The sequence below is a fragment of the Pseudomonas triticicola genome, from assembly GCF_019145375.1.
Classification (GTDB): Bacteria; Pseudomonadota; Gammaproteobacteria; order Pseudomonadales; family Pseudomonadaceae; genus Aquipseudomonas; species Aquipseudomonas triticicola.
Map to the genome: position 1 here is coordinate 595,001 of NZ_JAHSTX010000001.1, position 57,671 is coordinate 652,671.

The following is a 57,671-nucleotide window of genomic DNA, read 5'->3' on the forward strand; positions in this document are numbered from 1 at the left end:
CATGCTTTGTGGTAAAGAGCAGGGTGAGGTCGGCCTTAGCAGCTCGAAATTGGGTCTGTAGCTCAGTTGGTTAGAGCGCACCCCTGATAAGGGTGAGGTCGGCAGTTCGAATCTGCCCAGACCCACCAATTTTGTGTGGGAAACGCCTGTAGAAATACGGGGCCATAGCTCAGCTGGGAGAGCGCCTGCCTTGCACGCAGGAGGTCAGCGGTTCGATCCCGCTTGGCTCCACCACTACTGCTTCTGAAGTTTGAAAGCTTAGAAATGAGCATTCCACCGAGACGGTGATGAATGTTGATTTCTAGTCTTTGACTAGATCGTTCTTTAAAAATTTGGGTATGTGATAGAAAGATAGACTGAACGTTACTTTCACTGGTAACGGATCAGGCTAAGGTAAAATTTGTGAGTTCTCTTAGTTGAGAAATTCGAATTTTCGGCGAATGTCGTCTTCACAGTATAACCAGATTGCTTGGGGTTATATGGTCAAGTGAAGAAGCGCATACGGTGGATGCCTTGGCAGTCAGAGGCGATGAAAGACGTGGTAGCCTGCGAAAAGCTTCGGGGAGTCGGCAAACAGACTTTGATCCGGAGATGTCTGAATGGGGGAACCCAGCCATCATAAGATGGTTATCTTGTACTGAATACATAGGTGCAAGAGGCGAACCAGGGGAACTGAAACATCTAAGTACCCTGAGGAAAAGAAATCAACCGAGATTCCCTTAGTAGTGGCGAGCGAACGGGGACTAGCCCTTAAGTGGCTTTGAGATTAGCGGAACGCTCTGGAAAGTGCGGCCATAGTGGGTGATAGCCCTGTACGCGAAAATCTCTTAGTCATGAAATCGAGTAGGACGGAGCACGAGAAACTTTGTCTGAATATGGGGGGACCATCCTCCAAGGCTAAATACTACTGACTGACCGATAGTGAACTAGTACCGTGAGGGAAAGGCGAAAAGAACCCCGGAGAGGGGAGTGAAATAGATCCTGAAACCGTATGCGTACAAGCAGTGGGAGCAGACTTTGTTCTGTGACTGCGTACCTTTTGTATAATGGGTCAGCGACTTATTTTCAGTGGCGAGCTTAACCGAATAGGGGAGGCGTAGCGAAAGCGAGTCTTAATAGGGCGTCTAGTCGCTGGGAATAGACCCGAAACCGGGCGATCTATCCATGGGCAGGTTGAAGGTTAGGTAACACTGACTGGAGGACCGAACCGACTACCGTTGAAAAGTTAGCGGATGACCTGTGGATCGGAGTGAAAGGCTAATCAAGCTCGGAGATAGCTGGTTCTCCTCGAAAGCTATTTAGGTAGCGCCTCATGTATCACTGTAGGGGGTAGAGCACTGTTTCGGCTAGGGGGTCATCCCGACTTACCAAACCGATGCAAACTCCGAATACCTACAAGTGCCGAGCATGGGAGACACACGGCGGGTGCTAACGTCCGTCGTGAAAAGGGAAACAACCCAGACCGTCAGCTAAGGTCCCAAAGTTATGGTTAAGTGGGAAACGATGTGGGAAGGCTTAGACAGCTAGGAGGTTGGCTTAGAAGCAGCCACCCTTTAAAGAAAGCGTAATAGCTCACTAGTCGAGTCGGCCTGCGCGGAAGATGTAACGGGGCTCAAACCATACACCGAAGCTACGGGTATCACCTTCGGGTGATGCGGTAGAGGAGCGTTCTGTAAGCCTGTGAAGGTGAGTTGAGAAGCTTGCTGGAGGTATCAGAAGTGCGAATGCTGACATGAGTAACGACAATGGGTGTGAAAAACACCCACGCCGAAAGACCAAGGTTTCCTGCGCAACGTTAATCGACGCAGGGTTAGTCGGTCCCTAAGGCGAGGCTGAAAAGCGTAGTCGATGGAAAACAGGTTAATATTCCTGTACTTCTGGTTATTGCGATGGAGGGACGGAGAAGGCTAGGCCAGCTTGGCGTTGGTTGTCCAAGTTTAAGGTGGTAGGCTGAGATCTTAGGTAAATCCGGGATCTTAAGGCCGAGAGCTGATGACGAGTTACCCTTTGGGTGACGAAGTGGTTGATGCCATGCTTCCAAGAAAAGCTTCTAAGCTTCAGGTAACCAGGAACCGTACCCCAAACCGACACAGGTGGTTGGGTAGAGAATACCAAGGCGCTTGAGAGAACTCGGGTGAAGGAACTAGGCAAAATGGCACCGTAACTTCGGGAGAAGGTGCGCCGGTGAGGGTGAAGGACTTGCTCCGTAAGCTCATGCCGGTCGAAGATACCAGGCCGCTGCGACTGTTTATTAAAAACACAGCACTCTGCAAACACGAAAGTGGACGTATAGGGTGTGACGCCTGCCCGGTGCCGGAAGGTTAATTGATGGGGTTAGCTAACGCGAAGCTCTTGATCGAAGCCCCGGTAAACGGCGGCCGTAACTATAACGGTCCTAAGGTAGCGAAATTCCTTGTCGGGTAAGTTCCGACCTGCACGAATGGCGTAACGATGGCGGCGCTGTCTCCACCCGAGACTCAGTGAAATTGAAATCGCTGTGAAGATGCAGTGTATCCGCGGCTAGACGGAAAGACCCCGTGAACCTTTACTATAGCTTTGCACTGGACTTTGAATTTGCTTGTGTAGGATAGGTGGGAGGCTTTGAAGCGTGGACGCCAGTTCGCGTGGAGCCATCCTTGAAATACCACCCTGGCAACTTTGAGGTTCTAACTCAGGTCCGTTATCCGGATCGAGGACAGTGTATGGTGGGTAGTTTGACTGGGGCGGTCTCCTCCTAAAGAGTAACGGAGGAGTACGAAGGTGCGCTCAGACCGGTCGGAAATCGGTCGTAGAGTATAAAGGCAAAAGCGCGCTTGACTGCGAGACAGACACGTCGAGCAGGTACGAAAGTAGGTCTTAGTGATCCGGTGGTTCTGTATGGAAGGGCCATCGCTCAACGGATAAAAGGTACTCCGGGGATAACAGGCTGATACCGCCCAAGAGTTCATATCGACGGCGGTGTTTGGCACCTCGATGTCGGCTCATCACATCCTGGGGCTGAAGCCGGTCCCAAGGGTATGGCTGTTCGCCATTTAAAGTGGTACGCGAGCTGGGTTTAGAACGTCGTGAGACAGTTCGGTCCCTATCTGCCGTGGACGTTTGAGATTTGAGAGGGGCTGCTCCTAGTACGAGAGGACCGGAGTGGACGAACCTCTGGTGTTCCGGTTGTCACGCCAGTGGCATTGCCGGGTAGCTATGTTCGGGAAAGATAACCGCTGAAAGCATCTAAGCGGGAAACTTGCCTCAAGATGAGATCTCACTGGAACCTTGAGTTCCCTGAAGGGCCGTCGAAGACTACGACGTTGATAGGTTGGGTGTGTAAGCGCTGTGAGGCGTTGAGCTAACCAATACTAATTGCCCGTGAGGCTTGACCATATAACACCCAAGCAATTTGCTGACCTGAAAAGGCACCAGATTGCGGTGAGTGAAGACGAAACGAACCGAAAGTTCGAAACGCACAAACACCGAAAGCTGTCACATACCCAATTTGCTGAAGCGAGGCCATCTGGTCGCGAGTCAGTACCCGAATTTCTTGACGACCATAGAGCGTTGGAACCACCTGATCCCATCCCGAACTCAGCAGTGAAACGATGCATCGCCGATGGTAGTGTGGGGTTTCCCCATGTGAGAGTAGGTCATCGTCAAGATTAAATTCCGAAACCCCAATTGCGAAAGCAGTTGGGGTTTTGTTTTGCCTGCGAGAAAGTTTTCAGCCTGCCACCGGGGAAATTCATCCTGAAGTGGATGGCGAGTTTTGGTATGGTGCAGCTCGTTTTTTAACGGACTGATGTCCTGCCCACGGATCGGCACTCATTTATGTCAAAGAGTTGCTGTAGAAATGCCTGAACCAATCCCGATCAAGGATCATGAAAAAGAGACGCGGCTGGTCAACAAGCGATTGATCGCCTGCGCTCTGTTTGTCTTCGCCATCAGCTGCGCTCTGGTGGTGCGCCTGTACATCCTTCAGGTCGTGGAATTCGACTACCACTCGACCATCTCCGAAAACAATCGCGTCCATGTCCTCCCGATACCGCCAACGCGTGGATTGATCTACGACCGCAACGGTGTGTTGCTCGCCGACAATCGCCCCAGCTACAACCTGACCATCACCCGTGAGCGTGCCACCGACGTCAACCAAGAATTGGACGAAGTCATCAACTTGCTCCATCTGCCTGCCGAAGATCGCTCGGTATTCGACAAGGCGATGAAGCAATCCCGGCACCCGTTCACACCGGTCACCCTGTTTTATGAGCTGACGGAAGAGCAGATTGCCGTCCTGGCGGTTAACGAGTTTCGCTTGCCGGGCATTGATGTCGAGCCGCAGTTTGTCCGGCACTATCCCCTCGGCGCACATTTCGCCCATTCGATCGGTTATGTCGGTCGGATCAATGAAAAAGAATCGAAAGCTCTCGACTCCGTGGAGTACCGAGGTACGCAATCCATTGGTAAAACCGGTATCGAGCGTTTTTACGAAGCGCAGTTGCATGGCCATGTCGGTTATGAAGAAGTCGAAACCAATGCTCAAGGCCGAGTGCTGCGCGTACTCAAGCACACCGATCCAGTGCCTGGTAAAAACATCGTACTCAGCCTCGACGTGAAGCTGCAGGAAGCAGCCGAAGCCGCTTTGGGCGACCGTCGTGGTTCAGTGGTAGCTCTCGACCCGTCCACCGGAGAAGTGCTGGCGATGGTCAGCAATCCAAGCTTCGATCCGAATCTGTTCGTGACTGGCATCAGCTCAAAGGAATATTCAGCGCTGCGGGATTCCATCGATCGGCCATTGTTCAACCGCGTATTGCGTGGCCTGTACGCCCCAGGCTCGACGATCAAGCCGGAAGTCGCCATTGCTGGTCTGGACGCCGGCGTCGTGACCCCGCAGACCCGCGTATACGATCCCGGCTACTACCAATTACCGGACTTCGACCACAAGTATCGCAACTGGAACCACAGCGGTGATGGTTGGGTGGACATGGACGCGGCGATCATGCGCTCCAACGACACCTACTTCTATGATCTGGCGCACAAGCTTGGCATTGATCGTCTGCACGACTACATGGCGATGTTCGGCCTTGGAGAAAAAGTCTCGCTGGACATGTTTGAAGAGTCGCCCGGTCTGATGCCGTCGCAAGCGTGGAAACGCGCTACACGGCGGCAGGCCTGGTATCCCGGTGAAACCGTTATTCTGGGCATCGGCCAAGGATACATGCAGGTCACACCGCTGCAATTGGCCCAAGCCACTGCACTGATTGCCAACAAAGGGATATGGAATCGACCGCATCTGGCCAAGTCGGTCGACGGTGTAGCGCCGGTTGACGAGCACCCGATGCCGAACATTCTGCTCAAGGACCCGCGCGATTGGGAGCAGGTCAACCACGGTATGCAGATGGTCATGCACGATGCTCGAGGCATCGCACGAGCGGCGGCTGCGGGGGCGCAATACCGCATCGCTGGCAAGAGTGGTACGGCGCAAGTGGTGGCGATCAAGCAGGGTGAGCGCTACAACCGTGAGAAAACCCTCGAGCGCCACCGTGACAACGCCCTGTTTGTAGGATTTGCACCGGCCGAGCATCCGAAGATCGCCATCTCGGTAATGATCGAAAACGGCGAGGCGGGTGGTCGTGTTGCCGGTCCAGTAGTGCGGCAGATCATGGACGCCTGGTTACTCGATCAGGATGGCCACCTCAAGCCGCAATACGCAGCGCCGAGCAAAGCCCCGGGCGATCCTCACGTCTGAGGCGTAACGGTTCACAGCACAGGCTCCGTAAGCGGAGCCTGTGATTACGCACCGGGTACCGGGCAACTCATATCACCTTCCTCACATTTCAAATACTGCTTGAGGGTTTCTACTCTGGCCTTGGTTACGGCTGTGAGACAACTACTGTAAACCAATGGATAAACACTCCCGCCCGCCACCCCGGATGCCGAAAACTTGCACTCGGCATCCCGGAAGCTGACCCACGCCCGCTGCGCGTTGACCAACAGCTTCTTTCCGTCCGGGTTGTCCTTGAGACGCCCGGTGATCTGCTGATAGAGCGTATTCAACTCCTTGTCTGCCGCTTTGAAGGCTTGCCCCGCGCATTGATTCATCGTCGCCTGATCGCTGGCGTTGGCGCAATCAACGGCGGCGTGGGCGAAAGGGGCAAACATAAAGGGCACAAGGGCCAGAAGCACACGCACTGACATAAGGTTCTCGCTATCTCGAGTGGAAAGAGTGTATCGATTGTTATGTACGTAGCCGGGAGGCCTCAAGCAAGCGATCCGCAGTGGCGGTGATTTCCTCGCCTTCATGCAACTGCTCCAGCCAGTGCTCGGGGATCGCCCGAGCGCTGTAGTAAGCACCTGCCAACTGACCCACGATAGCAGCCGTTGTATCCGCATCATCACCGAGATTGGCTGCTTTCAACACCGCTTCGGCGAATGTCTGCGTATGGTGAAAGCACCACAAAGCGGCTTCCAGCGATTGGACGCTATAGCCACTGCCTTTTATTTCAGTTTCCGCTTTGTGAAGGTACTCACCCTGAGCAATCGCAACCACCTTGGGCTGGGAAAGCTTGAGCAGTGGCGCCCGGCGAAGCTGTGTTTTCTCCGCACCCTCAAGCGCTCGTGCGATCAGATCAGCCAGCAATAGGCAGCACTCGATTGCCTCCGGCGCCGCATGGGTTGTGCGCGAACTGTCGGCAGCGTGGATCTGGATCTGTCGAGCGTCCGGAAAATAAAAGAGCACGACTGGTGCCAACCGCATCAGCGACCCATTACCAGCAGTCAACGGATCAGTCGACCCTGCGAAAGGCTCTCCGGTTCGCTGATACTGTTCCAGCGCCTGGCTGACGGTCATGCCGATGTCGAAACATTCTCCAGTGGAGCTCAGGTATCCCCATTTCCACCAGTTGAGATAGCGGCCCATCTGGTCAGCCGCATCGAAGCCGTTTTTGCTCAGCAGGCTCTCGGCCAGACAGAGTGCCATTGAGGTGTCGTCCGTCCATTGCCCAGGTTTGAGCTGGAATGGACCACCGCCAACCATATCGCTCAGTGGCTGGAATGATCCTCGCGGTTGGAACTCCACCGTTGTGCCGACCGCATCGCCGCAAGCCAGGCCGAGGAGGGCGCCGCGATACCGATCGGCGAGAGAAGGCTGCATGATTCGTCCTTGTTTCTGCGGATTCGCTGGCAAGATAACAGGTCAGACGGGGCTGATTACAGAGCGGAATCTACGGCAGGATGTGTCCGCTCGAATCGATGCCTGCAGCGCCTGGATACAACTTCGCATTGGACATGTGGTCATACAAGCCTAGTGTTCAGAACAGGAGGTGACGTATGAAACCAGTACCTAACAGTTTCGAACGCAAGATCACGCTCAAGGCGTCGCGTTCCCATGTCTGGCGTGCATTGGTCGATGCAGAGGCGTTTGGCCAGTGGTTTGGCGTGGCGCTCGAGGGCCGACGTTTCATTGCCGGCGAGTGGACGCAGGGCCAGGTCACGTACCCCGGTTATGAACACGTATTGTGGAATGTGCTGATCGAGCGGGTCGAGCCGCAGCAGTTGTTTTCTTTCCGCTGGCACCCGTATGCGGTCAACCCGAAGATCGACTACTCACAAGAGCCGACCACGCTGGTCAAATTCGAATTGCAGGACTTCGAGGACGGCACTCTGCTTAAGGTCTCTGAATCCGGCTTCGCGCACATCCCTGATATCCGTCAGAAAGAGGCGTATTACATGGACAGCCGCGGCTGGGAGGAGCAGTTGAGCAGGCTTGAACAGTTTCTCGCCGAAAGCGCCAAGGCTCGTGAAAGCGGCGGTGCCTGACGGGCCTAAGGGTTTTCGGAAGTGTTTGTATGGCGAATGTCTTACACGCGTTAGTAGCTTTTACGACTATTGCTGATTGGATCCACTGGGTAATCTACACACATCAACTGAGACACAGGGAGTGTTTCAGGATCATGGATGATCGACCATTGCAAGGATCGCTGCCGACAGGGAGTCGATAATGGTCTTGGGAAAAACCCGCTTCGGCGGGTTTTTTTTCGCCTGGATGTAGGAGCCGCCAAAGGCTGCGATCTTTTGGTCCTGCTTTTGAAAGCCAAGTCAAAAAGATCACAGCCTGGGCGAATGTCACCCCGTCACGAAGCAATCAACTGCCGCAACACATAATGCAGAATCCCGCCGGATTTGAAGTATTCGACCTCATTCAGCGTATCAATCCGGCACAAGACTTCGATTCTCTCCTGACGCCCATCCTCGCGAGTGATAACCAGCGGCAGGTTCATCCGCGGCCTCAGCTCGACGCCGGTCAATCCCAGAATTTCAAACGTCTCTTTGCCGGTCAGATTGAGACTCTTGCGGTTTTGATCAAGCTTGAACTGCAACGGCAGCACACCCATGCCGACCAGATTCGAGCGGTGAATACGTTCGAAACTCTCCGCAATCACGGCTTTGACGCCCAGCAGATTGGTGCCTTTCGCCGCCCAGTCACGGCTCGATCCGGTGCCGTACTCCTGACCGGCAATCACCACCAACGGCGTCCCCGAAGCCTGATATTTCATCGCTGCGTCATAGATCGCCATTTTTTCCCCGGTGGGGATGTAAATCGTGTTGCCACCTTCCTCGCCGCCAAGCATTTCGTTGCGAATACGGATGTTGGCAAACGTGCCGCGCATCATCACTTCATGATTGCCACGACGGGAACCGTAGGAGTTGAAGTCGCGCGGCTCGACGCCTTTTTCCTGCAGGTATCGCCCGGCCGGGCTGTCGATCTTGATGTTGCCGGCGGGGGAGATGTGGTCTGTGGTCACTGAATCGCCGAGCAAGGCCAAAACCCGCGCACCTTTGACGTCTTTGACTTCCGGCAGCGGGCCGGAAATGTCGTCGAAGAAAGGTGGATGCTGAATGTAGGTCGAATCGTCCTGCCACACGTAAGTCGCCGCTTGCGGCACCTCGATGGCCTGCCATTGCTCATCACCGGCAAACACTTCGGCGTATTCCTTGTGGAACATCGCCGTATTGACCTGATTCACCGCTTCAGCGATTTCCCGGCTGGTCGGCCAGATATCTCGCAGGTACACCGGATTGCCCTGCTGATCCTCGCCCAGCGGTTCGCTGCTGATATCGGTGCGCACACTGCCAGCCAAAGCGTACGCGACGACCAGAGGAGGCGAGGCCAGCCAGTTGGTTTTCACCAGTGGGTGCACACGGCCTTCGAAATTGCGGTTGCCGGACAGGACTGATGCGACGGTCAGATCGGCTTTCTGAATGGCTTTCTCGATCGGCTCCGGCAGTGGCCCGGAGTTGCCGATGCAGGTGGTGCAACCGTAGCCGACCAACGAAAACCCGAGCTGATCAAGGTACTGTGTCAGTCCGGCAGCCTTGTAATAATCGGTGACGACTTTCGAACCCGGCGCCAATGAACTCTTCACCCAAGGTTTGCGCGTCAGGCCTTTCTCTACAGCTTTCTTCGCCAGCAACCCGGCCGCCATCATCACGCTCGGGTTGGAAGTGTTGGTGCAGGAAGTGATCGCGGCGATGACCACGGCACCGTTTTTCAGGCGATAGGTCTTGCCCTCGTATTCGTAGTCCGCTTCACCGACCAGATCGGCGTTGCCCACCGCCACGCCGCCACCGCCCTCGCTTTCCAGGCGTCCTTCTTCCTTGCTGGTCGGTTTGAATTGCAGGTCGATGAAATCACTGAAGGCCTGCGCGACGTTCGGCAGCGAGACGCGATCCTGCGGCCGTTTCGGTCCGGCCAGACTGGCTTCGACGCTGCCCATGTCCAAGGCCAGGCTGTCGGTGAACACCGGCTCCTGGCCCGGCAAACGCCACAGGCCTTGAGCCTTGGTGTAGGCCTCGACCAGCTTCACCACTTCCGGCGGCCGGCCGGACAAGCGCAGGTATTCCAGCGTGACATCGTCGACCGGGAAGAAGCCGCATGTCGCACCGTATTCCGGGGCCATATTGGCGATGGTCGCGCGGTCGGCCAGTGGCAGGTCGGCGAGACCGTCGCCATAGAATTCGACGAATTTGCCGACCACGCCTTTCTTGCGCAGCATCTGCGTCACGGTCAGCACCAGATCGGTCGCGGTGATGCCTTCCTTGAGCTTGCCGGTGAGTTTGAAGCCGATCACTTCCGGGATCAGCATCGACACCGGTTGCCCGAGCATCGCCGCTTCCGCTTCGATCCCGCCAACGCCCCAGCCGAGTACGCCGAGACCGTTGATCATGGTGGTGTGGGAGTCGGTGCCGACCAAGGTGTCGGGGAAGGCGTAGGTGCGGCCATCCTCGTCTTTGGTCCAAACGGTGCGGCCGAGATATTCAAGGTTGACCTGGTGGCAGATGCCGGTGCCCGGCGGGACCACGCTGAAGTTATCGAACGCACTCTGGCCCCAGCGCAGGAAGGCATAGCGCTCGCCGTTGCGTTGCATTTCGATGTCGACGTTCTGTTCAAACGCACTGGCGCTGGCAAACTTGTCGACCATCACCGAGTGGTCGATCACCAGATCCACCGGCGACAACGGATTGATCCGCTGCGGATCACCGCCGGCCTTGGCCATCGCCGCACGCATGGCGGCGAGGTCGACCACGGCGGGCACACCGGTAAAATCCTGCATCAATACGCGGGCAGGGCGGTACTGGATTTCGCGATCGGAGCGGCGCTCCTTAAGCCAGGCGGCGATGGCCTTGAGGTCAGCGCCGGTGACAGTTTTTTCGTCTTCCCAGCGCAGCAGATTTTCCAGCAGGACCTTCAATGACATCGGCAGCTTGTCGAGATCGCCCAGGCTTTTGGCGGCTTCCGGCAGGCTGAAATAGTGGTAGGTCGTGGCGTCGATTTGTAGGGTTTTCAGTGACTTCAGACTATCGAGGGACGGCATTACGATCACTCCTTTGAGTCCGCACGGCTACGGACTGAGGGGACGGGCAGAGCATTAAACCTAGCCCTGTTTTGAGTAGCTGGCTAATAACTGGACTCTATGGACGGAACCAAGGTTCCGACTTCAGCTATCATGCGCCGGTTTTCGTGACAGGCATTGCGGCAACGCAAGGCTTGAGCATCGCGCAGCGGCCGAATGATCGACCGCTGCCCAGGAGTAAGAATGAACACCCTATTCATGCATTGCCGGCCCGGCTTCGAAGGCGAAGTCTGTTCGGAGATTTCCGACCTTGCCGCCCGTCTCAATGTCGCCGGTTACGCCAAAGCCAAAACCGCCACGGCCTGCGCCGAGTTTGTCTGCACTGAAGCCGACGGCGCCGAACGCCTGATGCGCGGTCAGCGTTTCGCCGAATTGATCTTCCCTCGGCAGTGGGCGCGGGGCTTTTTCATTGATCTGCCGGAAAACGATCGCATCAGCGTAATCCTCGCTCACATGGCCGATTTCCCGGTGTTTGGCAGTCTGTGGCTGGAAGTGGTCGATACCAATGACGGCAAGGAACTGTCGAATTTCTGCAAAAAATTCGAAGGCCCGCTGCGCAAGGCGCTGACCGCCGCTGGCAAACTGGTGGAAGACGCCAGCAAGCCGCGATTGTTGCTGACCTTCAAGAGTGGCCGCGAAGTGTTTCTCGGCATGGCCGATGCCGGCAATTCGGCGATGTGGCCGATGGGCATTCCGCGCCTGAAGTTTCCTCGCGAGGCACCCAGCCGTTCGACCTTGAAGCTGGAAGAGGCGTGGCACCACTTCATTCCACGTGATCAGTGGGAAGATCGCCTGCACAGCGACATGACCGGCGTTGACCTCGGCGCCGCGCCGGGCGGCTGGACCTGGCAACTGGTCAACCGGGGCATGCTGGTGACGGCGATCGACAACGGCCCGATGGCTGAAAGCCTGATGGAAACCGGATTGGTCCAGCATCTGATGGCGGACGGTTTTACCTTCAAGCCCAAGCAGCCGGTGGACTGGATGGTTTGCGACATCGTCGAGAAACCGGCGCGCAACGCGGCGATGCTGGAAGAGTGGATCGGCGAGGGGCATTGCCGCGAGGCGGTGGTCAACCTGAAGCTGCCGATGAAACAGCGTTATGCCGAAGTGAAGCGTCTGCTCGAGCGCATTGCCGATGGTTTCAAGGCACGTGGGATCAAGGTTGATATCGGCTGCAAGCAGCTATATCACGACCGCGAGGAAGTGACTTGCCATCTGCGCCGGCACGACACCAGGAAAACCAAATCGCGCTGACACAACACTGAACCTGCGGGAGCGAGCATGCTCGCGAAAGCGGTGGGGCAGCCAATGATGTGCTGACTGACGGATTGCCTTCGCGAGCAGGCTCGCTCCCACATGGGTTGGACGATACCCCAAGCGATGCGCGACAATGCCGGCCAGTTTCTGGAGTGAACCATGAGTGAAATGATCGATACCGCGGTCGACGGCACCCTCGACGCCACCGGCCTCAATTGCCCGGAACCGGTGATGATGTTGCACCAGCACATTCGCGATCTGGTACCCGGCGGCCTGCTCAAGGTGATCGCCACCGATCCCTCGACCAAGCGCGATATCCCCAAGTTCTGCGTGTTTCTTGACCATGAACTGGTCAGCCAGCACGAAGAGGCCGGTACTTATCTGTACTGGATCCGCAAGAAAGACGCTTAACAGCAGCTACACATCGAACAACTGTGGGAGCGAGCCTGCTCCCGAAAGCGGTATCTCAGTCACTATTGATGGCACTGATCACCGCATTCGCGAGCAGGCTCGCTCCCACATTTTTGTCTTGAGTGAGCTTTAGCCCACCGAACGACTGATCCGAATCCGCTTGCGCGCACTGCGTGTCAGCCGGATCGACAGCATCAGCGCAGCGCAGCTCAAACCGACAATCAGACCCTGCCACAAACCGCTCGGGCCACGTGGCTCGCCGAGCCAGTCGGTCAGCCCCAACGCGTAACCCACCGGCAAACCAATCCCCCAGTAGGCGAACAGAGTCAGGATCATCGTCACCCGAGTATCCTGATAGCCACGCAGCGCGCCGGCCGCAGTCACCTGGATTGCATCGGAAAACTGGAACAGCGCCGAGTAGACAATCAGCATCGCCGCAATGTGAATCACTGTTGGATCAGCGGTATAGATCGCCGCAATCGGCTCGCGCAGCGCCAGCATCAGGCTCGCCGACAGGCAGGCGTAGGCCAGCGCCGTGCCCATGCCGACTCCAGCGGCAAAACGTGCCTCACGCGGTTCCTCGCGGCCCAGCGCCTGGCCGACACGCACGGTGACCGCCATGCCCAGCGAATAGGGAATCATGAACACCAGCGAGCTGACGTTCAGCGCGATCTGATGCCCGGCCACCACCGTCGCGCCGAGGCTGCCGATCAGCAGGGCGATCACGGCGAAGATGCTCGACTCGGCAAACACCGCGATGCCGATCGGCAAACCAATCGACAGCAGACGTTTGATCACCACCCACTGCGGCCAGTCGAAGCGGCTGAACAGTTCGCTTGAGCGATAGGCCGGTGCCCAGCGTTCGTAGCCGGCCAGGCCCAGCGCCATCACCCACATCACGATCGCCGTGGCCCAGCCGCAGCCGACGCCGCCCATGGCCGGCACGCCGAAGTGGCCATAAATGAAGATGTAGTTCAGCGGGATGTTCAGCGCCAGACCACAGAGGCCCAGCACCATGGCCGGGCGGGTGCGGCCGATGCCATCACTGGTGCAACGCAATACGTGATAGAAGGCCACCGCCGGCAAGCCGCTGGCGATGCCGTGCAGATATTGCATGCACGGGCCGATCAGCTCGGGATCGACCTTCATCAGGTGCAGCACCGGCTCGGCGGCGACCAGCATCGAGGTGGCGATCAGTCCGACTACCAATGCCAGCCACAACGCCTGACGCACGATCGGGCCGATCTCGCTGTGCTTGCCGGCGCCGAAACGCTGGGCGACTTTTGGTGTGGTGGCCAGCAGGGTGCCAGTCATCAACAGAAACACCGGAACCCAGATCGAGTTGCCCAGCGCCACTGCCGCCAGATCCTTGGGGCCGACGCGCCCGGCCATCACCGCATCGACGAAGCCCATGGCGGTGGTCGCCAGTTGCGCGATGATGATCGGCAGGGCCAGGGCGAGCAGGTTTTTCAACTCCAGGCGAATCCGCGCAGGGCGGGTCAGGGAGACGGCGACAGGTTGGTCAGTTACAGGGTTCACAGGCAAAGCGTCCAGAAAGTATTGATGCGCAGAGCGGCGCATTCTACGCCGCTGACGCCTCGGTCACGAAAAATCCTCTGTTACGCATTTGTAAGCGCAAACCCTGCTGGCTGATCGACGCGTCTGCACCTAAACTGCCGATCCGCCCAAGGAGCCCGCCATGCTGATTGTTGCCGACGAAAATATCCCCCTGCTCGACGCTTTTTTTGCCGGTTTCGGCGACATCCGCCGGGTGCCGGGCCGCTCCATTGACCGTGCGACGGTCGCGCAGGCCGATGTGTTGCTGGTGCGTTCGGTGACCAACGTCAATCGCGCGCTGCTTGAAGGCAGCAAGGTGCGCTTTGTCGGCACCTGCACCATCGGCACCGATCATCTGGATCTTGATTACTTCAACGAGGCCGGGATCTGCTGGTCGAGCGCGCCGGGTTGCAATGCTCGTGGCGTGGTCGATTACGTACTGGGCAGTCTGATGACGCTGGCCGAAATCGAAGGCGCGGATCTGACTCAGCGCACTTACGGCGTCGTCGGCGCTGGTGAAGTGGGTGGGCGCTTGATCAAGGTCCTGAAAGGTCTGGGCTGGAACGTCAAGGTTTGCGATCCGCCGCGTCAGGCTACCGAGGGCGGCGAATATGTCAGCCTCGAGCAGATCATCGAGCAGTGCGACGTGATCAGTCTGCATACACCTTTGACTCGCAATGGCGACGACGCAACCTGGCACCTGTTCGATCAGCAGCGTTTGCAGCAACTCAAGCCGGGAACATGGCTGATCAACGCGGCGCGCGGACCTGTGGTGGACAATGTTGCGCTGCGTGAGGTGCTGCTGGAGCGCGAAGACCTGCAAGCTGTGCTCGATGTCTGGGAAAAGGAGCCGGAAGTTGATCCTGCGCTGGCCGAGCTCTGCGTATTGGCCACGCCCCATATTGCCGGTTACAGCCTCGACGGCAAGCAACGCGGGACCGCGCAGATCTATCAGGCCTACTGCGCTTTCAGCGGCCAACCTGCAGCTATCCAGCTCAGCGATCTGCTGCCAGCAACCTGGTTGTCGGAAGTTTCCCTGCACGGTGACAGCGATCCGGCATGGGCGCTGGCGATGTTGTGCCGGGGCGTGTACGACCCGCGCCGCGATGATGCGGATTTCCGCCGCAGTCTGGTGGGAAATGTCGCTGAGCAGCGTGTGGCGTTTGACGTGTTGCGCAAGCAGTATCCGGTGCGCCGCGAGATCGAAGGGCTGAAGGTGCGAATCGAAGGTGATGCGCCGGGGTTGCGGCAGATTGTAGAGGCGCTGGGGGCAACCCGTGTCCTGTAGGAGCTGTCGAGTGAAACGAGGCTGCGATCTCTTGATCGCTTTTTGAATTTCAAAAGATCGCAGCCTTCGGCAGTTCCTACACGATTCGCAGCTAAATTACAGATATAAAAAACCCGGCCAATCAGGACCGGGTCAGGAAGACGGTGGCTACATCACTCTTGTTCGGCAGGCTTGACCAATCGCTTCTCCAGTTCGCGGCAGGCGTTCTGGATCATGTCTTCAGTGATCGGTACCTCGCGGCCCTGCTCATCGATAATCGAGCAACCCAGAGACTGGTCGGGTTGGGTACGCTTCACTTCAATCTTGTCTTCGCTGCTGTGTTGCAAGGACATGGCCTGTCTCCTCATCAGGTTGTGTGCCTAAGTTAAAACCGCCACGTGACCAGGCTGTGACAACTCCCTGCGGTCTGTCGGCGGGCGGCATCTCTACTCAAACAGAATTGACCGCCGGTCTCAACCGCAACCTTAGACCAATCGTTTCTAGCATCCGGACATCCCGGGCATATTTAACCTGACTCATTGTGATTTACAGAGTTCCACCCCATCTGAGTCTGTAGGCTGGCCCGATCCATCTGCGCAGACGTGAACCCCATGATCTCCATGCTTTCTTCCCGACACCGACGCGCCCTGCGCCTGACCAGTCATTTTCTCCTGCCGTACCGCTGGCATGCCTTCGGCGCTTTACTCGCGCTGATCGTCACCGCCGGCATTACCCTGTCGATGGGGCAGGGCATCAAGTTGTTGGTAGACCAGGGTTTCATGACCCGTTCGCCGCATCTGCTCAATCAGTCCATCGGCATTTTCATGTTGCTGGTCCTCGGGCTGGCGCTGGGCACCTTTGCCCGTTTCTATCTGGTGTCGTGGATAGGCGAGCGCGTGGTCGCCGACATTCGCCGTCAGGTGTTCAATCACCTGGTGTATCTGCATCCGGGCTTTTATGAGGACAACCGCAGCTCGGAAATCCAGTCGCGCCTGACCGCTGACACAACGCTGCTGCAATCGGTGATCGGCTCGTCGCTCTCGCTGTTCCTGCGCAATCTGCTGATGGTGATCGGTGGTGTAGTGCTGCTGTTCATCACCAATCCGAAGTTGACCAGCATTGTCGTGATCGCACTGCCGCTGGTGATCGCGCCGATCCTGATTTTCGGCCGCCGCGTGCGCAATCTGTCGCGCCAGAGCCAGGACCGTATCGCCGACATTGGCAGCTACGTGTCGGAAACCCTTGGTCAGATCAAAACCGTACAGGCCTACAACCACCAGGTGCAGGACGAGCAGCGTTTCGCTTCGACCGTCGAGCAGGCTTTCGACACTGCGCGCAAACGGATTTTCCAGCGAGCGTGGTTGATCACTTTGGTGATCGTGCTGGTGCTTGGCGCGGTGGCGGTGATGTTGTGGGTCGGCGGCATGGACGTAATGGCCGGGCGTATCTCGGCCGGCGAGCTGGCGGCATTCGTTTTCTACAGCCTGATTGTCGGCAGCGCGTTCGGCACGCTGAGCGAAGTGATCGGCGAACTGCAGCGCGCTGCTGGCGCCGCCGAACGCATCGCAGAATTGCTGCGTTCGGAAAACATCATCCAGCCACCGTTGACCGGACTGGTCACTCTGCCAGCGCGAGTCAAAGGTGAACTTGAACTGCGCGACGTGCGTTTTTCCTACCCGTCGCGTCCGCAAAGCTACGCAGTTGATGGCTTGAGTCTGACGGTGAGGGCGGGCGAAACCCTGGCATTGGTGGGGCCGTCGGGCGCGGGCAAGTCCACGGTTTACGACTTGTTGCTGCGCTTCTACGATCCACGCGAGGGGCAGATTCTCCTCGATGGCGTGCCGCTGACCAGCCTTGACCCGCTGGATCTGCGCCGCTGTTTCGCCCTGGTCTCGCAAACCCCTGCATTGTTCTTCGGCAGTGTGGAGGACAACATCCGCTACGGCTGCCCGACGGCCACGCTTGAACAGGTCAAGGAAGCTGCGCGAATTGCCCACGCCCACGACTTCATCGAACAAATGCCGGACGGCTATCAGACTCATCTCGGCGACGGCGGCCTCGGGTTGTCCGGCGGTCAGCGCCAACGTCTGGCCATTGCCCGCGCCTTGCTGGTAGACGCGCCGATTCTGCTCCTGGACGAAGCTACCAGCGCCCTCGATGCACAGAGCGAGCATCTGATCCAGCAGGCCCTGCCAACGCTGATGGAAAACCGCACCACGCTGGTCATCGCGCACCGACTGGCCACGGTGAAGAACGCTGACCGCATTGCAGTGATGGATCAAGGCAAGCTGGTAGCGGTGGGGACACATCAGCAATTGATCGCCAGCAATCCGCTGTACGCACGGCTGGCGGCGTTGCAGTTTAATGATGGTCGATCTGTCACAGCAGACTGAGCAATCGACCAAGTAACCGACCAAGTAACCGACCAAAAAAATGCCCGTATCTCACGATACGGGCATTTTTCATGATCCGGCGTCAGCCTGGTGATTACTGATCGTCAAAATACCGCTCATGCCAGTCCACCAGCGGCTGCGGCGAGTTGAGTTTCTGGCCGTAGATCACCGAGTAGGACAACACGTTCTGCACGTATTGACGGGTTTCGTCGAAAGGGATGCTTTCCACCCAGACGTCGAAACTCAGGTGATCAGCGCCGCGCAGCCACTGACGCACGCGGCCGGGGCCGGCGTTGTAAGCGGCGGAGGCGAGCACGCGGTTGCCGTTGAACTGGCTGTGAACCTGGCTGAGATAAGCGGCGCCGAGCTGGATGTTCTTGTCCGGATCGAGCACTTGCTGCGGTGAGGCCAGTGGAATGCTGAACTTGCGCGCGGTTTCCTTGGCCGTGCCGGGCATCAATTGCATCAGACCGCTGGCGCCGACGCCGGAGCGCGCGTCGTCCATGAAGGCGCTTTCCTGCCGGGTGATGGCGAACACCCAGCTCGAATGCAGGCCGCGCACCTTGGCTTCGCGCACGAGGGTATCGCGGTGCGCCATCGGGAAGCGGATGTCCAGATCGTCCCAGTATTGCGCCTGACTGATGGTGCGAATCGCCGGGAAGTACCATTTCAGGTCGTAGGCCAGTTTGGCCTGGGCAACCATTTCATCGCGATTGAAATGGCGGCTGACGTGATACCACTCGCGACGCCCGTCGACGATTTGCCCGCGTGCATGAAACTCCAGCGCGCGGCGTACGCCGGGTGTGTTGCGAACCTTGTTGATCAGTGCCTGGCTGAGCACCAGCGGCTTGTTGTTCAGCGAGTAAGGCGACTGTGAACGGTCAGCGGCGAGGAAGCCATAGAAGTCCCGTTCCCGCGCCAGATTCTTGTACAGGGTCAGCGCTTGCGGGTTTTGTGGTTCGGCCAGTTCCAGGCTGCGCGCCTGCCAGTAGCGCCAACGGTTGGTGGTGGCCAGGTCTTGCGGCAGACGTTTGGTCAGCTCATAGGCATCATTCCAGCGTGCCAGACGCAAGAGCAGGCGCAGGCGCCATTCCGAGACGGTGTTGTCGCGCAGCTCCGGATCGTATTTGGTCATGACGTCCAGCGCGCGGCTGTCGAAGCGGCGCGCAAGGGTCAGGCCGATCTCGCGAGCGATCGCGACTTTTTCATCACGAGAGAAATGCATGCTGCTGGCGTAACCGTCGAGCAAAGCCATGGCCTTGTCCGGATCCTGCCGAGCGAGGCGGCGCAGGCCGAGGCTGACGACGTCTGACATCGGCTCGTCGGCCGGGGTGAAGCGCGACGGCTGGTTGAGCAGTTCGGGTTTCTGCGCCACGTCGACCAGCAAGCGACCGCGCGGGGCGAGGGTGGTCAGGCCGTTGATCAGGCTGTTGGCCAGTGGATAGTTGCGTGCCTGCGCGGCAAGTTTGGTGCGCTCCCAGCGTTTCTGCTCGGTGAGCTGGCCATCGGCGGCCCAGATGCCGAACAACGCGTCACACGCAGCCGGTTGCGATTTGCCGGTCAGCCAGAGTTTTTCCGCACTGGCATACCCTTCGGCTTTCTTGTCGTGGCTGATCTGGTACTGCGCGTTGAGGCAGTCCAGTTCGGTGAAATTCAGCTTCGGATCGTAATACTTGACGAAGGTCGCCCAGTCGCCACGGTCGGCGAGCCAGCGCAACCAGCGCAGTTTCATCCAGTTGGCCTGCGGCAAATCACCGTGTTCGGCGAGGAATTTCTCGATCTCGGCGTTGCTCGCCGTCTTCAGACGCGCGGTCAGCTCGTCGTAGGCCAGATACGGTTCCAGCGGATAATCGGCCAGCGCCTGGCTGTAACGGAAATACGGGCCGGTATCACCCTTGGCCAAGGCGCGCTTGGCTTCATCGTAATACTGGCGTTGGGTGGACAAGTCCACCGCCTGGACGGATTGAGCGGCAGCGGCGGTAAGAAACAAGCAGGACAAAACACTGAAAAGGCGACTGCGCATGAGACATCCGGGCAGAGAAATCATGACAAGTGCCGATCGGAATCCGCACTGAATTACCTGTAGCTTAGCCTTTTGCCAGCAAGCGGCGAAAGCTTTGCGAGCCTCGCTGCACAAGTTCGCAACAAATGTTGTGCAGAGTGCTTCGACAGACAAATTGCCGGCCTGCTGAAGCCTCAAGTCAGGTAGAATGCGCGCCCGGTTTTTGGAGAAGCTCATGACCCTGCTCAAATTCAGCGATGTGTCCCTTGCGTTCGGCGCTATGCCGTTGTTGGACAAGGTGTCCTGGCAGATCGCCCGTGGTGAGCGGGTGTGCATCATCGGCCGCAACGGCACTGGCAAGTCCAGCATGATGAAACTGGTCAAGGGCGACCAGAAGCCCGATGACGGCTCGGTGTGGCGTGCCCCCGGTCTGAAAATCGGCGAATTGCCGCAAGAATTGCCAGTGGCCGACGACCGGACGGTATTCGACGTGGTCGCTGAAGGCCTCGACGGTGTTGGCGCCTTGCTCGCCGAATACCATCACCTGAGCCAGAACATCGTCACCGACGCTGATCTGGACAAGCTGATGCATGTCCAGCACGACCTCGAAGCCCGTGATGGCTGGCGCTTGCAGACGCTGGTCGACAGCACCCTGAGCCGCCTGCAACTGCCGGCCGACAAGACCCTCGCCGAGCTGTCCGGCGGCTGGCGTCGTCGCGTGCTGCTGGCGCAGGCGCTGGTATCCGAACCGGACCTGCTGCTGCTCGACGAACCGACCAACCACCTGGACATCGGTGCGATTGCCTGGCTCGAAGAGGCGCTGAAGGATTTCCAGGGCGCCGTGCTGTTCATCACGCACGACCGTTCCTTCCTGCAAAACCTCGCCACGCGCATCCTCGAACTGGATCGCGGTGGGCTGATCGACTGGAACGGCGACTACGCCAGTTTCCTCGTGCACAAAGAAGCTGCGCTGGCCGCTGAAGAAACCGCCAACGCGTTGTTCGACAAGCGTTTGGCTCAGGAAGAAGTGTGGATCCGTCAGGGCATCAAGGCCCGCCGCACTCGTAACGAAGGTCGTGTGCGCGCGCTGAAAGCCCTGCGCGTTGAGCGCAGTGAGCGTCGCGAGCGTACCGGCAAGGCCAACATCCAGCTGGAAACCGCGGACAAATCCGGCAAGCAGGTGATGGTGCTCGAGAACGTGAGCTTCGCGCACCCGGGCGGGCCGTTCCTGATCAAGGATTTCTCCATGGTCCTGCAGCGCGGCGACCGTATCGGTCTGCTCGGCGCCAACGGTACCGGCAAGACCACACTGTTGAAACTGATGCTCAGCGGTCTGCAACCGACCAGCGGCAAAGTGGAAGAGGGCACGCGTATCGACGTCGCCTACTTCGACCAGTTGCGCCATCAGCTGGATCTGGAAAAAACCGTGATCGACAACGTCGCCGAAGGTCGCGACTTCATCGACATCGACGGGCAGAGCCGCCATGTGCTGAGCTATCTCGGCGACTTCCTGTTCAGCCCGCAGCGTGCACGCACGCCGGTCAAGGCGTTGTCCGGTGGCGAGCGTGCGCGTCTGTTGCTGGCGAAGCTGTTCAGCAAACCGGCGAACCTGCTGGTACTCGACGAACCGACCAACGACCTCGATGTGGAAACCCTCGAGCTGCTCGAAGAAGTGCTGCTGACCTTCAACGGCACCGTGCTGATGGTCAGCCACGACCGGGCATTCCTCGATAACGTGGTGACCAGCACCCTGGTCTTCGAAGGTGAAGGCAAGGTTCGTGAATATGTCGGCGGCTATCAGGACTGGATCCGTCAGGGCGGCTCGCCGCGTCTGTTGGGCGTGACTGAAAGCAAGTCGGGCAAGGCTGACCTGAATTCGGCGGTGGTTACCGCTGAGCCGGCTCCGGTGGCTGCGCCTGCCGCTGCCGCTCCGGTTGCCAAGAAGAAACTCAGCTACAAGCTGCAGCGTGAGCTGGAAGCCTTGCCGGGCGACATCGACGCCAAGGAGCAGCAGATCGCCGCGGTTGAGGCGGAAATGGCTGAAGCCGGTTTCTACCAGCGTCCGCCGGCGGAAACGGCCAAAGTGATTGCTTCGCTGGAGCAATTGCAGGCCGAGCTGGATGCGTTGGTGGAGCGTTGGGCCGAGCTGGATGCCTGATTGCTGCTGATGTGAAAAAGCCCGGCGCTCAGTGATGAGCGCCGGGCTTTTCATATGTAACGCGATCTACAGGCGGGAGCAGGTCACCTGTGGGAGCGAGCCTGCTCGCGAAAGCGGTGTGTCAGGCAGCACTCATATTGAATGTGCCGACGTATTCGCGAGCAGGCTCGCTCCCACAAATTGCAAGACAGATCAGCGTTTGACCAGGTACACCGCCAGTACATCGCATGGCGCGCCGTGCAGAACGTCATTCGCGGTCGAGCCGAGCAGCAGTGCCAGGCCATGACGGCCATGGCTTCCGACCACGATCAGATCGCACGCTTGTTCCTTGGCGAAATGATGGATTTCCTGGCGTGGCTGGCCGTAGGTCAGATGGCAATTGGCGCCTTCGAGTTCGGGGTATTTCGATTTGAGTTTTTCAAGACGCTCCTTGGCCTGATCGAACTGCTGTTGTTGCAGTTGTGACAGGTCCATCGGCACGTCGCCACCGAAGGCCATGGCCATTGGTTCAACGATATGCACCAGCGACAACTTGGCAGCGTTGCTCACCGACAGCTCGCGGGCGCGGTGGATCACAGGATCGCACTCTTCGGTCAGATCTACGGCGACCAGTATGTGGTGGTAGGGCATGAGGTGCTCCTCCTGAGGGTTCGATATTGGTAAGTATGGCTGGTTTCAAGCGCATTGGTTCGCAAGTGACACAATGGGCTCATCAAAAATCGGGAGTACAGATATGACGGTCTGGCTGGTGGTGTCAATCCTGCTGGTAGTTTTAAGTCCACTGGCATGGTTGCGCCCATCGCGTTCGCAGAGCGGGCGCATGGCCCTGCGCATGGAGGCGCGACGCATCGGCCTGGCGATGCAGCTGGCGCCGCAGGAGTGGCCGCACTGGCTGCTGCCGGAGCCGCCGAATCCCTGCGCCCAGTACCACCGGCCCCGGCGGGGCAGTCAACCGGCGTGCTGGACCTATTGGCAGAAATCCCCGGGCGTGTGGGTCAATCAATGGCAAGAAGTCTGCGATGACCGGACCCTGCTCGATTATTTCGAAAAATTGCCGGGGAATGTTTTCAAGATCGAAGCGGACAAGCAGATGATCGCCTTGTACTGGGGCGAGAAGGGCGAGGCGACGGTTCTGCAGGATATCGACGCGACCCTGAAAGCGCTGGCGTGATGCGGGGACTTTTCTCACTGCAACGGTGTGAAACGTCCGGCAGACGCGCAATAAAAAGCCCGACATGATTCGTCGGGCGGGTTGGCCAGGCAGGCCGGTAATCCTTTTCTACAGGGGGCGCTCTGATCGCCTCGGCAAATTCCCCGCAGTCCACCCAGCGTAGCCTTCTGAACGGGGCTCGCCGGAAATTAGGGCGACTTTTCTAACTATTGATTCTATGAATGGCTCAACATCGAGACGGGTGTTGCTGCTCATCATGATGCAGAAATGACCGCAAAGTCGCATTTCAGCCCGAATTTAGGGCGATTGACAATTGTCAGAAATTCCGTGAAGGTGACGTACCCGAATCAAACGGGCGTATGAATTGAGCGTTTGTCTTACAGACTGCTCCTACAGAATCCCGACTATCGCGTTGGCGGGTGTGCCAGGCGGACGGTGTCAGTATCGACGAGCAAAGCGTCCTTCTGAGCCATAAGCCTGCGTCCGACGTGTACTGTTCAGCTTCCATATCGTGGAGATCAGTTGATGATTTACGAAGGTAAAGCCATCACGGTTAAAGCTCTTGAAAGTGGCATCGTCGAATTGAAATTCGACCTCAAGGGTGAGTCCGTCAACAAGTTCAACCGTCTAACCCTGAACGAACTGCGTCAGGCCGTAGACACCATCAAGGCAGATGCTTCGATCAAGGGCGTGATCGTCAGCAGCGGCAAGGACGTATTCATCGTCGGCGCCGACATCACCGAATTTGTCGACAACTTCAAGCTGCCGGATGCCGAGCTGGTTGCTGGCAATCTCGAAGCCAACAAGATCTTCAGCGATTTCGAAGACCTCAACGTGCCAACCGTCGCGGCCATCAACGGCATCGCCCTCGGTGGCGGTCTGGAAATGTGCCTGGCGGCTGACTATCGCGTCATGTCCACCAAGGCCAAGATTGGTCTGCCGGAAGTCAAACTGGGCATCTACCCGGGCTTCGGCGGTACCGTGCGTCTGCCACGCCTGATCGGTGTCGACAACGCTATCGAGTGGATTGCCGCCGGCAAGGAAAACCGCCCGGAAGACGCGCTGAAAGTCAGCGCCGTCGACGCCGTAGTCGCCCCTGAAAAATTGCAGGAAGCTGCCCTCGAGCTGATCAAGCGCGCCATCTCCGGCGAGTTCGATTACAAGGCCAAGCGTCAGCCGAAACTTGAAAAACTCAAGTTGAACGCCATTGAGCAAATGATGGCTTTCGAAACTGCCAAAGGTTTCGTGGCTGGCCAGGCCGGTCCGAACTACCCGGCGCCGGTTGAAGCGATCAAGACCATCCAGAAAGCCGCGAACTTCGGTCGCGACAAAGCGCTGGAAGTGGAAGCTGCAGGCTTCGTCAAACTGGCCAAGACCTCTGCTGCGCAGAGCCTGATCGGCCTGTTCCTGAACGATCAGGAGCTGAAGAAAAAGGCCAAGGCCTACGACGAAATCGCCAAAGACGTGAAGCAGGCTGCCGTATTGGGCGCCGGCATCATGGGTGGCGGTATCGCTTATCAGTCGGCTTCCAAAGGCACGCCGATCCTGATGAAGGACATCAACGAGCACGGTATCGAGCAGGGTCTGGCCGAAGCCGCCAAGCTGCTGGTCGGCCGCGTTGACAAGGGTCGCATGACCGCTGCGAAGATGGCTGAAGTGCTCAACGGCATTCGTCCGACGCTGTCGTACGGCGACTTCGGTCACGTCGATCTGGTCGTCGAAGCTGTGGTCGAGAATCCGAAGGTCAAGCAAGCGGTGCTGGCTGAAGTCGAAGACAAGGTCAAAGAGGACACCATCCTCGCGTCCAACACCTCGACCATTTCCATCAGCCTGCTGGCCAAGGCCCTCAAGCGTCCGGAAAACTTCGTCGGCATGCACTTCTTCAACCCGGTGCACATGATGCCGCTGGTGGAAGTGATCCGTGGCGAGAAGTCCAGTGAACTGGCCATCGCCACTACCGTTGCCTACGCGAAGAAAATGGGCAAGAACCCGATCGTCGTCAACGACTGCCCGGGCTTCCTGGTCAACCGCGTGCTGTTCCCCTACTTCGGCGGTTTCGCCAAGCTGGTCAGCGCCGGTGTCGACTTCGTGCGTATCGACAAGGTCATGGAAAAATTCGGCTGGCCGATGGGTCCTGCGTACCTGATGGACGTGGTCGGCATCGACACCGGTCACCACGGTCGTGACGTGATGGCTGAAGGTTTCCCGGACCGCATGAAGGATGACCGTCGTTCGGCCATCGACGTGCTGTACGAAGCCAAACGCCTGGGCCAGAAGAACGGCAAGGGCTTCTACGCCTACGAGGCCGACAAGAAAGGCAAGCAGAAGAAAGTCGCCGATCCGTCGGTACTCGAAGTGCTCAAGCCGATCGTTTACGAGCAGCGCGAAGTCACTGACGAAGACATCATCAACTGGATGATGATCCCGCTGTGCCTGGAAACCGTGCGTTGCCTGGAAGACGGCATTGTTGAAACCGCCGCCGAAGCCGACATGGGTCTGGTCTACGGTATCGGTTTCCCTCCATTCCGTGGCGGTGCGCTGCGCTACATCGATTCGATCGGTGTTGCCGAGTTCGTTGCCCTGGCTGACCAGTACGCTGATTTGGGCGCGCTGTACCACCCGACCGCGAAGCTGCGCGAAATGGCCAAGAACGGCCAGAGCTTCTTCGGTTAAGCGCCCCCAACTAGAGTGAGAGTGAACTTATGAGCTTGAATCCTAGAGACGTCGTGATTGTCGACTTCGGTCGTACTCCGATGGGCCGCTCCAAGGGCGGCATGCACCGCAACACCCGCGCCGAAGACATGTCGGCGCACCTGATCAGCAAACTGCTGGAACGCAACAGCAAGGTCGACCCGGCGGAAGTCGAGGACGTGATCTGGGGCTGCGTCAACCAGACCCTGGAGCAGGGCTGGAACATCGCGCGCATGGCGTCGCTGATGACCCAGATCCCGCACACCTCGGCCGGCCAGACTGTCAGCCGCCTGTGTGGTTCGTCGATGAGCGCGCTGCACACCGCTGCGCAAGCGATCATGACCGGCAACGGTGACGTGTTCGTGGTCGGCGGCGTCGAGCACATGGGCCACGTGAGCATGATGCATGGTGTCGATCCGAACCCGCACATGTCGCTGTACGCGGCGAAAGCCTCGGGCATGATGGGCCTGACCGCTGAAATGCTTGGCAAGATGCACGGCATCACTCGTGAGCAACAGGATGCCTTTGGCGTGCGTTCCCACCAGTTGGCCCACAAGGCAACCGTGGAAGGCAAGTTCAAGGACGAAATCATCCCGATGCAGGGTTACGACGAGAACGGTTTCCTGAAACTGTACGACTACGACGAAACCATTCGTCCGGAAACCACCCTGGAAAGTCTGGCGGCGCTCAAGCCGGCATTCAATCCGAAGGGCGGCACCGTGACTGCCGGTACTTCGTCGCAGATCACCGACGGTGCTTCGTGCATGATCGTGATGTCGGCGCAGCGTGCCCAGGACCTGGGTATCCAGCCGATGGCGGTGATCCGTTCGATGGCAGTGGCGGGTGTGGACCCGGCGATCATGGGCTATGGTCCAGTGCCGGCGACACAAAAAGCCCTGAAGCGTGCGGGCCTTGGCATCAACGATATCGACTTCTTCGAGCTCAACGAAGCTTTCGCCGCACAGGCCTTGCCAGTGCTGAAAGATCTGAAAGTGCTCGACAAGATGAACGAGAAGGTTAACCTGCACGGCGGCGCGATCGCCCTGGGTCACCCGTTCGGTTGCTCCGGTGCACGTATTTCCGGCACCCTGTTGAACGTGATGAAGCAGAATAGCGGCACCTTCGGGGTGGCCACTATGTGCATTGGTCTCGGCCAAGGCATCTCCACCGTCTTCGAACGCGTTTAAGCGTCTCGTCGATGGAAGCCGGGGCCCAGTGCCCCGGTTTTTGTTTTTGGGTTTTTTTTCTTTATTTTTGAAAAGATTTCAGTGAGGGCCGAAGCATGCCGATACAACCTGGGCTCTACCAACATTACAAAGGTCCGCAATACCGTGTATTCAGTGTTGCGCGGCATTCCGAAACCGAAGAAGAAGTGGTCTTTTACCAAGCCCTGTATGGCGATTACGGCTATTGGGTGCGCCCGCTGAGCATGTTCGTCGAGTCAGTCGAGGTTGACGGCGAGCAGGTGCCGCGCTTTGCTTTGGTGCAAGCCGAACCGAGCATTTTTGACAAGGCATGAGGCGACTGCGCAGACAACCCTGCGCTTGACCTCACCTTGTATCAACTATATATAGCGGTGCCGCGTCAGGCGCCAACCGCCTTTCACTTCTAGAATTCAGGAATTTTCTGATCCATGGGCAAATCGCTGGTCATTGTGGAATCCCCGGCTAAGGCCAAGACCATCAACAAGTATCTGGGTAACCAATACGTGGTGAAGTCGAGTATCGGCCATATCCGAGACCTGCCCACCAGCGGTTCGGCTAGCGCCAGCAAAGAGCCAGCCGCCAAGCGCGGCAAGGCTGCTGCGGGCGAAGGTCCGGTGCTCTCGCCGAAAGAGAAAGCGCGCAAGCAGCTGGTCTCGCGCATGGGCGTCGATCCCGAGCACGGCTGGAAAGCCCAGTACGAGATCCTTCCCGGCAAAGAGAAGGTCATCGAAGAGCTGCGTCGGCTCGCCAAGGATGCTGACACCATCTATCTCGCAACCGACTTGGATCGCGAGGGGGAAGCCATTGCCTGGCACCTGCGCGAAGCCATCGGTGGTGACGACAGCCGCTACAAGCGCGTGGTGTTCAACGAGATCACCAAGAAGGCGATCCAGGAAGCCTTCTCCGAGCCGGGCGAGCTGGACATTGATCGTGTCAACGCCCAGCAGGCGCGTCGTTTCCTCGACCGCGTCGTCGGCTATATGGTCTCGCCGCTGCTGTGGGCCAAGATCGCCCGTGGTCTGTCCGCCGGTCGCGTGCAATCGGTTGCCGTGAAACTGGTGGTCGAGCGTGAGCGCGAAATCCGTGCGTTCAATCCCGAAGAATACTGGGAAGTGCATGCCGATCTCGGCACTGCCAAAGGCTCGACCGTGCGTTTCGAAGTCGCTCGCGAAAAAGGCGAAGCCTTCAAGCCGCTGAACGAAGCCCAGGCCATGGCTGCGCTGGAGAAGCTCAAGTCTTCCAGCTACAGCATCGTCAAGCGCGAAGACAAACCGACCAGCAGCAAACCCTCGGCGCCGTTCATCACGTCGACCTTGCAGCAGGCTGCGAGCAACCGCCTCGGTTTCGGCGTGAAGAAAACCATGATGATGGCCCAGCGCCTGTACGAAGCCGGCTACATCACTTACATGCGTACCGACTCGACCAATCTCTCGGCCGACGCCGTGGCGATGGCGCGCACTTACATCGAGGACGAATTCGGCAAGAAGTACCTGCCGGAAACGCCGAACGTCTACAGCAGCAAGGAAGGCGCGCAAGAGGCTCACGAAGCGATTCGTCCGTCCGACGCTAACACCACGCCGAGCAAGCTGGCGGGTATGGAGCGTGACGCCGAGCGTCTGTACGAGCTGATCTGGCGCCAGTTCCTTGCCTGCCAGATGCTGCCGGCGCAATACCTGTCGACCACCGTCAGCGTCGGCGCTGGCGACTTCGAACTGCGCGCCAAGGGCCGTATCCTCAAGTTCGACGGTTACACCCGGGTGATGCCGCAGATTACCAAGCCTGGCGATGATGACGTGCTGCCGGACATGGCCCAGGGCGATGTGATGAAGCTGATCAAGCTCGATCCGTCGCAGCATTTCACCAAGCCACCGGCGCGTTACTCCGAGGCCAGCCTGGTCAAGGAAATGGAAAAGCGCGGTATCGGTCGTCCTTCGACCTACGCTGCGATCATTTCGACCATTCAGGATCGCGGTTATGTGACCCTGCACAACCGTCGTTTCTACTCGGAAAAGATGGGCGACATCGTCACCGAGCGTCTGTCCGAGAGCTTCTCCAATCTCATGGACTACGGCTTCACCGCCGGCATGGAAGAGAACCTCGATGACGTGGCGCAGGGCGAGCGCGACTGGAAAAATGTGCTGGACGAGTTTTACGGCGACTTCAAGAAGAAGCTCGAAGTAGCGGAAAACCCGGACAGCGGCATGCGCGCCAACCAGCCGGTCATGACTGACATTCCGTGCACCACCTGCGGTCGTCCGATGCAGATTCGTACCGCATCGACTGGCGTGTTCCTCGGCTGCTCGGGCTACAGCCTGCCGCCGAAAGAGCGCTGCAAGGCTACCGTCAACCTGGTGCCGGGCGATGAAATCGCAGCGGACGACGAGGGCGAATCGGAATCGCTGGTCCTGCGTGGCAAGCATCGCTGCCCAATCTGCAGCACGGCGATGGACGCCTACCTGCTGGACGAAAAGCGCAAGTTGCACATCTGCGGCAACAACCCGGATTGCGCCGGTTACGAAATCGAAGAAGGCAGCTATCGCATCAAGGGCTATGAAGGTCCGAGTCTGGAATGCGATAAGTGCGGCAGCGAGATGCAGCTCAAGACCGGCCGTTTTGGCAAGTTCTTCGGTTGCACCAACCCGGAGTGCAAGAACACCCGCAAACTGCTGAAGAGCGGTGACGCGGCTCCGCCGAAGATGGATCCGGTGAAGATGCCTGAGCTGAAATGCGAAAAGGTCAACGACACCTACATCCTGCGCGATGGTGCGTCCGGCCTGTTCCTGGCTGCCAGTCAGTTCCCGAAAAACCGCGAGACCCGCGCTCCGCTGGTGATCGAGATTCTGCCGCACAAGGACGAGATCGATCCGAAGTACCACTTCCTGTGCGAGGCTCCGCAAAAGGATCCTGACGGTCTGCCAGCGGTCATCCGCTACAGCCGCAAGACCAAGGAGCAATACGTGCAGACCGAAGTCGACGGCAAGCCGACAGGCTGGAAGGCGTATTACGACGGTGGCAAGTGGACTGTTGAAGACAAGCGCAGCGCAAAGGCCAAGGCCGAGTAAGCGCTGGTCTGAACAGCGAAAAGGCCGCATGAAAACCTTGAGGGTTTCATGCGGCCTTTTTGTTTTGTGCTTGCGCTGGCATTGGTTGATCCATGACACTGCCGGGCCTGTGTGAAGCAATTATTTCGTTGTGGAGGCTGCCGTCATGGCCCACGAACTCTATACCCGCACCAACCAGAAGATCTATTTCGCCGGCCTGTCACTCGAAGCTCTGGCTCGTGCTGAAGAGGGGCGGGCGATGAATTCTCTGGCGCTGATCCAGGCCGGGCGTGAGTCGGCCTTGTTTCACCTCTACGGCGCACTGCTGGGCCTGTGTCATGAGATTGCCGGCTTTTATCGTCTGCCGCAGGCCAATTCGCCGAGGGCAGAGGAGTTGCTGAGGCGCGAAGTGCTGGAATCGATAGCGATCCCGGAGCTGGCGGAAATGGTCGAGCTGGCCGGTAATCCGGAAACCTGGCTGGCGAAACTGCTGGCGGCGCACGCAGCGCTGTTTCAGCCACCGAGGGCGCCACGCAAGCCGAAAGGCGATGTGACGCAGCCGCTGATTCAAGCGATTAATCTTGATGAAGAAGAGGCGCCAGAAGAGCTCAGTCGAGATGAGCTGGAGAGCTGGCGGCAGAACCTCAAAGGTCTGGCCCTGCGTTTCCGGGAAGGCTTGAACGAGTGCTGAGGTAGTTTGGCGCAGTGGCAATCTGAAACATGCTGCTGGTCAAGATCCTGAGCGAAGCTCGAATGATGTCTATATAATCGCTGCCTTTCGTGGAGAACAGACCTATATGCCAACGTCCTTTCTAGAAATTGTCGAGTTACCAGACGGCCGAATCGAACTGCGCAGGGCTGAGGACGAAGGTTCTCTGGTGACGCTGGATTTCTCCGAGGATGCCAAAGCGTTCCTGCAGGGCCAGCACGTTGAAATCGCCAAAGCGATGTTGAGCGTTGGCGTGCAGATGGCGGGTCGTATGGTTGAAGGCGAGTTTGATAAGGAAGAGGGGCCGCGGGTTCTTCATTGATCAACGCTTTGGCCTTTTCTCGGTCGTTTGCGCTTCAGATCGGCTTCTCTGTCCCTGGAGAAGCCCTGCGCTTCACACAGCGCGCATTACCCATCAATCAACCCAAACGAATGTTCAGGCTCTGAGCTTCGCCCGTACGCGCGGCGCTGATCAGTTGTTGCCGCGAATTGGCATTCAACGGGTTTAGCCAGGTCACTACGGTGTGGCTGCGACCCAGCCGCAACGCTTCGCACGCCAGTTGCTGAGCACTTTGAGTGCCGCGCGGTTGCAGCAGTAGAATGCGCTCGCGGTTCAGGCCGGCATCGCGCAGCCAGGTTTGCGTCAGACTGGCGGGTGGGGCGATCAGCGTCAGCCAGCGCGCATCCTGATCCTCGCTCAATTCACGCAGGATCGGCGCTAGCAGGTTCAGGCAGTTCCCGGCCGCACCGCGCAGTGATAGCTCACTGAAGGCGTCAGGTTTGGCATTCCAGTCACGCTCGACCACGTCTTTGAGGATCGGCGCTATCGGCTGCGCCAGAAACGCTTCAAACAAAGGCAGTTGTGTTTGCTGAGGTGTGTGTGGGAACTGCATGGAGCCTCCTTTAGCGGCGAATGACGCCGACACTCAAGCCTTCGATCACCAGTTCCTGATCTTTCAGGTCGACTTCGATAGGGGCGAACTCGGGGTTTTCAGCGATCAGCCAGACTTTGCTGCCTTCACGCTTGAAGCGTTTGACCGTCACTTCGTCGCCGATGCGGGCAACCACAACCTGACCGTTACGCGCTTCGCGAGTAGTGTGAACTGCCAGCAAGTCGCCGTCGAAGATGCCGATGTCCTTCATGCTCATGCCGTGCACACGCAACAGGTAGTCGGCGCGAGGATGGAAGAAGGTCGGATTGATGTTGCAGGATTCTTCGATGTGCTGCTGGGCGAGGATCGGCGCGCCGGCAGCCACTCGGCCGATGATTGGCAGGGTGGAATCGTCGGCCTTGGCTTCGAAGCCGGGAATACGGATGCCGCGGGAAGCGCCCGGGGTCATCTCGATCGCGCCTTTGCGGGCGAGGGCCTTGAGATGTTCTTCCGCCGCGTTGGGCGATTTGAAACCCAATTCCTGAGCGATTTCCGCACGGGTGGGCGGATAGCCGTTGTCTTCGAGGCAACGTTTGATAAAGGCCAGAATCTCGGCTTGGCGTGGCGTCAGCTTTAGCATATTGATCGCTCTGTCTTTTTATACAGTGACTGGGATTATATACAGTGAAGCGGTCTTGGCAATGGGCGTTTTTTTGCCGCCCGCCGAGCGGTCGCGCAGAGCACTTATTAATGCTGGCGCCTTGTGTGGTTAAATAGCTGACCGACCATTCCCAAAACGAACCGGCAGGCTTGACAAGGCACAGGCTGAAACGTATGTTTCAAACAAGTGTTTGTCAGGCGGAGTAGCCATGGCCCAGTCGGAAACCGTTGAACGCATTCTTGATGCTGCCGAGCAGTTGTTCGCGGAGAAAGGATTCGCTGAAACCTCATTGCGTCTGATCACCAGCAAGGCTGGCGTCAATCTGGCTGCGGTGAATTATCACTTCGGCTCGAAAAAGGCGCTGATCCAGGCCGTGTTCTCGCGCTTCCTCGGCCCGTTCTGCGTGAGCCTCGATAAAGAGCTGGAGCGCCGTCAGGCCAAGCCTGAGAACAAGCCGACCCTCGAGGAGTTGCTGGAAATTCTCGTCGAGCAAGCGCTCGTCGTGCAGCCTCGCAGCGGTAATGATCTGTCGATCTTCATGCGTTTGCTCGGCCTCGCGTTCAGCCAGAGCCAGGGCCACTTGCGGCGTTATCTGGAAGACATGTACGGCAAGGTGTTCCGCCGCTACATGCTGCTGGTCAATGAAGCGGCGCCACGCATTCCACCGATCGAACTGTTCTGGCGCGTGCACTTCATGCTTGGCGCCGCTGCGTTCAGCATGTCCGGGATCAAGGCCTTGCGCGCGATTGCCGAGACCGATTTCGGCGTCAATACTTCCATCGAACAAGTGATGCGCCTGATGGTGCCTTTCCTCGCTGCCGGCATGCGCGCCGAAAGCGGCGTCACCGATACAGCCATGGCCAGCGCGCAATTGCGTCCGCGCAGCAAATCCATGCCGGTCGCCGCCAAGGTTTGACCGCGCACGGGTGGGCGCGGCAGCTGGTATCCGCTAAGCTAGCCGGCCATGCCGACTCTCGTACTGAACCCGATCTGCATGAATTCTGCTGACCGTCCGGGCAATGCCCTCGGTAGCGAATGCAAGCAGATCGGGTTTTTCGTTTTCAAGGAATCTCTATGACTGCTGGCCTGCAAGGCTCGTTGATGGTGGACGTCGCCGGTACCTGGCTGACGGCCGAAGATCGCCAATTGTTGCGTCAGCCCGAAGTGGGCGGCCTGATCATTTTCGCCCGCAATATCGAGCATCCTCGCCAGGTGCGCGAACTCAGCGCCGCGATCCGCGCGATTCGCCCGGATCTGCTGCTGGCGGTGGATCAAGAGGGCGGGCGCGTGCAGCGTCTGCGTCAGGGTTTCGTCCGTCTGCCAGCGATGCGCGCCATAGCCGATAACTCGAATGCAGAGTATCTCGCCGAGCAATGCGGCTGGATCATGGCCACCGAAGTGCTGGCGGTCGGACTCGACCTGAGTTTCGCCCCGGTGCTGGATCTGGACTATCAGCGCAGCGCTGTGGTCGGTACCCGTTCATTCGAAGGCGATCCCGAGCGCGCAGCCTTGCTCGCCGGTGCATTCATTCGCGGCATGAACAGCGCGGGCATGGCCGCCACCGGCAAGCATTTCCCGGGACACGGCTGGGCCGAAGCCGACTCCCATGTGGCGATTCCGAACGACGAGCGCAGTCTCGACGAAATCCGTGCCAATGATCTGGTGCCCTTTGCCCGTTTGAGCAAGCAGCTGGCCGCCGTCATGCCGGCCCACGTCATCTATCCGCAAGTCGACTCGCAGCCCGCCGGTTTCTCCCGACGCTGGCTGCAGGGGATCTTGCGTGGCGAGTTGCAGTTCGACGGCGTGATCTTCAGCGATGATCTGTCGATGGCCGGCGCCCACGTGGTCGGCGACGCTGCCAGCCGCATCGAGGCCGCGCTGAGTGCCGGTTGCGACATGGGGCTGGTATGCAACGACCGTGCGGCAGCCGAGCTGGCGCTCAGCGCGGCGCAGCGCATGAAGGTCAAGCCTTCCGCGCGCATCGCGAAGATGCGCGGGCAGGCCTTCGCCAGCACCGATTATCGTCAGGACCCGCGTTGGCTCACCGCCCTCGGCGCGCTCAAAGACGCTCAACTGATCGATTAAGGATTTTTCGTTATGACCGTTTACGCAATCATCGGTGGCACTGGCCTGACTCAGCTCGAAGGCCTGAGCATTCGCCAGTCGCTGGCAGTCGACACCCCGTACGGCGCACCATCGGCCGAGGTGCAGATTGGTGAATACGCCGGCAAGGAAGTGCTGTTCCTCGCCCGTCACGGTCACCCGCATCGTTTCCCGCCGCACAAGGTCAACTACCGCGCCAACCTCTGGGCGCTGAAGCAGGCGGGTGCCGAAGCGATCATCGCGGTGAATGCCGTTGGCGGGATTCATCCGGCCATGGGCACCGGGCATTTCTGTGTGCCGCACCAGATCGTCGACTACACCAGTGGGCGCGAGCACACCTATTTCGCCGATGATCTGGAACACGTCACCCACATCGATTTCAGCTTTCCCTACAGCGAGCCGTTGCGTCAGCAATTGATTGCAGCAGTCGCCGCCGAAGGCTGCGAATTCAGCGATCAAGGCGTGTACGCCTGCACCCAGGGACCGCGTCTGGAAACGGTCGCCGAGATCGTGCGACTGGAGCGTGACGGCTGCGACATCGTCGGCATGACCGGCATGCCGGAAGCCGCGCTGGCCCGCGAGCTGGATCTGGATTACGCCTGTCTGGCGCTGGTGGTGAATCCTGCAGCCGGCAAGACCTCCGAAGTGATCACCATGGCCGAAATCGAGCAGGCCCTGCACGACGGCATGGGCAAGGTGAAATCAACGTTGGCCCGGGTGCTGGCCAGCTAAGGACTGTCCATGAGCATTTTCATCGAGCGGCTCAAAGGGCTGACATGGACCCACGCATTCAGTAGCAAGGCGTTGGCCAAGGCCCGCGCTTATGCCGCCGATGACCGGGTCGAGATCCTCGAGATCGATGACAGGAAGATAGAGGCGTTCTGCGTCGGCTCGCAACTTCAGGCGTATGAGCAAAGCATTTATCTGTCCGAAGATCGGCTGGGATCGGTAAACCTGCGTTGCCTGTGCAGCTGTCCTGTTGCAATCGACTGCAAGCACAGCGCAGCGGTGCTCTATCACCTTCTGGGCACTGGCGAGGATGCGTCTGGAGGTGATGCACAGATCCCGTTGGGACGAGCGCTGGAGCATTGGCTTTCGACAATTCCCGTGCCGGCCAAGCCCGCTGAAGAAAGTGCGCAAACCGCAGGCACGCGTCTGTTTTACAAGCTCAAACCGACGTCTGCGAACGGCAAGTGGCTGCTGGATATTTTCAAGGTCTACCAGCTCAAGAGCGGCGAGTTACGCGAAGTCAAACCGATGTACTCGCTCGCGGAAATGCTCATGCGCCAGCCCGGCTACCTGTCCGAGCTGGATCTGCGCATCGCCCGGCTGTTGGTCGCCATGCATTCCCATCACGCCTATTACAGCGGCTATCCGCTGGAAGGCAGCAGCGGCGCTGAACTGCTGGAAATGCTCCTGCGTACTTCGCGGCTGTTCCTCGACTTCGAAGACCTGCGAGCGCTGACGCCGGGGGCGAAACGCGTCGGTCAGTTCTCTTGGGCCGAGCAAGCTGGCGGCGGATTCCGCGCGCAATGGAGCAGTGCCGAAGCCGCGCAGGAAACCGTGCTGGCGCTGGAGCCGCTTTATTACCTTGATCGTGAGCAGCGCCAGGTTGGCCCGCTGTTCACTGAGCTGGAAGAGAAGCTCGCCTGCCATTTGACCCTGGCGCCAGACATTCCGGCGCGTCAGGCCATGCAGTTCAGCCATCGCATGAGCGCGGCGACCCAAATTGCGCCACCGCACAAGCTCACCGAGCGGATCATCGATGACGTGCTGCCGCAGCCGCAACTGACCCTGGTCAGCGGTCGAGAGCGCTCGCGCTGGGAATATGTGCTGGAACACCGCGCCGCTCTGCTGTTTACCTACAACGGTCATCCGGCGGTGGACCGCAACCCGGAAGTGATGATCCTCAACGGCAGCGAAACCCAGCGCATTCAGCGTCAACCGGCGCTGGAAAAGAAGCTGCGCCAGAACCTGCAAAAACATGGCTTCAAGAAAGCCACGCGCAAGAGCGGCATGGATCGTCCCGGCGAGATGTTTACCTTGCCGGATGATTCCGCCTGGCTCGGGTTCATGCACGAAGGGCTGGCCACACTGCGCGCCGCAGATTGGAAAATCGAGATCAGTCCCGGTTTCCATTTCGATGTACAACCGGTTGAACAGTGGTATGCCGAGGTCGAAGAAGAGGCCACGCATCAGTGGTTTGATCTGCAGTTGGGTATCGTCGTCAACGGCGAACGCTACAGCTTGCTGCCGATCCTTCTGCACCTGTTGCGGACCCAGCCGCGCTTGCTCGACCCGGTCAATCTGGCGCAGCGCAGCGATGATGAAAAGCTCCTGATCGAGCTCAAGCCCAGCGGTTTTGGCGAACCGGCGGGCGCCAAAGTCGCGTTGCCGCTGAGTCGGGTCAAACCGCTGATGGCGACGCTGGGCGAGTTGTACCTGGGCGGCCATCAGGGTGATGCGCTGCGCTTGACCGCTCCAGACGCCGCGCGTCTGAGTATGCTCGATGGCGTGCCGCTGGATTGGCAGGGCGGCGAACGTCTGCGCACTTTTGCCAAGCGTCTGCAGAATTCCAGTCACGCCCACATTGCTGCGCCGGCCGGCCTCAATGCGCAACTGCGTCCGTATCAGCTCGAAGGCCTGAACTGGATGCAGACCCTGCGCGAGCTGGAGGTCGGCGGCATTCTGGGCGATGACATGGGCCTGGGCAAAACTTTGCAGACCCTTGCGCATCTGCTCACGGAGAAACACGCCGGGCGCCTGGACTGTCCGGCACTGGCGGTGATGCCCACCAGCCTGATTCCCAACTGGCTCGACGAAGCCGAGCGCTTCACGCCGCAGTTGAAAGTCCTGGCGCTGCACGGCACCGGGCGGCAAAAGGACTTTGCCAATCTGGGCGAATACGACTTGGTGCTGACCACTTACGCATTGCTGCCCAGGGATCTGGAAATCTTGCAGCCGCAGTCGTGGAGCGTGCTGATTCTCGACGAAGCGCAGAACATCAAGAACCCGCTGAGCAAAGCCGCCCAGGCCGCCCGTGACTTGCAGGCCCGTCAGCGCTTGTGTCTGAGCGGTACGCCGCTGGAAAACCACCTCGGTGAGCTGTGGTCGCAGTTCCATTTCCTCATGCCCGGCTGGCTCGGCGACAGCAAATCCTTTAACCGCGATTACCGCACGCCGATCGAAAAGCACGGCAATGTGCAGCGCATGCAGCACCTGACCGCACGCATCAAGCCGTTTTTGCTGCGGCGCAAGAAAGATCAGGTCGCCACCGAGTTGCCGCCGAAAACCGAAATCATCCATTGGGTCGAGCTCAGCGATGGTCAGCGCGACGTCTATGAAACGGTGCGCGTGGCGATGGACAAAAAGGTTCGCGACGAAATCGCCCGCAGCGGCGTGGCGCGCAGTCAGATCATCATCCTCGATGCGCTGCTCAAGCTGCGCCAGGTCTGCTGCGATCTGCGCCTGGTCAATATGCCGCTGACGGCGAAGGCGTTGCGCTCGGGCAGCGGCAAGCTGATCAGCCTGATGGAGATGCTCGAAGAACTGCTCGGCGAAGGTCGGCGCATTCTGCTGTTCTCGCAGTTCACCTCAATGCTGGCGCTGATTGAGCAGGAGTTGCAGCAACGCGGGCTTGCCTACTCGTTGCTGACCGGCGACACCACCGATCGGCGCACGCCGGTGAGGGAGTTCCAGGGCGGCAAGGTGCCGTTGTTCCTGATCAGCCTCAAGGCCGGGGGCACTGGTCTGAACCTGACGGCGGCGGACACGGTGATTCACTTCGATCCGTGGTGGAACCCGGCAGTGGAGAATCAGGCGACTGATCGGGCGTATCGGATCGGGCAGAACAATCCGGTGTTCGTCTACAAGATGATTGCCAAAGGCACCGTCGAAGAGAAGATCCAGGCGTTGCAGCAGGAGAAGGCTGCGCTGGCCGGGGCGGTACTGGAGGGTGGCACGACGGGCGGATTCAAACTCGAACAGAGTGATATCGAGGCGTTGTTTGCGCCTTTGCCGGTTTCCAGAGGTTGAAGGGTTTGAATCGCGGTGTGGCCATTCGCGAGCAGGCTCGCTCCCACATTTGATCTTCAGTGAATCTGGATCGTGTGGGAGCGAGCCTGCTCGCGAAAGCTATCTAACCAGCGACTCCGCTTTCAGCGCTTGTCGATCTTGTCCGGCAACGGCGCAAACAGCGCTTCAATATCATCGCTCTGCAATTTCCAGTCCCCGGCCTTGCGCCCATCGAGCACGCCCGCTGCCAGGTCGGACTTTTCCTTCTGCAGGTGCTGAATCTTCTCTTCCACCGTGCCCCGGGCAATCATCTTGTAGACGAACACCGGTTTTTCCTGGCCGATTCGATAGGCCCGGTCAGTCGCCTGATTCTCGGTTGCCGGGTTCCACCACGGGTCGTAGTGAATCACCGTATCGGCTTCGGTGAGGTTCAAGCCGACGCCACCGGCCTTCAGGCTGATCAGAAAGATCTGACGCGTGCCGCTCTGGAATTCCTTCACCGGTGTACGCCGGTCACGGGTCTGGCCAGTGAGAAGGGCGTAAGCGATCTTGCGTTTTTTCAATTCCTCTTCGATCAATGTCAGCATCGAAGTGAATTGCGAGAACAGCAGAATCCGCCGGCCTTCTTCGAACAGTTCCTCAAGCATTTCCATGAGGCTGTCGAGTTTGCCCGAGGTGCTGCCGCGTGCGGGCAGGGTGGCGTCGTTGACCAGGCGCAGATCGCAGCAGACCTGGCGCAGCTTGAGCAATGCTTCGAGAATGATGATCTGGCTGCGTGCCACGCCTTTGCGAGTGATCTCGTCACGGACTTTCTTGTCCATCGCCAGGCGCATGGTCTCGTACACGTCGCGCTGCGCTTCGTTGAGTTCGACCCAATGGATGATCTCGGTTTTCGGCGGCAGCTCCGTGGCGACCTGCTCTTTGGTGCGGCGCAGCAGAAACGGTTTTATCCGACCGTTGAGGTGTTGCAGTCTGACTTCACTGCCGCGCTTTTCGATCGGCACACGGTAATCGGCATTGAAGCTTTTCACGTCGCCAAGCCAGCCCGGCAACAGGAAGTGGAACAGCGACCACAGCTCGCCCAAGTGGTTTTCCAGCGGCGTGCCGCTGAGGCACAGGCGCTGGCGCGCGTTCAGCTCGCGCGCGGCCTGAGCGGCTTTGCTGTTGGGGTTCTTGATGTATTGCGCTTCGTCCAGCACCAGCACGTGCAGCGGCTGTTTGGCCAGGCGCTCAAGGTCCTTGGGCAACAGGGCGTAAGTGGTGAGGATCAGGTCGAAGTCGGCCAGATTGTCGAAGTGCTTTTTGCGCGTCGCGCCGTACAGTGCGAGGACTTTCAGTTGCGGGGTGAAGTGCGCCGCCTCGTCGAGCCAGTTCGGAATCAGGCTGGTCGGCATCACCACCATGCACGGACGATCGAGGCGTCCGGCGTTCTTCTCGCTGAGAATATGCGCCAGGGTCTGTAGGGTTTTGCCCAGGCCCATGTCATCGGCAAGAATCCCGCCGACTTCCAGTTGCCGCAGCGATTGCATCCAGCTCAAGCCTTCGAGCTGATACGGGCGCAGCGTCGCGTTCAAGCCTTGCGGCGCTTCGGCAGTGAAATCGCGGATGTCGCGCAGCCGCTGGGCGAAGGTGCGGATCTGCTCGCCGCCTTCCCACAACAGCGGCAGGCCTTCCAGCGAATTGAGCCTGGTCGCGTCAGCCTTGCTCAGGCGCAGGGTTGTTTCGCCCGGCTCCTGCAAATAGAACTCGCCCAGCGTCATCAATACCGGCTTCAAGCGACCGAGGGGCAGCGCCACTTGCAACGGCCCATGCTCGCTGGTGCGTTGCGGAATGTTGACCAGAATCAGCTCGTCATCGCGACGGCGGGCGAGGCGTTCCGGGTTGAGGATCTCGGTGTGCGAGCGCATCAGATTCAGCAGAATCGGCAGCAGGCTCAGGCGCTCGCCGTTGACGATGATGCCCAGTTCCAGATCAAACCAGTCGCGCTCCGGCGCCTGTTCGACGGTGGCGTACCAGTCGTCGACGGCGGTCAGGTCGAAGCCGAATTCCTCATCGATCTGCAACTCCCAGCCCTGGCTGCGCAACTTCGGCAAGTCATTCAGCGTGAAGGTCAGCCAGGCGCTGTCGTTGACCATCTCGTAGAGTTCGCCGGCGCTTTCCGGCAGCGCTTTGCTCTGCCGGGTGGCGATGCGGAAACCGAGGATGCGCAACTGTTCGCGGTAGGACTGTTCGACATCCGGGTGGCGTTTTATCCGCAGGGTCTGCGCTTCCTGACGGATCAGGATATCGCTGTGTTTTTGCCCGCTGACGTATTCGTCCAGATAGCTGAACGACAGCGCCGCGCGGTGCTGAATGTAGCGCTGCATCTTGCCGTTGCGCGGCTCGAAGGCGCTGAACTCGACGCTCGCCAGCCATAGGCGCGGCACCGGTTGCACGTTATCCACCAACACTTGCGGCGGCGCTTTCGGGCTGCGGTTTTCCAGCACGGCCTGGAGTTTTTCCAGCAGCTCGGCGTCTTTCGCGGCGGCGGGGTAGTCGAGGGTTTCCTGGATTTTCAGCAGCACCGCCGCGCAGTGCTTGCAGTTGCTGCGCACCGGGCAGGTGCAGGTGGCGTCGACCAGCAGCAGAGTGGCTTTGGCCGATTCGCGCAGATGGATGGTTTGTCGGTAAACGCTACCGCCAGAACCTTCGCAACTGGCGGTGATGGTCGCATCGCCGACCTGGGCGATGCGCACCCGATTCTCCAAAGCGTAGCGGCGGCCGCGCTCCAGACTCTGTTCTTTGAATCGGCTGACCCACGACGGGGCCAGCGGTTTGCTCAGGGGCGGCGGCATAAGGACTTCGATCAGTCCGGCACGACTTCAGGCGCTTCGCGAGGCGCTGGCGCGGTCAGGGAAGTGATCTTGATCAGCAGGGCCAGATGACCGTTGTCGAGGTAATTGAGCTGGCCGTTCTTGGTGTGGCTGTCCTGGCGCAGGCGCTCACTGGCGGTGACCAGGCCATTGGCGTCGATCTGATTGACCCAGAAATCGGCGGTGACGTCGGTGAAGCGGCCGAGTTTCATTTCCAGCGTGCCCTCGATCGGGAACTGGCCGAACTGCTCCTGACCTTCGCTCACCGCGACTTTCGCCGGCGCTTCGCCGAGGCTCTGCTGCCAGGCCTTGTGCATCAGCACGGTGTACTCGCCGCTGGCGGTGAGTTTGCTCACCACATCATTCAGCGCTGGGGTGCGCTGGCTGTCGCTGCCCAGACGCTGGGCGCCTGCGGCCCAGTCTTCCGGGGCGGCGCGGCTGACGATGGCCGGGACAGCATTCTGGCGCACCAGGATCATTTCGACCTGATACGTGTCATCGGCAAACGCCGTCGGTGCTGCAAGTGCAAGCAACAAAGTCAGAGAGCGGAACAGGCGCATCGGGCGTCCTTCAAGCGGATTTCGGGATGAGACGCTCAAACAGCGCCTCGACAGTATTGAAACGTTCTTCCGGGCGCTCCATCGGCACCTGGAATTTAAACATCGTCGCGCCTTCGAACTTGTAGCGCTTGGGCTGCGTCTGGATCAGCTTGATCAGGGTCATCGGGTCAACCGGCGTCTGCGCTTCGAACTCGATACGCCCGCCTTGCGGCCCGCCGTCGACTTTCTTGATGCCGAGCTTTTCCGCCTGCAATTTCAAAGCGGTGATCCGCACCAGGTTCTTGGTCGGCTCCGGCAACAGGCCGAAGCGGTCGATCATCTCCACCTGCAGATCCTTGAGGCCTTCCTCGTCGGTGGCCGAGGCGATGCGTTTATACAGAATCAACCGCGCATGCACATCCGGCAGATAATCTTCCGGAATCAGCGCCGGCACCCGCAGATTGACTTCCGGGCCGCCACCAAGCGGTTGATCGAGGTTCGGCTGCTCGCCCTTGCGGATCGACTTCACCGCGCGCTCGAGCATTTCCATGTACAGGGTGAAGCCGACGGCCTGAATCTGCCCGCTCTGACCATCGCCGAGCAGTTCGCCGGCGCCACGGATTTCCAGGTCGTTGGTCGCCAGCACGAAACCGGCGCCGAGGTCCTGGGTATTGGCGATCGCCTCCAGACGCTTTTCCGCGTCGGAAGTGATCTGCTGGCGCGGCGGCGTCAGCAGGTAGGCGTAGGCCTGGTGGTGACTGCGGCCGACACGACCACGCAACTGGTGCAACTGGGCCAGGCCGAACTTGTCAGCGCGCTCGATGATGATGGTGTTGGCGCTCGGCACGTCGATGCCGGTCTCGATGATGGTCGAGGCGATCAGCACGTTGAAGCGCTTGTGGTAGAAGTCGCTCATCACCTGTTCGAGTTCACGTTCGCGCATCTGCCCGTGGCCGATACCGATGCGCGCTTCCGGCACCAGTTCGGCGAGGTCGGCGGCGCATTTTTCGATGGTCTTCACATCGTTGTGCAGGTAGTAAACCTGACCGCCACGCAGCAGTTCACGCAGCAGGGCTTCCTTGACCGTGCTCTTGTTCTGTTCCATGACGAAGGTGCGCACCGACAGGCGTCGCGCTGGCGGCGTGGCGATGATCGACAGATCGCGCATGCCCGACACCGCCATGTTCAGCGTGCGCGGAATCGGCGTCGCAGTCAGGGTGAGGATGTCGACTTCGCTGCGCAGGGCCTTGAGCTGTTCTTTCTGGCGTACGCCAAAGCGGTGTTCTTCGTCGATGATCACCAGACCGAGGTTTTTGATCTTCACATCGTCGGACAGCAGTTTGTGCGTGCCGATGACGATGTCGATCTTGCCTTCCGCCAGATCGGCGATCGCCGCGTTGACTTCCTTGGCCGACTTGAAGCGACTCATCACTTCCACGGTCACCGGCCAGTCGGCGAAGCGGTCGCGGAAGCTGTTGTAGTGCTGCTGGGCGAGCAGGGTGGTCGGTACCAGAATCGCCACCTGACGACCGCCGTGCACGGCGATGAACGCGGCGCGCATGGCCACTTCGGTCTTGCCGAAGCCAACGTCGCCGCAGACCAGGCGATCCATCGGTTTCGGCGCGAGCATGTCTTCGCGCACGGCCTCGATGGTGGCTTGCTGATCGGGTGTTTCTTCGAACGGGAAACCGGCGCTGAAGGTGGCGTAATCGGCCTTCGGGTCGGCGAAGGCGTAACCTTCACGGGCGGCGCGACGGGCGTAAATGTCGAGCAATTCGGCGGCGACGTCACGCACCTGCTCGGCGGCTTTGCGCTTGGCTTTCTGCCAGGTCTCCGAGCCGAGGCGGTGCAGCGGCGCGAGCGAATCGTCGCTGCCGGTGTAACGCGCGATCAGGTGCAGGTTGGCCACCGGCACGTAGAGCTTGGCGTTCTCGGCGTATTCGAGGGTGAGGAATTCGGCGGCCTGATTGTCGATTTCCAGAATCGTCAGGCCCAGGTAGCGGCCGACGCCGTGATCGATATGCACCACCGGCGCGCCTTCGCGCAGTTCGGTGAGGTTCTTGATCACCGCATCGTTGCTGACATCGCTGCGCTTCTCGCGGCGGCGACGTTGCATGACCCGTTGGCCGAACAGCGGGCTTTCCGCCACCAGTGCCAGCGCCGGGTCGTCGAGCAGCAGACCTTCGTCGAGCGGGGCAATGGTGATCGCCAGACGATCCTTGCTGGCAACGAAGTCTGGCCAGCTGTCGACGGTTTTCGGCCGCAACTTCAGGCGTTCCAACAGTTCCAGCAGGACTTCGCGACGACCCGCCGATTCGGCGGTGAACAGCACGCGACCGGGGAATTCTTCGAGGAAGCCGGCCAGCGCCGCCAGTGGTTGCGTGGCTTTGGCTTCGATGGCCAGATCCGGCAGCGCGTGCGCCGGGAAGCGTTCACGGCCGACACCGCTTTCAACGTCTTGCTGACTGGCGACGACTCGCGGCCAATTCTTCAGACGCGCGAAGCAATCTTCTACCGGCAGGAACAGTTCGGCCGGTGGCAATAAAGGACGCGAAGGATCGACGCGGCGTTCTTCGTAACGATTGCGCACGTCGTTCCAGAAGTTTTCCGCCGCCTGCTCGATGCCCGGCAGCGAGAACACCTGGGTGTCCTGGGGCAGGTAGTCGAACAGCGTCGAGGTTTCGTCGAAGAACAGCGGCAGGTAGTACTCGATGCCGGCCGGGGTGATACCGCTGCTTAAATCCTGAAAGATCGGGCAGCGGCGAAAATCGACGTCAAAGCGCTCACGGAAACGCGCCTTGAAGCGGGTGACTGCGTCTTTCTGCAATGGAAACTCGCGGGCCGGCAGCAGCTTGACCGACTCGACCTTGTCGATCGAGCGCTGGGTTTCCGGATCGAAGGTACGCAGGGTTTCGATTTCGTCGTCGAACAGGTCGATGCGATACGGCAGCTTGCTGCCCATCGGGAACAGGTCGATCAGCGCGCCGCGTACGGTGAACTCGCCGTGCTCGTACACCGTGTCGACATAGCGATAGCCGCTGGCTTCGAGCCGCGCACGCATCTGTTCGACGTCGAGCTTCTGGCCGATGTCCAGCACCAGGCTGCTGCCGAGGAGGAATTTGGTCGGCGCCAAGCGATGTAGGGCGGTGGTGATTGGTACCACCAGCACGCCGTGGGCCAGTTCCGGCAGGCGATAGAGGCTGGCGATGCGCTGGGAAATGATGTCCTGGTGCGGCGAGAACAGGTCGTAGGGCAGGGTTTCCCAGTCGGGGAAATGCAGTACGGGCAAATCCGGGGCGAAGAAACTCAGCTCCTGTTCCAGCCGTTCGGCGCTTTGGCTGTCGGCGGTCAGCAGCAGGGTAAAGCGCTTGGCAGCGCTGGCAGCCTCGGCAATCGCCAGGCTGAGGGCGGCACCGGGCAGATTGCCCCAGTGCTGTTTACCTGCTTCGGCAGGGAGTAGCGGTAGACGCAGAACAGGCACGGAAGGTTGAGCTCCAGGCGTTGCGACAAAGTCGGTAATTGTAGCGGCCTCCGGTGCCGCCTGTCAGTTGCAGACTGCGTCTATCTTCATGGTTTGGACGAAATGTAGTGGTAACCATAAAAACGAGCACTTTTTTCATGGTTATGTAGTGCCGAAACCGGGTGGTGTTACGGAGGGTTACAGACATCGTCTAACAGTCGTCGAAAAATTGACTGCGCTGAAAGCCCCGGTTTTACTGGGCTGGAGAAGGGCGTAAATTTTTTGAACGGAAATTTGTTACCGATTGCGCGACAAGCGCGCATTGCTGAAAGGGCTTGTCGGCGGCATAATGTAGCCCCTTTTTTCTGCCCCTACATGTGGAAGGTTACCGTGACTCAGAAGCCCGACCAGTGTCTTGGTGAATGGATCGACCGTGAAGCACTCGCAGAAGCGATGATCCCGCTTATCGGTCAGCTCTACCGCAATAACAACGTGGTTAGCTCGATCTATGGCCGCAGCCTGATCAACCAGTCTGTCATCGCGATTCTCAAAGCTCACCGCTTTGCTCGCCACCGTTCTTCCGACGACAGCGAACTCTCCGTCCACGAAACATTCCCACTGCTCAAGGCCATGAGCGAGCTCAAGCTCGGCGCGGCGTCGGTGGATCTGGGCAAGCTGGCGTTCAAGTTCCGTAACGAAGGCAACGGCCGCAGCGCCGAGCAGTTCGTGCGTGAAGAGATGGCTGACGTGGTTGGCCAGCAGAACGCCTCGGCCCGCAAAGGCACCGACGTTGTTCTTTACGGCTTCGGTCGTATCGGCCGTTTGCTGGCGCGCATCCTGATCGAGAAAACCGGTGGTGGCGACGGCCTGCGTCTGCGCGCCATCGTCGTGCGCAAAGGCGCCGAAAACGACCTGACCAAACGCGCCAGCCTGCTGCGTCGCGATTCGGTACACGGTTCGTTCAACGGCACCATTACCATCGACGAAGAAAACAACACCATCACCGCCAACGGTAACCTGATCCAGGTGATCTACGCGAAGAACCCGACCGAGGTGGATTACACCCAGTACGGCATCAAAGACGCGCTGCTGGTGGACAACACCGGTGTATGGCGTGACGCCGATGGACTGGGTCAGCACCTGGCCTGCCCGGGCATCGACCGCGTTGTTCTGACCGCGCCTGGCAAGGGCAAGCTGAAGAACATCGTTCACGGCATCAACCACGGTGAAATCACCGCTGACGACAAGATCGTCTCGGCTGCTTCCTGCACCACCAACGCCATCGTGCCGGTGCTCAAAGCGGTCAACGACAAGTTCGGCATCATCAACGGTCACGTCGAAACCGTTCACTCGTACACCAACGACCAGAACCTGATCGACAACTTCCACAAGGGCGATCGCCGTGGCCGCAGCGCCGCGCTGAACATGGTGATCACCGAGACCGGCGCCGCTACCGCTGCTGCCAAGGCTCTGCCTGAGCTGGCCGGCAAGCTGACCGGTAACGCGATCCGCGTTCCGACGCCAAACGTGTCGATGGCCATTCTCAACCTCAACCTTGAGAAAGCCGCCACCCGTGAAGAGATGAACGAGTACCTGCGCTACATGGCGCTGCACTCCGAGCTGCACAAGCAGATCGACTTCGTCAATTCGCAGGAAGTGGTGTCGACCGACTTCGTCGGCTCGCGTCACGCCGGTGTGGTCGATGCTGAAGCGACCATCGTGCAGGACAACCGCGTCGTTCTGTACGTTTGGTACGACAACGAGTTCGGCTACAGCTGCCAGGTAGTTCGCGTAATGGAAGACATGGCTGATGTGAATCCGCCAGCGTTCCCGCGCTAAGCCTCAGGCTTGAATGAAAACGCCCCGGCATTTGTCGGGGCGTTTTTGTTTGTGGGCCTGTTGGATCTTCAGCGTCCTTGCCGGCCTCTTCGCGAGCACGCTCGCTCCCACACTGGATCAGTGTCGTTCACAATCTTCTGTGGGAGCGAGCCTGCTCGCGAAAGCATTCTGTCAGGCGCCGCTGGCTACCGAAGCCTGCGCCGTGCGCAACTCATGCCGGTTGCCACGGAACAGCACCAGTGTCGCAATCAACCCCAACACCGCCGCGCCACTGAGCCAGATCCCCGGTGCTGCCTTGTTGTCCAGCACGTGGATCAGGTAGGTACACGCCGCCGGGGTAAAGCCGCCGAACGTCGCCGTCGCCAGGCTGTAGGCCAGCGAGAAACCGGTCGTGCGCACTTCCACCGGCATGATCTCGGTCAGCGCCACCACCATCGCGCCGTTGTACGAGCCATAAAGAAACGACAGCCACAGTTCGACAATCAGCAAATGGCTGAAGCTCGGGTTCGCCACCAGCCACGACAGCGCCGGATACGCCGTCAGGATCGCCAGAATCGTCGCTGCCAACAGCAAGGGTTTGCGGCCGATCTTGTCGGACAGCGCGCCCATCACCGGTAGCCAGAAGAAATTCGACAAGCCGATGCACACCGTCACCAGCAAGGCGTCGAGGTCCGAAAGATGCAGCTCGGCCTTGCCGAACGTCGGCGTGTACGCAGTGATCAGGTAGAACGACACCGTGGTCATCACCACCAGCGCCATGCCGGCAATGACGACGCCGAAGTTCTGGCCGATCGAGCGGACGATCTCGCCGAGGGTAGGGCGGTGGGTGCGCGCCTGGAATTCTGGAGTTTCTTCCAGCGAGCGACGGATGAAGAAAATCACCGGCACGATCATGCAGCCGATCAGGAACGGCACGCGCCAGCCCCATTCGCCCATTTGCTCCGGACTCAGCCAGTGGTTGAGGCCAACGCCGAGCAGGCCGGCGAACACCACGGCTGCCTGTTGGCTGGCCGACTGCCAACTGACGAAAAAGCCTTTACGCCCCGGCGTAGAGATTTCCGCCAGATACACCGACACGCCGCCCAGTTCCACGCCCGCTGAGAAGCCTTGCAACAGACGGCCGAACAACACCAGTAGCGGCGCGGCGACACCGAGCGTCGCGTAGCCGGGCACGCAAGCAATCAGCACCGTACCGGCGGCCATCATCGCCAAGGTGATGATCAGCCCTTTGCGCCGTCCGTGTCGGTCGATATAGGCGCCGAGGAAAATGGCCCCCAGCGGGCGCATCAGGAAGCCGGCGCCGAAGGTCGCCAGCGACAGCATCAGCGAAGCGAACGCGCTGTCGGTGGGGAAGAAGGTTTTGGCGATGGCCGTGGCATAGAAGCCGTAGACCATGAAGTCGAACATTTCGAGGAAGTTGCCGCTGACAACGCGAAAGATCGCTTTGCCTTTGCCCGTGGTGGAGGACATGGGAGGTACTCACTGTTCAATTTTGTATAAAGGCGTTGCAGCCATGGGGAAGCGAGCGGGCGCTTGTAGTTCATAATGGCCGCCGTGGTTTTGCGGGGAGATGAAGAATTGTTAACTGGACGCTGGTGGGGGCCTGTGATGTTGGCGGTGGCAATCGGCGGCTGCGGCAGCGGCGATTCCCTGGAACAGGTCGGTGGCTCGACCATGGGCAGCACTTGGTCGGTCAAATACGTACGCCACGCCGGGGTCGCCGATCCTGCGCGGGTGCGCGGCGAAGTGCAGGCCATCCTCGGCGAAGTCGATCAGCAGCTGTCGACTTACCGAAGTGACTCCGCCATCCAGCGTTTCAACGCCTTGCCCGCCGATAGCTGCCAAGCCATGCCGGCAGCGGTGCTCGAATTGGTCCGCATCGGCGAACAGCTTTCAACGCAAAGCGAAGGCTCCTACGACCTGACCGTGGAACCGCTGCTGGACCTCTGGGGATTCGGCCCGCAAGGACGCGAAGAAAAGATCCCTGATGCGGCCGCTGTGGCCGAGGTCATGCAGCGAGTCGGTCATCAGCATCTGCGCATCGACGGCGAGCAGTTGTGCAAGGACGCCGCCGTCGAAGTCGACTTCAACAGTATTGCCGCCGGTTACGCCGTGGATGCCATCGCCGCCAGATTGCAGGGCATGGGCATCGACAATTATCTGGTCGAAGCCACGGGCGAACTCAAAGCCCGCGGCAAGAAGCCGGATGGTTCAGCGTGGCGCATCGCTCTCGAAGAGCCTCGCGATGACCAGCAAGTGGCGGAGCGGATTATCGATGTCGATGGCTACGGCGTGTCCACCTCCGGCGACTACCGCCACTATTTTCTGCAGGACGGTCGGCGTTATTCCCACACCTTCGATGCACGCAGCGGGCGACCTGTCCTACACGACCTGGCGTCAGTCACGGTGATTCATCCTTCAGCGTTGATGGCCGATGGACTATCGACGCTGTTGCTGATTCTCGGGCCGGAAAGGGCGCGGGAGTATGCCCAAGAGCATGACATTGCTGCATTCTTTGTCCTGCGTGCCGATACAGGTTTCGTCACCCGCAGCAGTCAGGCATTTGCGCAGCTTGTCGGTGAAAAAAACTGACCGAAGACAAGACGAAAGCTGGCGTTGTAGTGCAGGCAAAAGTAGCCTACGACGCGACCAAGGGTTAATGTGCGCGGCGTTGACGCTTCTATAGACTGTGTCCGGGTTCTTCACTGGCCCCCAATTGTTCCTTCGCGCCGCCGTTCGGCGTGATTTAGCCGCCGGTGCTGCTGGCACCGCGGCCTGTTCTGAGGAGTACGCATGGCTGTCTACAACTACGACGTGGTGGTACTGGGTTCCGGCCCGGCGGGAGAAGGCGCGGCAATGAACGCCGCCAAAGCGGGGCGCAAGGTGGCGATGGTCGACAGCCGTCGCCAGGTCGGCGGCAACTGCACCCACCTCGGCACCATCCCGTCCAAGGCACTGCGTCACTCGGTGCGGCAGATCATGCAGTTCAACACCAACCCGATGTTCCGCGCGATCGGCGAGCCACGCTGGTTCTCCTTCCCGGACGTGTTGAAAAGCGCCGAAAAAGTCATTTCCAAGCAAGTCGCATCGCGCACCGGCTACTACGCCCGTAACCGCGTCGACGTGTTCTTCGGCACCGGCAGCTTCGCCGACGAGCAAACCATCGAAGTGGTCTGCGGCAACGGTGTGGTGGAAAAACTGGTGGCCAAGCACATCATCATCGCCACCGGTTCGCGTCCGTATCGCCCGGCGGACATCGATTTCCACCACCCGCGTATCTACGATAGCGACACCATCCTCAGCCTCGGCCACACCCCGCGCAAACTGATCGTTTACGGCGCTGGTGTGATCGGTTGCGAATACGCGTCGATCTTCAGTGGTCTGGGTGTGCTGGTCGAACTGGTCGACAACCGTGGCCAGTTGCTGAGCTTCCTCGACTCGGAAATTTCCCAGGCGCTGAGCTACCACTTCAGCAACAACAACATCACCGTGCGTCACAACGAAGAGTACGACCGCGTCGAAGGCGTGGACAACGGCGTGATCCTGCACCTGAAATCCGGCAAGAAGATCAAGGCCGACGCCTTGCTCTGGTGCAACGGCCGTACCGGCAACACCGACACGCTGGGTCTGGAAAACATCGGGGTCAAGGTCAACAGCCGTGGCCAGATCGAAGTCGACCAGAACTACCGCACTTGCGTGGAAAACATCTACGGTGCCGGTGACGTGATCGGCTGGCCAAGCCTGGCCAGTGCCGCCCACGATCAGGGTCGTTCGGCTGCTGGCAGCATCGTCGACAATGGCAGCTGGCGCTTCGTCAATGACGTGCCGACCGGCATCTACACCATTCCGGAGATCAGCTCGATCGGCAAGAACGAGCAGGAGCTGACCCAAGCGAAAGTGCCGTACGAAGTCGGCAAGGCGTTCTTCAAGAGCATGGCGCGCGCGCAGATTGCCGGTGAGCCGCAGGGCATGCTGAAGATCCTCTTCCACCGCGAAACGCTGGAAGTGCTCGGCGTGCACTGCTTCGGTTATCAGGCGTCGGAGATCGTGCACATCGGTCAGGCGATCATGAACCAGCCGGGCGAGCTGAACACCCTGAAGTATTTCGTCAACACCACGTTCAACTACCCGACCATGGCCGAAGCCTATCGGGTAGCGGCGTACGACGGCCTCAACCGGCTTTTTTGACGGGCTCCGGCCGGTGGCCTGAGCCGGCCGGGGAGACCGATTTCAGCAATTCTCAAGGGTGGCAGTGGCCAAACCGGGAAAGTCTGTAATCAGGCTGTCAACGCCGAAGTCGGCGAGTCTGCGCATCAGTGCAGGCTCGTTGACGGTCCACACCGACACATGCAGGCCCTGACGCTGCGCCTTCTGCAGGCGTTCCGGCGTACACAGCGTCCAGTTCAATGCGAGAATCTCGCAGCCGTAGCTCGCCGCGACTTTCAGCGGATCGAGCCATGCGTATTCGGCCACCAGGCCACGGGATACGTCGGGTACCAGATCCAGCGCTGCCTTCAAGACTTCCCGCGAACTCGAAGTGATCGTCACCTTGTCGAGCAGGCCGTGGCGCTGCGCCATTTCCCGAATCGCCAGCACGGTAGTCGCCGCGCGGGTGCGTGATGCGCTTTTGACTTCCAGCTGCCAGTGCTCGAAATCACATTGCTCGAACAACTCTTCCAGCGTTGGAATCGGGCACGGCTTGATCCAGCCCGGGCCGCCCTTGCGTGCGTCGTAGGTCACCAGTTCGGCGGCGGTGTGCTCGACGACTTTGCCGCGACGGTCGGTGGTGCGCTTGAGGGTCGGGTCATGGATGACCATCAGCTCGCCGTCCTTGGACAGGTGCAGATCCAGTTCGCAGCGGCGCACGCCGTGCTTGAGGCATTCCTGAAAGCTGCTCAGGGTGTTTTCCGGTGCTTCGCCCTTGGCGCCGCGGTGGCCGTAGATGAGGGTCACGGTGCTTCCTTAAGTTAAATGCCAGATTCGTTCTGTTCGCGGGCCAGACGGCGTTCCTGAGCCTGCTTCTGCAAGATGTAGCGCGCGAGCAATTGGCGCTGGGCATCGGTCGGACGCTCGAACTCGGTGCCGACGTCATAGCCATCGCCCTTGGGATCGCAATGGGTGACCCGGGCACGCAGCAGCAGGCCAAGCGCCTGCGGCATCAGTACCAGTTTCACCGACAGGTGTGCGCCGGTGGCAATCGGGGTCGGGTACTGAAAGTCGATCCCGCCCTCGGAGATGATCACCGGCTGCGGCTCGCCGATGTGGCCGAGCACGGTCAGGGCGATCACCTGGCTGAGCAGGTCGATGCGTTTGTTCTGCGATTTGAGGAACGCGGCGATGGCGCGGTCGCGCTCGCTGATCTGCCGCAACAGGTGCTGCGACTCGAATTCGCTCAGGTGCAGTTCGCTGAGCAGGTTGAAGAGTGGGGAAGCATCCTGCAACACTTCCTGGCCTGCGGCTTCGGGAGCGGACAGGGGCCTAATTTCCAGTGCGATCGTGTCCTCGATACGGTAGTATTCGCGGCGATCTTCTTCATCTAATGTCGACATGGCGAACCCATGGTAGCGGCGGTGGTCTGAGTGTAAAGCTGGTTTTCGACCCCCGCCACAAGGACGTTCCTTTTCCCTCCGAACAAGCCCCGACATGTTCAGACCTCTCTTCGTATTTATCGGCACGCGTTATACCCGTGCAAAGCGTCGCAATCATTTTGTGTCATTCATTTCCCTGACTTCGATGATCGGGCTCGCCCTTGGCGTGGTCGTGATGATCGTCGTGCTGTCGGTGATGAACGGCTTCGACCATGAGATGCGCACCCGCGTGCTGGGCATGGTGCCCCACGCTACTCTCGAGACCGGCGAGCCGATCAATGACTGGCAGAGCCTGGCCGACAAGGTCAAGCAGAACCGGCAGGTGACGGCGGTGGCGCCGTTTACCCAGATGCAGGGCCTGCTGACCAACAACGGTCAGGTTTCCAAGGTGTTGCTCAATGCCATTGATCCTGCGCTCGAGCGCAATGTGTCGATCATCGACAACTTCATGAAGCAGGGCAAACTCGACGACCTGACGCCCGGCAGCTTCGGCATCGTCATCGGCGACAAGGCGGCGACCAAGCTCGGCGTCGGCATCGGTGACAAGGTCACCTTCGTCGCGCCGGAGGTCAGCGTGACCCCGGCCGGGATGTTCCCGCGCATGAAGCGCTTCACCGTGGTCGGGATTTTCCATGTCGGCGCCGGTGAGCTTGATGGCTACCTTGGTGTGACCAACCTGCAGGATCTGGCGAAAATGCACCGCTGGAAAGCCGATCAGGTGCAGGGTCTGCGGCTGAAGTTCGACGACCTGTTCCAGGCCCCGCGCGAGGCGTGGAACATCGCCCAGCAGCTCGGTGAGGACCGTTACTACGCCCGCGACTGGACCCGCACCCACGGCAACCTGTATCAGGCGATCCGCATGGAAAAAGCCATGATCGGGCTGCTGTTGCTGCTGATCGTCGCCGTCGCCGCGTTCAACATCATTTCCACGCTGGTGATGGTGGTCAACGACAAGAAGGGTGACATCGCCATTCTGCGTACCCTTGGCGCCACTCCGGGCACGATCATGCGCACGTTCATGGTTCAGGGCACGGTAATCGGCGTGGTCGGCACGGCGATCGGCGCGGTGGTCGGGATCCTCGCGGCACTGAATGTCAGTGCGGCCATTTCGGCGCTTGAAGGGCTGATCGGCCACAAGTTCCTTAATGCTGACGTGTATTTCATTGATTATCTTCCTTCGCAGGTCCAGAGCCAGGACGTCGTCATGGTCTGCGCCGCTGCGTTGGTCCTGAGTTTCCTCGCCACCCTGTATCCCGCCTGGCGTGCCGCGCGCACCCAGCCGGCGGAGGCGTTACGTTATGAGTGAGTCGGGCATGAGTGAACAAGCAATTCTGAGCTGCCGTAACCTGGGCAAATCCTACGAGGAGGGTCCTGAGTCGGTACAAGTGCTGGCCGGCCTGCAACTGGAGTTGCACCCGGGCGAGCGTGTGGCGATCGTGGGTAAATCCGGTTCCGGCAAAAGTACCTTGCTCAACCTGCTCGGCGGCCTCGATACGCCGAGCAAAGGCAGTGTCTGGCTCGACGGTGAAGAGCTGTCGGCATTAAGCGAGAAGAAGCGGGGCCTGCTGCGCAATCGCGCGCTTGGTTTCGTTTACCAGTTTCACCACCTGCTGCCGGAATTCACCGCGCTGGAAAACGTCTGCATGCCGCTGTTGATCGGCAAGACCGCCATCCCGGAGGCGCGCCAGCGTGCCACGGCATTGCTGGAGCGCGTCGGTCTCGGCCATCGTCTGGAACACAAACCGGCGGAACTGTCCGGCGGCGAGCGTCAGCGCGTGGCCATTGCCCGTGCTCTGGTCAATAACCCGGGGCTGGTGATGCTCGATGAGCCAACCGGCAACCTTGACCTGCATACCGCCGAAGGCATTCAGGATCTGATGCTGGAGCTGAGCACTTCGATGCGCACAGCGTTCCTGGTGGTGACGCACGACATGAACCTGGCTCGCCAGATGGACCGCGTCCTGCAGTTGCAGGAAGGTTGCCTGACGCCCATCTGACTGGCTGAAACCCGGCGCCCGTAACGGTGCCGGGTCTTTTATTTCTACACGGTGCCCCAGCGAATGTTCAGACCGTTATCGATCTTTATCGGCACGCGCTATACCCGCGCCAAGCGCCGCAATCGCTTTGTTTCGTTCATTTCGATGACCTCGATGATCGGCCTCGCCCTCGGCGTGCTGGCGATGATCGTGGTGCTGTCGGTGATGAATGGCTTTCAGCGCGAAATGAGCTCGCGCATCCTCGGCATGGTGCCCCATGCGACCATCGTTGGCGTCAAGCCGATCGACGACTGGCAGCCAGTGGCCGCCGCTGCGATGAAAAATCCCGAAGTGACGGCCGCCGTGCCGTTCACCGAAATGGAAGGCATGCTGTCCTACAAGGGTTCGATGCAGCCGATTCAGATCAGCGGCGTTGATCCGGCCCAGGAAGGCAAGGTGTCGATCGTTGCCCAGCACATCGTCCAGGGTCGTCTGGATGCCTTGAAGCCGGGCGAATTCGGTGTGGTGATCGGTGAAATCACCGCGCGGCGTTTCCGCCTCAATGTCGGCGACAAGATCACCCTGATCGTCCCGGAAGTCAGCACCGCGCCGGGCGGTATCACCCCGCGCATGCAGCGCCTGAATGTGGTGGGCGTGTTCAAGGTCGGCGCCGAGCTGGACGGCTCGATGGGCCTGATTCATGTCGCCGATGCCGCGACCATGCAGCACTGGCAGCCGAATCAGGTGCAGAGCGTGCGGCTGGCGGTCAAGGATCTGTACGCGGCACCGAAAGTGTCTGCGGACATCGCCAGTGGCCTCGGCGCTGACTTCAAGGCTGACGACTGGACTCACACCCAGGGCAGCCTGTTCAGCGCGATGAAGATGGAAAAAACCATGATCGGCCTGCTGTTGTTGATGATCGTCGCGGTGGCGGCGTTCAACATCATCGCGACGCTGATCATGGTGGTGAACGACAAGGGCGCGGACATCGCCATCCTGCGCACGATCGGCGCCACGCCCCGGCAGATCATGGCGATCTTCATGGTCCAGGGCACGGTGATCGGTATTGTCGGCACCATCATTGGCGGCGTGCTGGGCGTGATTGCGGCGCTCAATGTCAGCGAACTGGTCGGTTGGGTCGAGCGCGTGACCGGCCAGCATATCTTCAGTTCGGACGTGTATTTCGTCAGCAACCTGCCTTCGGAACTGCAGGGTGGGGATGTGCTGTTGATCTGCTCGGCGGGATTCATTCTGAGCTTTCTGGCGACGGTGTATCCGGCGTGGCGGGCGGCGAAGATCGAACCGGCGCATGCCTTGAGATATTCGTAACCTTTAGACCGCTTTCGCGAGCAGGCTCGCTCCCACAGGGGAGCGCATTCCTCCTCAGAGAGCAGGCTTGATGTCGCAGTGGAATACATTCCAACTGTGGGAGCGAGCCTGCTCGCGAAGGGGCCGGACCTGCTGGCCTCAATCTTCCGTTGGCAACTCGATCACAAACCGCGTCCAACCCGCTTCAGATTCGCAATGAATCTGCCCGCCATGTGCCCGTACGATCGACTGGGTAATCGCCAAGCCCAACCCCGCATGCTCACTGCTGCCTTCCTGCCGCGCCGGATCCGCTCGATAGAAGCGGTCGAACAGACGTGGCAGTAATTGCGCGGAAATACCCTCGCCACTGTTCTCGACGCAGACGCGCACGATCTCCCCCTCGTCGACGATGCTCAAGCGCACATAACCCTCGGCCGGGGTAAACCGCAGTGCGTTATCCAGCAGGTTCGACAAGGCCCGGCGCAACATGCCGCGATCACCTTCGATTTGCGCCTCACCTTCACGGCTCAAGCTCACGCCAGCGTCTTCCGCCAATGGCGCAAAAAACTCCAGCAGCATGTCAGCTTCATCCGCCAGTTCCAGCGGTTCGCGCTTGGGCATCAGCAAGCCGTGGTCTGCCTTGGCCAGATAGAGCATGTCGTTGACCAGTTGCGCCATCCATTGCAGTTCTTCGAGGTTGCTGTGCAGCGCTTCGCGGTAATCCTCCAGTGCGCGTGGGCGGGTAAGGGTGACCTGGGTGTGGGTCAGCAGATTCGACAACGGAGTGCGCAGTTCATGGGCGATGTCGGCGGAGAATGCCGAGAGGCGCTGAAACGAGTCGTCGAGGCGTGCGAGCATGGCGTTGAAGCTGTGGGCCATTTCCGCAAGCTCTGGCGGCATCTTCTCTTCAGGCAGTCGGGCATTCAGCGATTGCGCGGAAATCCCACGGGCCACTGCGCTCATCCGCCGCAACGGGCGCAGACCGCTGCGCGCCGCCCAAGCCCCGAGCAGGGCAGTAGCCAGCGCCGACAGGCCGACGGTCAGCCAGATCAGATGCTGCATGCGCGTAAGAAAATGCTGGTGATGGGTGATGTCCAGCAGCAGCGTCAGTTGTGGCGAATCCGCTGCGTCCGGGTAGAGCGGGGCGCGCAGCACGCGGTAATCGGTGCCGTCATGGCTGATGGTCGACAGGCCGGTTTGCAGCGGCAGATTCTTCGGAATCTGCACCGAGCTGTCATACCAGTGTTGTCCGTCGCCACTGGTGATGCGCAACGACAGATCCGCCTGACGGCTGAGTTCATCGGCCAGCCGCGCCTCGCGCTGGGCAGGTTGGAGATCCTGCAAGGCGCGGCGCAGGCCGATCAGTTTCGTCTCCAGTTGTTGCTGGTCAAGCTCGATGAAGTGCGCCTCGCTGGCACGGTCGAACAGCACCCCGGCGAACAGCGAGACGACCGCAGTGCAAGCGGCAAACAACAGCGCCAAGCGCGTGCTCAAGGACCAACGACGCATCACAGCGAACGCTCTTCGAGCACGTAACCCATGCCGCGCACGGTGTGGATCAACTTGTTGGGAAAGTCATCGTCGATCTTCAGGCGCAAGCGGCGGATCGCCACTTCGATGACGTTGGTGTCGCTGTCGAAATTCATGTCCCAGACCTGCGAGGCGATCAGCGATTTGGGCAGGACTTCACCCTGACGGC

41 protein-coding genes, 2 tRNA genes and 2 rRNA genes (1 of these 45 cut by a window edge) are annotated in these 57,671 nt (G+C 59.5%); 28 read left to right on the forward strand and 17 right to left on the reverse strand.

What is annotated here, in order from left to right:
* Positions 1–51: 51 nt before the first annotated feature.
* The 5 genes from KVG85_RS02720 to mrdA all read left to right on the forward strand — a co-directional run bounded on the left by KVG85_RS02720 (position 52) and on the right by mrdA (position 5,731).
* Positions 52–128: transfer RNA gene (locus KVG85_RS02720), tRNA-Ile, on the forward strand.
* 30 nt (positions 129–158) lie between these two features.
* Positions 159–234: transfer RNA gene (locus tag KVG85_RS02725), tRNA-Ala, on the forward strand.
* A gap of 247 nt (positions 235–481) precedes the next feature.
* Positions 482–3,375, forward strand: a 23S ribosomal RNA gene (locus tag KVG85_RS02730).
* 156 nt (positions 3,376–3,531) lie between these two features.
* A 5S ribosomal RNA gene (gene rrf / locus KVG85_RS02735) occupies positions 3,532–3,647 on the forward strand.
* 191 nt (positions 3,648–3,838) lie between these two features.
* Positions 3,839–5,731, forward strand: coding sequence for a penicillin-binding protein 2 (mrdA, locus tag KVG85_RS02740; RefSeq protein WP_217862916.1), 1,893 nt, complete (start codon positions 3,839–3,841; stop codon positions 5,729–5,731).
* A 44-nt stretch (positions 5,732–5,775) separates the two neighbouring features.
* Here the strand turns inward: mrdA and KVG85_RS02745 are convergent, their stop codons facing one another.
* Positions 5,776–6,180 (reverse strand): lysozyme inhibitor LprI family protein, encoded by a 405-nt coding sequence (locus KVG85_RS02745; protein ID WP_217862917.1) that lies wholly within the window; start codon positions 6,178–6,180, stop codon positions 5,776–5,778.
* A 40-nt stretch (positions 6,181–6,220) separates the two neighbouring features.
* Complete coding sequence (locus KVG85_RS02750; protein ID WP_217862918.1) at positions 6,221–7,135, reverse strand: ADP-ribosylglycohydrolase family protein; 915 nt, start codon at positions 7,133–7,135, stop codon at positions 6,221–6,223.
* A gap of 176 nt (positions 7,136–7,311) precedes the next feature.
* Between KVG85_RS02750 and KVG85_RS02755 the strand changes: the two genes are divergently transcribed.
* Positions 7,312–7,800 carry an SRPBCC family protein gene (locus KVG85_RS02755; protein ID WP_110603436.1) on the forward strand — a complete coding sequence of 163 codons (489 nt, stop codon included), beginning with the start codon at positions 7,312–7,314 and terminating at the stop codon, positions 7,798–7,800.
* 314 nt (positions 7,801–8,114) lie between these two features.
* On the opposite strand, the gene acnA is transcribed toward KVG85_RS02755, so the two are convergent.
* The gene (gene acnA / locus KVG85_RS02760; protein ID WP_122506716.1) at positions 8,115–10,856 is read right to left on the reverse strand and encodes an aconitate hydratase AcnA; all 2,742 of its coding nucleotides are present in this window, start codon (positions 10,854–10,856) and stop codon (positions 8,115–8,117) included.
* A 222-nt stretch (positions 10,857–11,078) separates the two neighbouring features.
* Between acnA and rlmM the strand changes: the two genes are divergently transcribed.
* Both rlmM and tusA read left to right on the forward strand, forming a co-directional pair.
* Positions 11,079–12,152: a 23S rRNA (cytidine(2498)-2'-O)-methyltransferase RlmM gene (gene rlmM / locus KVG85_RS02765; RefSeq protein WP_041477361.1), complete on the forward strand. Its 1,074-nt coding sequence runs from the start codon at positions 11,079–11,081 to the stop codon at positions 12,150–12,152.
* A gap of 162 nt (positions 12,153–12,314) precedes the next feature.
* Positions 12,315–12,566 (forward strand): sulfurtransferase TusA, encoded by a 252-nt coding sequence (gene tusA / locus KVG85_RS02770; protein ID WP_130909902.1) that lies wholly within the window; start codon positions 12,315–12,317, stop codon positions 12,564–12,566.
* Between the two features lie 129 nt (positions 12,567–12,695).
* Here the strand turns inward: tusA and KVG85_RS02775 are convergent, their stop codons facing one another.
* Entirely contained in the window at positions 12,696–14,105 is a 1,410-nt protein-coding gene (locus KVG85_RS02775; RefSeq protein ID WP_367615305.1) for an MATE family efflux transporter, read from the reverse strand.
* A 160-nt stretch (positions 14,106–14,265) separates the two neighbouring features.
* Here KVG85_RS02775 and pdxB point away from each other — a divergent pair, with 160 nt between their 5' ends.
* Entirely contained in the window at positions 14,266–15,411 is a 1,146-nt protein-coding gene (gene pdxB / locus KVG85_RS02780) for a 4-phosphoerythronate dehydrogenase PdxB (protein ID WP_217862920.1), read from the forward strand.
* A 152-nt stretch (positions 15,412–15,563) separates the two neighbouring features.
* Here pdxB and KVG85_RS02785 read toward each other — a convergent pair whose 3' ends face one another.
* The gene (locus KVG85_RS02785) at positions 15,564–15,743 is read right to left on the reverse strand and encodes a PA1571 family protein (RefSeq protein ID WP_217862921.1); all 180 of its coding nucleotides are present in this window, start codon (positions 15,741–15,743) and stop codon (positions 15,564–15,566) included.
* Between the two features lie 258 nt (positions 15,744–16,001).
* Between KVG85_RS02785 and KVG85_RS02790 the strand changes: the two genes are divergently transcribed.
* Positions 16,002–17,783, forward strand: coding sequence for an ABC transporter transmembrane domain-containing protein (locus KVG85_RS02790; RefSeq protein WP_217862922.1), 1,782 nt, complete (start codon positions 16,002–16,004; stop codon positions 17,781–17,783).
* A gap of 94 nt (positions 17,784–17,877) precedes the next feature.
* Here KVG85_RS02790 and KVG85_RS02795 read toward each other — a convergent pair whose 3' ends face one another.
* Positions 17,878–19,806 (reverse strand): transglycosylase SLT domain-containing protein, encoded by a 1,929-nt coding sequence (locus KVG85_RS02795; protein WP_071173063.1) that lies wholly within the window; start codon positions 19,804–19,806, stop codon positions 17,878–17,880.
* Between the two features lie 214 nt (positions 19,807–20,020).
* Between KVG85_RS02795 and KVG85_RS02800 the strand changes: the two genes are divergently transcribed.
* Positions 20,021–21,943, forward strand: a complete 1,923-nt coding sequence (locus KVG85_RS02800; protein WP_039760799.1) for an ATP-binding cassette domain-containing protein — start codon at positions 20,021–20,023, stop codon at positions 21,941–21,943.
* A gap of 192 nt (positions 21,944–22,135) precedes the next feature.
* Here KVG85_RS02800 and KVG85_RS02805 read toward each other — a convergent pair whose 3' ends face one another.
* Complete coding sequence (locus tag KVG85_RS02805) at positions 22,136–22,573, reverse strand: universal stress protein (protein ID WP_217862923.1); 438 nt, start codon at positions 22,571–22,573, stop codon at positions 22,136–22,138.
* 103 nt (positions 22,574–22,676) lie between these two features.
* Between KVG85_RS02805 and KVG85_RS02810 the strand changes: the two genes are divergently transcribed.
* The 7 genes from KVG85_RS02810 to KVG85_RS02840 all read left to right on the forward strand — a co-directional run bounded on the left by KVG85_RS02810 (position 22,677) and on the right by KVG85_RS02840 (position 31,082).
* A complete protein-coding gene (locus tag KVG85_RS02810) occupies positions 22,677–23,114 on the forward strand; it encodes a hypothetical protein (RefSeq protein WP_217862924.1) in 438 nt (145 codons plus the stop codon).
* 525 nt (positions 23,115–23,639) lie between these two features.
* A complete protein-coding gene (gene fadB, locus KVG85_RS02815; RefSeq protein WP_024013640.1) occupies positions 23,640–25,787 on the forward strand; it encodes a fatty acid oxidation complex subunit alpha FadB in 2,148 nt (715 codons plus the stop codon).
* Between the two features lie 29 nt (positions 25,788–25,816).
* Positions 25,817–26,992 carry an acetyl-CoA C-acyltransferase FadA gene (fadA, locus tag KVG85_RS02820; protein WP_016775495.1) on the forward strand — a complete coding sequence of 392 codons (1,176 nt, stop codon included), beginning with the start codon at positions 25,817–25,819 and terminating at the stop codon, positions 26,990–26,992.
* A 95-nt stretch (positions 26,993–27,087) separates the two neighbouring features.
* Positions 27,088–27,324 carry a DUF1653 domain-containing protein gene (locus KVG85_RS02825; protein ID WP_217862925.1) on the forward strand — a complete coding sequence of 79 codons (237 nt, stop codon included), beginning with the start codon at positions 27,088–27,090 and terminating at the stop codon, positions 27,322–27,324.
* Positions 27,325–27,438: 114 nt separating this feature from the next.
* Positions 27,439–30,072, forward strand: coding sequence for a type I DNA topoisomerase (gene topA, locus KVG85_RS02830; RefSeq protein WP_217862926.1), 2,634 nt, complete (start codon positions 27,439–27,441; stop codon positions 30,070–30,072).
* A 145-nt stretch (positions 30,073–30,217) separates the two neighbouring features.
* Complete coding sequence (locus tag KVG85_RS02835; protein ID WP_095182364.1) at positions 30,218–30,742, forward strand: DUF6586 family protein; 525 nt, start codon at positions 30,218–30,220, stop codon at positions 30,740–30,742.
* A gap of 106 nt (positions 30,743–30,848) precedes the next feature.
* Positions 30,849–31,082: a hypothetical protein gene (locus KVG85_RS02840; RefSeq protein WP_003226592.1), complete on the forward strand. Its 234-nt coding sequence runs from the start codon at positions 30,849–30,851 to the stop codon at positions 31,080–31,082.
* A gap of 97 nt (positions 31,083–31,179) precedes the next feature.
* On the opposite strand, the gene sulA is transcribed toward KVG85_RS02840, so the two are convergent.
* Together sulA and lexA are read right to left on the reverse strand one after the other, a co-directional pair.
* Positions 31,180–31,653 (reverse strand): SOS-induced cell division inhibitor SulA, encoded by a 474-nt coding sequence (sulA, locus tag KVG85_RS02845; RefSeq protein WP_041477346.1) that lies wholly within the window; start codon positions 31,651–31,653, stop codon positions 31,180–31,182.
* 10 nt (positions 31,654–31,663) lie between these two features.
* Positions 31,664–32,272: a transcriptional repressor LexA gene (lexA, locus tag KVG85_RS02850; protein WP_016775490.1), complete on the reverse strand. Its 609-nt coding sequence runs from the start codon at positions 32,270–32,272 to the stop codon at positions 31,664–31,666.
* A 229-nt stretch (positions 32,273–32,501) separates the two neighbouring features.
* On the opposite strand from lexA, the gene KVG85_RS02855 reads away from it, so the two are divergent.
* The 4 genes from KVG85_RS02855 to KVG85_RS02870 all read left to right on the forward strand — a co-directional run bounded on the left by KVG85_RS02855 (position 32,502) and on the right by KVG85_RS02870 (position 38,431).
* Positions 32,502–33,209 (forward strand): TetR/AcrR family transcriptional regulator, encoded by a 708-nt coding sequence (locus tag KVG85_RS02855; protein ID WP_217862927.1) that lies wholly within the window; start codon positions 32,502–32,504, stop codon positions 33,207–33,209.
* Positions 33,210–33,367: 158 nt separating this feature from the next.
* The gene (gene nagZ / locus KVG85_RS02860; RefSeq protein WP_225926622.1) at positions 33,368–34,378 is read left to right on the forward strand and encodes a beta-N-acetylhexosaminidase; all 1,011 of its coding nucleotides are present in this window, start codon (positions 33,368–33,370) and stop codon (positions 34,376–34,378) included.
* Between the two features lie 12 nt (positions 34,379–34,390).
* A complete protein-coding gene (locus KVG85_RS02865; protein ID WP_217862928.1) occupies positions 34,391–35,128 on the forward strand; it encodes an S-methyl-5'-thioinosine phosphorylase in 738 nt (245 codons plus the stop codon).
* 9 nt (positions 35,129–35,137) lie between these two features.
* Positions 35,138–38,431, forward strand: a complete 3,294-nt coding sequence (locus KVG85_RS02870) for a DEAD/DEAH box helicase (RefSeq protein WP_217862929.1) — start codon at positions 35,138–35,140, stop codon at positions 38,429–38,431.
* A 122-nt stretch (positions 38,432–38,553) separates the two neighbouring features.
* On the opposite strand, the gene KVG85_RS02875 is transcribed toward KVG85_RS02870, so the two are convergent.
* The 3 genes from KVG85_RS02875 to mfd are packed head-to-tail and all read right to left on the reverse strand — an operon-like array spanning position 38,554 to position 45,282.
* Positions 38,554–41,244, reverse strand: coding sequence for a DEAD/DEAH box helicase (locus KVG85_RS02875; RefSeq protein ID WP_122703556.1), 2,691 nt, complete (start codon positions 41,242–41,244; stop codon positions 38,554–38,556).
* A gap of 11 nt (positions 41,245–41,255) precedes the next feature.
* The gene (locus KVG85_RS02880) at positions 41,256–41,822 is read right to left on the reverse strand and encodes a CsiV family protein (RefSeq protein ID WP_071173055.1); all 567 of its coding nucleotides are present in this window, start codon (positions 41,820–41,822) and stop codon (positions 41,256–41,258) included.
* Between the two features lie 10 nt (positions 41,823–41,832).
* Positions 41,833–45,282 (reverse strand): transcription-repair coupling factor, encoded by a 3,450-nt coding sequence (gene mfd, locus KVG85_RS02885; RefSeq protein WP_024013632.1) that lies wholly within the window; start codon positions 45,280–45,282, stop codon positions 41,833–41,835.
* A gap of 354 nt (positions 45,283–45,636) precedes the next feature.
* Between mfd and KVG85_RS02890 the strand changes: the two genes are divergently transcribed.
* Entirely contained in the window at positions 45,637–47,100 is a 1,464-nt protein-coding gene (locus tag KVG85_RS02890; protein WP_016775482.1) for a glyceraldehyde-3-phosphate dehydrogenase, read from the forward strand.
* A gap of 171 nt (positions 47,101–47,271) precedes the next feature.
* Here KVG85_RS02890 and KVG85_RS02895 read toward each other — a convergent pair whose 3' ends face one another.
* On the reverse strand, positions 47,272–48,570 hold the full coding sequence (locus KVG85_RS02895; protein WP_217862930.1) for an MFS transporter: 1,299 nt from the start codon (positions 48,568–48,570) through the stop codon (positions 47,272–47,274).
* A gap of 138 nt (positions 48,571–48,708) precedes the next feature.
* Between KVG85_RS02895 and KVG85_RS02900 the strand changes: the two genes are divergently transcribed.
* Positions 48,709–49,692 carry an FAD:protein FMN transferase gene (locus KVG85_RS02900; RefSeq protein WP_217862931.1) on the forward strand — a complete coding sequence of 328 codons (984 nt, stop codon included), beginning with the start codon at positions 48,709–48,711 and terminating at the stop codon, positions 49,690–49,692.
* A 201-nt stretch (positions 49,693–49,893) separates the two neighbouring features.
* Entirely contained in the window at positions 49,894–51,288 is a 1,395-nt protein-coding gene (sthA, locus tag KVG85_RS02905; RefSeq protein WP_016775479.1) for a Si-specific NAD(P)(+) transhydrogenase, read from the forward strand.
* 42 nt (positions 51,289–51,330) lie between these two features.
* Here sthA and KVG85_RS02910 read toward each other — a convergent pair whose 3' ends face one another.
* Together KVG85_RS02910 and KVG85_RS02915 are read right to left on the reverse strand one after the other, a co-directional pair.
* Positions 51,331–52,053 carry a glycerophosphodiester phosphodiesterase gene (locus KVG85_RS02910; protein ID WP_008087738.1) on the reverse strand — a complete coding sequence of 241 codons (723 nt, stop codon included), beginning with the start codon at positions 52,051–52,053 and terminating at the stop codon, positions 51,331–51,333.
* A gap of 14 nt (positions 52,054–52,067) precedes the next feature.
* On the reverse strand, positions 52,068–52,649 hold the full coding sequence (locus KVG85_RS02915) for a PilZ domain-containing protein (RefSeq protein ID WP_016775478.1): 582 nt from the start codon (positions 52,647–52,649) through the stop codon (positions 52,068–52,070).
* Between the two features lie 94 nt (positions 52,650–52,743).
* On the opposite strand from KVG85_RS02915, the gene KVG85_RS02920 reads away from it, so the two are divergent.
* The 3 genes from KVG85_RS02920 (at position 52,744) to KVG85_RS02930 (ending at position 55,993) form a co-directional block, all read left to right on the forward strand.
* Complete coding sequence (locus KVG85_RS02920; protein ID WP_024013629.1) at positions 52,744–53,994, forward strand: lipoprotein-releasing ABC transporter permease subunit; 1,251 nt, start codon at positions 52,744–52,746, stop codon at positions 53,992–53,994.
* Positions 53,987–54,685 carry a lipoprotein-releasing ABC transporter ATP-binding protein LolD gene (gene lolD / locus KVG85_RS02925; RefSeq protein ID WP_024013628.1) on the forward strand — a complete coding sequence of 233 codons (699 nt, stop codon included), beginning with the start codon at positions 53,987–53,989 and terminating at the stop codon, positions 54,683–54,685. Before KVG85_RS02920 ends, lolD begins: the two co-directional genes overlap by 8 nt.
* A gap of 63 nt (positions 54,686–54,748) precedes the next feature.
* Positions 54,749–55,993, forward strand: a complete 1,245-nt coding sequence (locus tag KVG85_RS02930; RefSeq protein WP_071173051.1) for a lipoprotein-releasing ABC transporter permease subunit — start codon at positions 54,749–54,751, stop codon at positions 55,991–55,993.
* A gap of 138 nt (positions 55,994–56,131) precedes the next feature.
* On the opposite strand, the gene KVG85_RS02935 is transcribed toward KVG85_RS02930, so the two are convergent.
* Positions 56,132–57,481, reverse strand: a complete 1,350-nt coding sequence (locus KVG85_RS02935) for a heavy metal sensor histidine kinase (RefSeq protein ID WP_217862932.1) — start codon at positions 57,479–57,481, stop codon at positions 56,132–56,134.
* Positions 57,481–57,671: the 3' portion of a heavy metal response regulator transcription factor gene (locus KVG85_RS02940; RefSeq protein WP_071173049.1), read on the reverse strand. It continues 490 nt past the right edge of the window; only the last 191 of its 681 coding nucleotides appear in the window; its start codon lies off the right edge, out of view; it ends in the stop codon at positions 57,481–57,483. Before KVG85_RS02940 ends, KVG85_RS02935 begins: the two co-directional genes overlap by 1 nt.

What these genes read in the sequence shown, in the direction of transcription:
- mrdA (WP_217862916.1), top strand. Translation starts at nt 3,839, where the DNA reads ATGCCTGAACCAATCCCGATCAAGGATCATGAAAAAGAGACGCGGCTG.
- KVG85_RS02745 (WP_217862917.1), bottom strand. Translation starts at nt 6,180, where the DNA reads ATGTCAGTGCGTGTGCTTCTGGCCCTTGTGCCCTTTATGTTTGCCCCT.
- KVG85_RS02750 (WP_217862918.1), bottom strand. Translation starts at nt 7,135, where the DNA reads ATGCAGCCTTCTCTCGCCGATCGGTATCGCGGCGCCCTCCTCGGCCTG.
- KVG85_RS02755 (WP_110603436.1), top strand. Translation starts at nt 7,312, where the DNA reads ATGAAACCAGTACCTAACAGTTTCGAACGCAAGATCACGCTCAAGGCG.
- acnA (WP_122506716.1), bottom strand. Translation starts at nt 10,856, where the DNA reads ATGCCGTCCCTCGATAGTCTGAAGTCACTGAAAACCCTACAAATCGAC.
- rlmM (WP_041477361.1), top strand. Translation starts at nt 11,079, where the DNA reads ATGAACACCCTATTCATGCATTGCCGGCCCGGCTTCGAAGGCGAAGTC.
- tusA (WP_130909902.1), top strand. Translation starts at nt 12,315, where the DNA reads ATGAGTGAAATGATCGATACCGCGGTCGACGGCACCCTCGACGCCACC.
- pdxB (WP_217862920.1), top strand. Translation starts at nt 14,266, where the DNA reads ATGCTGATTGTTGCCGACGAAAATATCCCCCTGCTCGACGCTTTTTTT.
- KVG85_RS02785 (WP_217862921.1), bottom strand. Translation starts at nt 15,743, where the DNA reads ATGTCCTTGCAACACAGCAGCGAAGACAAGATTGAAGTGAAGCGTACC.
- KVG85_RS02790 (WP_217862922.1), top strand. Translation starts at nt 16,002, where the DNA reads ATGATCTCCATGCTTTCTTCCCGACACCGACGCGCCCTGCGCCTGACC.
- KVG85_RS02795 (WP_071173063.1), bottom strand. Translation starts at nt 19,806, where the DNA reads ATGCGCAGTCGCCTTTTCAGTGTTTTGTCCTGCTTGTTTCTTACCGCC.
- KVG85_RS02800 (WP_039760799.1), top strand. Translation starts at nt 20,021, where the DNA reads ATGACCCTGCTCAAATTCAGCGATGTGTCCCTTGCGTTCGGCGCTATG.
- KVG85_RS02805 (WP_217862923.1), bottom strand. Translation starts at nt 22,573, where the DNA reads ATGCCCTACCACCACATACTGGTCGCCGTAGATCTGACCGAAGAGTGC.
- KVG85_RS02810 (WP_217862924.1), top strand. Translation starts at nt 22,677, where the DNA reads ATGACGGTCTGGCTGGTGGTGTCAATCCTGCTGGTAGTTTTAAGTCCA.
- fadB (WP_024013640.1), top strand. Translation starts at nt 23,640, where the DNA reads ATGATTTACGAAGGTAAAGCCATCACGGTTAAAGCTCTTGAAAGTGGC.
- fadA (WP_016775495.1), top strand. Translation starts at nt 25,817, where the DNA reads ATGAGCTTGAATCCTAGAGACGTCGTGATTGTCGACTTCGGTCGTACT.
- KVG85_RS02825 (WP_217862925.1), top strand. Translation starts at nt 27,088, where the DNA reads ATGCCGATACAACCTGGGCTCTACCAACATTACAAAGGTCCGCAATAC.
- topA (WP_217862926.1), top strand. Translation starts at nt 27,439, where the DNA reads ATGGGCAAATCGCTGGTCATTGTGGAATCCCCGGCTAAGGCCAAGACC.
- KVG85_RS02835 (WP_095182364.1), top strand. Translation starts at nt 30,218, where the DNA reads ATGGCCCACGAACTCTATACCCGCACCAACCAGAAGATCTATTTCGCC.
- KVG85_RS02840 (WP_003226592.1), top strand. Translation starts at nt 30,849, where the DNA reads ATGCCAACGTCCTTTCTAGAAATTGTCGAGTTACCAGACGGCCGAATC.
- sulA (WP_041477346.1), bottom strand. Translation starts at nt 31,653, where the DNA reads ATGCAGTTCCCACACACACCTCAGCAAACACAACTGCCTTTGTTTGAA.
- lexA (WP_016775490.1), bottom strand. Translation starts at nt 32,272, where the DNA reads ATGCTAAAGCTGACGCCACGCCAAGCCGAGATTCTGGCCTTTATCAAA.
- KVG85_RS02855 (WP_217862927.1), top strand. Translation starts at nt 32,502, where the DNA reads ATGGCCCAGTCGGAAACCGTTGAACGCATTCTTGATGCTGCCGAGCAG.
- nagZ (WP_225926622.1), top strand. Translation starts at nt 33,368, where the DNA reads ATGACTGCTGGCCTGCAAGGCTCGTTGATGGTGGACGTCGCCGGTACC.
- KVG85_RS02865 (WP_217862928.1), top strand. Translation starts at nt 34,391, where the DNA reads ATGACCGTTTACGCAATCATCGGTGGCACTGGCCTGACTCAGCTCGAA.
- KVG85_RS02870 (WP_217862929.1), top strand. Translation starts at nt 35,138, where the DNA reads ATGAGCATTTTCATCGAGCGGCTCAAAGGGCTGACATGGACCCACGCA.
- KVG85_RS02875 (WP_122703556.1), bottom strand. Translation starts at nt 41,244, where the DNA reads ATGCCGCCGCCCCTGAGCAAACCGCTGGCCCCGTCGTGGGTCAGCCGA.
- KVG85_RS02880 (WP_071173055.1), bottom strand. Translation starts at nt 41,822, where the DNA reads ATGCGCCTGTTCCGCTCTCTGACTTTGTTGCTTGCACTTGCAGCACCG.
- KVG85_RS02890 (WP_016775482.1), top strand. Translation starts at nt 45,637, where the DNA reads ATGTGGAAGGTTACCGTGACTCAGAAGCCCGACCAGTGTCTTGGTGAA.
- KVG85_RS02895 (WP_217862930.1), bottom strand. Translation starts at nt 48,570, where the DNA reads ATGTCCTCCACCACGGGCAAAGGCAAAGCGATCTTTCGCGTTGTCAGC.
- KVG85_RS02900 (WP_217862931.1), top strand. Translation starts at nt 48,709, where the DNA reads ATGTTGGCGGTGGCAATCGGCGGCTGCGGCAGCGGCGATTCCCTGGAA.
- sthA (WP_016775479.1), top strand. Translation starts at nt 49,894, where the DNA reads ATGGCTGTCTACAACTACGACGTGGTGGTACTGGGTTCCGGCCCGGCG.
- KVG85_RS02915 (WP_016775478.1), bottom strand. Translation starts at nt 52,649, where the DNA reads ATGTCGACATTAGATGAAGAAGATCGCCGCGAATACTACCGTATCGAG.
- KVG85_RS02920 (WP_024013629.1), top strand. Translation starts at nt 52,744, where the DNA reads ATGTTCAGACCTCTCTTCGTATTTATCGGCACGCGTTATACCCGTGCA.
- lolD (WP_024013628.1), top strand. Translation starts at nt 53,987, where the DNA reads ATGAGTGAGTCGGGCATGAGTGAACAAGCAATTCTGAGCTGCCGTAAC.
- KVG85_RS02930 (WP_071173051.1), top strand. Translation starts at nt 54,749, where the DNA reads ATGTTCAGACCGTTATCGATCTTTATCGGCACGCGCTATACCCGCGCC.
- KVG85_RS02935 (WP_217862932.1), bottom strand. Translation starts at nt 57,481, where the DNA reads ATGCGTCGTTGGTCCTTGAGCACGCGCTTGGCGCTGTTGTTTGCCGCT.